The sequence below is a fragment of the Pseudorhodoferax sp. genome, assembly GCF_047601025.1.
Lineage (GTDB): Bacteria > Pseudomonadota > Gammaproteobacteria > Burkholderiales > Burkholderiaceae_C > Pseudorhodoferax.
In genome coordinates this window covers 111,488-168,517 of sequence record NZ_JASGJZ010000001.1, presented here as the reverse complement: position 1 = coordinate 168,517, position 57,030 = coordinate 111,488, and the positions used below count along the sequence as shown (strand labels likewise).

Sequence of the window (57,030 nt, the reverse complement as noted above, 5' to 3'; positions counted from 1 at the left end):
CGGATCGCCGGCGGCGAGTACGTCGCCTACAGCGACGACGGCACCGGCCGGCGCAACGTGACGCTGCTGGTGCAGGTACCCGCCCGCTTCGATCCGGCCAACCCCTGCATCGTGACGGCCACCTCGTCCGGCTCGCGCGGCATCTACGGCGCGATCTCGGCCGGCGAGTGGGGCCTCAAGCGCGGCTGCGCCGTGGCCTACACCGACAAGGGCACGGGCGCCGCCCCGCACGACCTGCAGCACGACACCGTGCCGCTGATCGACGGCACGCGCGCCGCGGCGGCCACGGCCGGCACGGCCGCGCAGTTCCGCGCCGCGCTGACGGACGCCGAGCGCGCCGCCTTCAACGCGGCCACGCCGGACCGCTTCGCCTTCAAGCACGCGCACTCGCAGCAGAACCCCGAGAAGGACTGGGGCCGCTTCACGCTGCAGGCCGTGCAGTTCGCGTTCTACGTGCTGAACGAGCGGCTGGGCGCACTGGCGGGCGACGGCCGGCGGCTGCAGACCTTCACCCGCGGCAACACGCTGGTCATCGCCTCCAGCATCTCCAACGGCGGCGGCGCGGCCATCGCCGCGGCCGAGCTCGACGACGAGGGCTGGATCGACGGCGTGGCGGTGTCCGAGCCGGCGGTGGAACTGCCGGCCGACCCGGGCGTCGCCATCCGGCGCGGCAGCGCCGCCATCCCGGTCAGCGCGAAGACGCTGTTCGACTTCACGACCCAGGCCCAGGTGTTCCAGGGCTGCGCGTCGCTGGCGCCCAGCCTGGCCGGCGCGCCGTACCAGGCCGCCTACGCCACGCTGCTCGGCGCGCTGGCCACCCAGCGCTGCGCCTCGCTGAAGGCCAAGGGCCTGCTGGCCGCGGCCGACACCGCCGGCCAGGCCGAGGAGGCGCTGGCCCGGCTGCGCGCCTACGGCTGGGAAGCCGAGGCCCAGGTGCTGCACTCCTCGCTCGCCGCCTTCGAGGTCGCGCCGGCCGTGGCCGTGGCCTTCGGCAACGCGCTGGCCCGCGCCGGCGTGCAGGAGCGGCTGTGCGGCTACGGCTACGGCGCGACCACCGCGGCGGGCGTGCCGCAGGCGCTCGATGCCGTTTCGCTGGCCACGATGTTTGCCACCGGCAACGGCGTGCCGCCGGCCAGCAACGTGCAGCTGATCAACGAGAACCACCCGGGCGGGGCGGCGCGCGACCTGCTGTCGCGCTCGCCCTCCACCGGCGCCTTCGACATGAACCTGGACGGCGCGCTGTGCCTGCGCGCGCTGGTGGACGGCAGCGACGCCTTGGCGCGCCGTCTGCAAGCCGGCGTCGACGAGACGCGCCGCAGCGGCAACCTGCGCGGCAAGCCCGCCGTGATCGTGCACGGCCGCGACGATGCGCTGCTGCCGGTGTCGCACACCTCGCGCCCGTACACCGCGCTGAACCGCAAGGTCGAGGGCGCGGCCAGCCGGCTCAGCTACGTCGAGGTCACCAACGCCCAGCATTTCGACAGCTTCATCGGCCTGCCGGCCGTGCTGCCCGGCTACGACAGCCGCTACATCCCGCTGCACGTCTACCTGAACCATGCGCTCGACGCCGTCTGGGCGAACCTCAAGCGCGGCACCGCGCTGCCGCCCAGTCAGGTGGTGCGCACCGTGCCGCGCGGCGGCGCACCCGGCGCCGCGCCGGCCATCACCGCCGCCAACGTGCCGCCGATCGCCGCCACCCCGGCGCCGGCCGACCGCATCGAGTACGCCGCCGGCGTGCTGACCATCCCCGACTGAACCTCCGTCCATGACGCTCCCCAGCTCGCACTACGTCACCTGCGCCGGCCGCGAACTCCACTACATGCAGTGGGGCCCGCCCGACGCGCCGGTGGTCATCGCCTGGCACGGGCTGGCGCGCACCGGCCGCGACATGGACGAGCTGGCCGCCGCGCTGGCCGACCGCTGGCGCGTGGTCTGCCCCGACACCATCGGCCGCGGCCTGAGCCAGTGGAGCCCGGCGCCGCGCGAGGAGTACTGCATCGCGTTCTACGTGCGGCTGGCCGCCGCGCTGATGGACGCGCTGGGCATCGCGCGCGCGCACTGGGTCGGCACCTCGATGGGCGGCGCCATCGGCCTGGCCTGCGCCGGCGGGCGGGTGCTGCCGGCCATGCAGCCGCGCATCCGCAGCCTGGTGCTGAACGACATGGCGCCGCAGCTGGCCGACGCGGCGATCGCGCGCATCCGCGCCTATGCCGGCCAGCCGCCGGCCTTCGCCACGGTCACCGAGCTGGAGGCCTTCCTGCGCCAGGCCTACGCGCCCTACGGCTGGCTCAGCGACGCGCAGTGGCGCCGGCTGGCCGAGACCTCCACGCGCCGCCTGCCCGACGGCCGCGTGACGCCGCACTACGACCCCGCCATCGTCGGCCAGTTCGAGCACCACCCGCAGGACTACCGGCAGTGGGACGCCTGGGACGCGATCGAGGCGCCGGTGCTGTGCCTGCGCGGCGCCGAGTCCGACCTGGTGCTGCCCGAGACGGTCGCGCAGATGCGCACGCGCGGGCCCGGCGCGGCCGGGCGGCTGCAGGTGCTCGAGGTGCCGGGCTGCGGGCACGCGCCGGCGCTGAACGTGCCGGCGCAGCTGGACGTGGTGCGGGCGTTTCTGGAGCGGGTGGGGGACTGACGGCGTTCTGCATGTGGCGCCGTGCGTTGCGCCACGTGCCGCGGCTGCCCAGCCTCAGGTCCTGGCCGCTGTCTGCGCCCTTGCTGATGAGCGTTATGCGCCCTCTGCTGTCGGTCACCTCGAGGATCTAGACGTCGGCAGTGCAGCGTTCTCGGTCGGTCGGCGTCGTTCGTCCTGTGCTCGGTGATGGGCACATTCCGGTCATCGGGGTGGGAGTTGGAGCATGGCCTGAGCGACCGGTCATCGGGCTGGAGTAGCCGTTCGCTGCAACTCACGCAGGCAGTGTCGCACTCGGCCTCATCGGATGTCTGCTGCCTGCGATCCTGAACAGACGCAATCGACCTTCTTCCGACGTCCGCGCCCTCGAATTCATCGCCCTGAAGCCGCCGGTTAGAGCAGAGCGACAAACCCGAACGTGGTCCCGCGGCTGAGGACGCAGATCTATAGGCGACCCTCAGGGCCATGTTGCGCGGGGCACTGGCTTGAGATCATGCGGGCTAACCCCTTCGGGAGCTCATCGTGCACGCCACTGGCCGGCAGCCCCTAGCGGACACCGGATGGCGCCGCGGTCCACTACGAACGCCACCGCCCTGGGCAGACTACGCTGTACCGCTTGGTGCAGCGGTACGCCGCCAGCTTCATCGCGCCCATCGGTGCCAGCACCGGCTCGGAGCCGCCGCGCTTCATCACGCGCGAGTTCGACGCCTTGCTTGGCGTGCGTCATCTGGCGCATTGGTTCCAGAGGCTGGGCTGCGGCAAGTGCGACCACGACCAGCAGCTGGCCTTCAGTTACAAGGGGCCCGGGGGGTCTGTCCCTCATGGCGCCCGGCACATGTCGTAGACGACGGTGCACTGGGTCGACCACGTCATCCGGTTGGAGCAACTTTGCCGAAACATCACGAGGCTGCCGCTCTCGTGCGAACGGGGCTGGTATTGGTCGCCGTTCCGGCGATCCGCGGTCAATTGAGAATGGTCCGGATTCGCGACGCGGTAGCCGAGCGGCGCTCCGTGCCATGATGTGCTCCCAGACGGTATCATGGCGCGAAATGGCCTGGCACCGCCTTTCCAGGCCGCGCTGCGTCGGACACAGGCGCGCAGCGACCGGTATCCAGGAGGGAGTTCGTGATGGGCAACCGGCGGACGACCAGCGCCTCGTCGATTGGCGACGACACGCTTGCCGTCGTCATCGGCCTCTCACGCCACGCCCATGCCGGTATCGAGGCCCTCCCGGCCGCTTCGGTCGAGACACGCGAAATCCGCGATGCACTCACTGACCCACGGGGCTGCCGCCTGCGACCCGACCATGTCGAGTGCCTTTGCGACGAAGCGGCAACGCGCGAGGCCGTCCTGGTTTCGATCGGTAGTGCCTGCCGTCAGGCTACCTCTGAGCAGACTCTCTTCCTCTACTTTGCGGGCCATGGCGCCGACGTGGACGAACAGTTCGTCCTCGTGGCCTATGACACTGACACCCAGGACCTTTCCGGGACCGGCGTCTCGGCGCGCGAACTGGATGAACTGCTTCGAGGCACAAGAGCCCGTGGCGTCTTTCTCGTGCTCGATTGTTGCGGCGGTGCAGCGCTGGCCGAGGGAGCGCCCGGGTTCTTCCGCATCGCGGGAGCGTCGGCCAACCACCGCATCCTTCTCAGTGCCGCACGCGCCGGGCAGGTGTCTCGGGAAGGACCAAGGGGTTCGGCGTTCAGCGTCGCGTTGATCGATGCCTTGACAGGGCGCGAACCGCTCAGTGACCAGAACGGCGCGATCTATTTCTCTGACCTGTACCGCTTCCTGCATGACCGGGTAACCGTCGCTGGAGAGAGTGAGGGCGGAGCGGGCAACGCACAGGAGCCGATGGCGACCGCCACCTATGCGCGCGACCCACTTCTGTTCCTCCATGCGGGTCTGACGCTCGCCCAGGTCCAGGTGAGGACGCAGCGGTACTCGCGAAAGCAGCTCAGGGCCATGCTGCTTCGCGGTCTGCTGGGCACGTCCGCCGTCGTGGCCATCGCCGTCCTGGCACTCTGGGCGTACCTCGCAGCACACCACTTCCTGCGGCTGGAGGGCGGCGTCCTCGCTCTCTACCGCGGGCATCCTGCTCTTCGCGTGCTGGCCTACCCGCGCCTGGTCTGGCAGTACGACTTGCAGGCCGATGAGATCGATGCGGCCTCGCCGTTGGCGAAGGCGCAGCCAGTCGTTTCGGACTGGGGCCAGGACTTCCGCGATGAGCCTCTGCGCCACCTCAACGCGGTGGGGCGTGCGCGCTGGTTCGCGGGCGCGGACCGCCTGAAGGAGGCGCGGGCAGAGGTTGCCGCCTTGGCCATGGATGGCGGTGCGGGGGAACTGGGCACGAAGGCCGCCTTGTTGGCGGCGGGTATCGCCACGGCCGAGGATGTGCCACTGCTCGAGAGTCTCACGCGTTCGCCCAGGCAGGAGGTAGTCACTGCCGCCCTGACCCGCCTGATGCAGGTGTCGCCCGAGAACGGTGCGAGGCTGGCGGAGGCCATGGGCTTTGGTCAGGGCACGCGCGGTGTGCACCTCCAGGTCCTGGCGGAACTGCCGCCTGGATGTTCTCCCGCCACACAACGCTATCTCGATGGCTTTGGTGCCGGTCCGGCAAACGGCCAGTTCGCGCGACTGCAGATTGATGTCGCACTGCGTACCGGCTGCAGGCTTTCCGACACGGCAATAGCCAGCATCGGGCAGCCGCTGTATCTCGGACTTGTCGCAAGCTATCTCGCCGTTGCCGACCCCGCCCGTGGAGCCGGCCTGCAACAGCTGTTCCTGCAGGCGCTCGCAGCACAGGTCACGGGCGAGGGCGCGCGGGTCTCACTGAACGCTGCTGCGGGCTATCTGGCCGGGGCTCCGCCATCGGCGGGAGCGTGTCCTGAGGTTCGATCGCTGGAGCACCTTGCCGGCATCGCGGCCCGCCTGATGGCTGCGCGCGCGCTTGTGCGGCAGTGCCCGGCGTTCCAGTTGGGGTTGTCCGCGGCTCCCGGCGGTGCGACGATCCGGGTGGACCTGGTGCGAGATGCCCCCGCCGCCGACCCCCTAGGTATTGCCGAATTGCGCTTCGACTCCAACGTCGGTGACCTGATGCTCGCATTGGACACGCTGCGGGCCCGCGGCGCGGCGCACTCCTCTGCGGTGCTAGAGCAGTTGGCTTCGAGCCATGGCAATCCTGGCGTACGCCTCCAGGCCGTTCGCCTGCTGAGACTCGCCGGTGTGCCTCCCAAGGGGGCATTCACTTCCTACGAAGCCACGGGCGATCAGGCATTGCAGGCCGAGGCGTACCTCTGGCTGGCCCAGGCCGATCGTGCCGAAGTCCTTGCCCGCGTGCGCAGTCGTCTCGGGGACGACACGGCCGAATTTCTTCCAATGACGGTTGCCAGGCTCGGGTTGTCTCTGTCGGAGGCACAGGAGATGCTCCGGGCTGCCGACTCCGCAAAGGTGGGTGAACGAACCCGCGCGGCGTTGATCGCGATTCTCGGGGAGCCACCTGCGGTTGCCAGGCAACTGGCAAGTCCCGATGCGAAGCAGCGAGCCTGGACGGCTGACTGGCTGGCGGTCCGCCGCGATCTCGCGGTCATCTCGGAGTTGTTGCCGAACCCCCCGCGGCAGGGACAGCTCACGGCGCGGAGCTTGCAACAGGTCGAGGCCAGGCGGGCGGCATTGGCACACGAACTGGGAGAGCAGAAGCCGCAGTCGGCGGGTGCTGACGACAGCTGGCGCATCAAGCTGATGCTCGACATGCGCCAGATCCCGGACTCGGGCTTGCGCGCCTGGCTGCAAGCCCGGTGTCGATGGTGCGACTGAAGCAGGAGAAAAGCAGTGGAGACCATCGTTGATTGGCTCAGTCGTCTGGACTACGTCTGGGTCGGCTCACAACTTGGTCTGTTGATTGCGGTGGTCGGCTACATCGCGTGGCAACGTCGAGACAGCAACAAGTACCACGATCGCCGCCTGGAGATTCCAGTTCCGGCAAGTGCTGCACCAGAGCAGCCTGGCAACTCGGATGAGGAACGCGGTGTCTCCTGGAAGCGGACTAACCACGGAGTGAAATCAGGTGGCGAAGGTGAGCGCCCAGCATTCCACTTCCGCTTCGAAGGCGATGCCTGCCGCGGCCGTTCCCTCGTTCGCGACAAGCCGGTCCGCCTGATCTTCGGGCAAGGCATCGCGGCGACGCTGGTGCAGTCGGTTTCCTTCAAGGGTCGCAAGTTTCTCGCGCTGTTTGGAAAGGAAGCGCGACTGGCGATCGTGATCTGGCCAGGCGAGGGGCTCAACCTCGACCCGCTTGGGTCGGAAGCCGCCGTGGCCCGCTTCAAGGACGGAGTCCTGCTTGATGAGGTCGGCTTTGACCTGTTCGTTACGAAGGATTGTCCGGAGGAGGTCCCCGTGACGGCGGAGTTCTTCGCCGGAGGCACGAAGCTCTACGGGCTGACCTTCACGACGCGCGTGCAATCTGAGGCAGATGAACCTTTGGCAGAAGCTACGTCCCTTCCGCCGAGCGTGGTCGACCTCGATGTGACCGATGCCCTGCAGGACGCGATTGGCGGACCGACCGACCCAGCCGGTGCGGGAGGTGGAGACCTGCTGCTGACACTCGAACTCGCAGTGGGCGGGTTGATGATGAACCTCGTCCACACGAGCGCGGACGCGGGAATGGTGGCAGTGGGTAAAGCGCTCAACACTGAACTGGACAAGGGCAGCCTGCAGACGCTGCTGGCGCAGATACGCGCCGAACTCGGTGCGACGTTCTATGTCAGCGATGTCTGGAACCGTTCATCCCTCTCTCCGTTGAGCAGTGCGGAGAACGAGGACATGACCGACTGCTTCGAACGGGTTGCCAGTGCTGGTTCGATCCTCAACATGGCGTTGCGGTCTGAGAACGCCGAGGTCATCAGGTTGTTCGACTACATTGAGGGGCAGCCGGCAGGCACGCGGCTGACGATCGCCACGTCCAAGGTCTTCCTGCCGTTCGAGATCTTGTACCCGCATCAGTTCAGCAAGGATCTGCCGCCTGATGAGCGTGGTGGGATGTCTGTGAAGCGTGGCGACTTCTGGGGTGCGAAGTTTGGCCTGGAGGTGTCCTATGTCGGCGCAGGTGACTACCTGGCGCTTGTGCGGACCCATCGGGTGGCACCACGCAAGGTGAGCCTCAATCTCAACGAGACGATCCTCGGAACCGGGTCACCGACACCGATGGAGATCCACGCGAAGCTGGAGACTGGCCTGAAGGGGCGGGATGTGGCCTGTGAATCCAGCAGCCAGTGCGACCAGATGAGGAAGATCCTGTTGGCTGCAGGCACAACGGCGAATCTGGTCTACGTCTACTGCCACGGCTCAGCGGCGGATCCAGTTGCCGGGAGTCTCGAGGAACTCCACTTGAACGAGATCGGTCAGTGTGTCGTCCGCCCGGCGGGCGTAGCAGGGAGTGAATACAGAAACGCCCCGATCGTGTTCCTGAACGCCTGCTACAGCGGGGCTACTTCCCCGATGTTCTTCACCGGCTTCCTTGAGTCCTTCAGGAGGAAGGGAGCGCTTGGGCTGATCGCGACAAGTTTCCCTGTACCCGTGATGTTCGGCGCCCAGTTCGGTGCCGATGTGGTCAATGAATGTGTGTTCGGAACGGGCAGCCTCGGCGAACGTGTACGTCGTCTGAGGAACTCACATGCCGTCCAGGGCAACCCGGTACCGCTCTTCTACAGTGTGCAGTGTCAGTTGAGCAATTGACAAGGAGAGGCAATGAAGAGTCGCACCATCATCATCAGTGATCTGCATCTCGGCGGCGGTCTTGCCGATCCAGGGGACGACCACGTCTACCAGAGCGGTGAATTCGCTGCCTTCATCCGGATGCTGGCGGCGAGTCCCAAGGGAAAGGCCCGGGATCTCGAGCTCTATATCAACGGGGACTTCCTGGAGTTCGCTCAGGCGCACCAGCAGGGGTACCAAAGCAAGTCAACCGGCTTCTGGTGCAGCGAGGAGGAATCGCTGGAGAAGCTCGAAGTCATTCTCAGCGGGCACAAGGACGCATTCGTTGCGCTCGGTGAACTGCTCGACGCAGGAAACGCGCTGACCATCGCCGCGGGCAACCACGACGTAGATGTCTACTGGCCGCGGGTCCAGGAGAGGCTGAGGAGCGCCACGCGACCGTCAGTCGCCTTTGACTGCGGTGAGGAGTGGTATTCGCGCTATGACGACGCGTTGCAGATCGGGCATGGACACATCCCCGATCCGGCCAACACGTTCAAGCGGTGGGCGAATCCCGTCCTCAGGGACAAGATTGGTGTAGCTCGGCTGGAGATGTGCCCCGGAACGCTGTTCATGGTCAAGTTTGTCAACGGGCTCGAGGCGCGCTATCCGTTTGCAGACAACCTGCACCCGGTACAGCGACTCGCAGGGCTGCTGGCGAAGGAGGAGAAGCGGGGCCTGTTCGCTGCGTCGTGGGCGCTGCTGAAGTTCGCGGCGAGACATCCGAAGACCATGAGTATCAAGTCAGTGGATGAGTATGGTCAGGTACTGCTGGCGAAGGTTGCGCGCAGCGACAACCTGGCACAGAGCCTCCTGGATGCAGCCGGGCGAGTCGATCCCGACCGCTTTGCGGACGTCGCCGCATTGCGCGCCCATCTGCGTACCGAGATCCTGGTCGCCGAGTTCATCCTTGACTACTGGACCGAACTTGAGGCGTCAGGAACTGCCCAGAAACTGGAGCCCGGGTCCGATGCAACGCTCAGTGCGGCGATGCCCAAGACCCTCGGCAAGATCAAGTCGAGCGGCGACTTCGGAAAGGACGAACTGCTCCTCGTGGCACGCAATCGTGCAAGCAAGGTGGACAAGGCCCAGGTCATCGTGATGGGGCACACCCACATTCCCGACGATCGCGATGCCACGCACAAAGTGCGCTACTTCAACCCAGGCAGCTGGACACGGTATGTCGACCTAGACAGGCATCCCGGAATCTCACTCGATGACCTGCGGGCCGAGGACAACTTCCCCTACTCGCTCAAGTACGTCGTGATTGACCGGGGCGACGACGGCAAGCTGACAGCGTCGCTGGAGACATTCAAGGAGCAACCGGCGAAGTTTTCGTGAGGGTACGGTCGGTCGGCAATCGCCGATCCCTCGAGCGACACACTGTCAATGTGAGGTCAGCAATGGCAGACGATCAGAGAGACATAGAGGAATTGATCAAGGTGGCACTCGCCTGGGCGGGCGAGCCCGACGCGGACGCATCTCGCGCGTTCCTGGAGTCGCACCTTGAGTTGCTGACAGATGAGGGGTTCGCGCGACTGGAAGAGGGTGCCGTTCATTTCAGGCTGAGAGACCCACCATCGAACTCTTTTCTTTTCCTTGCCGCGATCGCGGGCACTGCACGTCGCGATGGCATCTCAGCAGCCTACGCACGCAGTGAAGAACTCTCTGCGAAGCTTGACGAACTGGTTGAACTGCTCGAGCAGGTGGACGGAAATCCGCGCCCGGAACACGTTCCCCTACTGGAACGTGCCGTCCTACTGGTGGAAGAAGCGTCCGTATCTGGTCTCCTGGAACTCAACTTTCTCCTCGGGTGTGCATGGCTGAACAAGATGGAATTCAGGAAGGCGGCAACCTTCTTCCGAATCCTCCAGATCGCAGCGGTCGTTCAGCGATCCCGGGTTGAGCGTCAGCAATCAGTCTGGAGCTGTCGTTCTTTGACATTTGGCCGAATGACAGGAATTGGCCGTTCGCAGTCGCCCAGAGCGGCGTTTAGCGTGTGCCGCGAACCATGCGGCGAACTCTGCCGATCCCTACCAATTCATCCCAATCTGTCACCGCGTCAAGGCCAGCCTTTCATGTTTGTGTCACCGTGCGGCGGGCGCCCCAGGCCAGGCTTCGTGGCGGAGAGAGGCGTCGTGCTTCTTGCGCACTTTGCGCTGGGCATGTTCCGGGTTTGTCGTGCCCGCCCCGACGTCAGCCTTCTCGCGTCTCCCAGCCACCCAGGTGCCGCTCAGCGATCCCCGCCAGCGCCGCGATGCCGGCTTCGCCGTCGTTCAAGCACTGGATATACCGGAAATCCTGCCCCCCCGCCGCCAGGAAGGCGGCGCGGCCTTCCATCGCGATCTCCTCCAGCGTCTCCAGGCAATCGACCGGGAAGCCGGGGCACATCACGTCCACCCGCTGGGTGCCGCCGCGCGCGAGTTCGCGCAGCGTCGGCTCGGTGTAGGGCTCCAGCCATTTCGCGCGGCCGAAGCGGGACTGGAAGGTCAGGCGGTACTGCGCGTCCGCCAGGCTCAGCCGTGCGGCCAGCAGCCGGGCCGTGGCCTGGCACTGCGCCTGGTACGGATCGCCCAGCGCGACGTTGCGCGCCGGGATGCCGTGGAAGCTCATGACCAGCAACTCGCCGCGGCCGTGCGCGGCCCAGTGCTGCTCGACGCTCTTCGCCAGCGCGTCGATGTAGCCGGCGTCGGCGTGCCAGTCGTTGACGAAGCGCAGCTCCGGGATGCGGCGCTGGCGCCGGCTCCAGTCGGCCACGGCGTCGAGCACGCTGGCCGTGGTGGTGGCCGAGTACTGCGGGTAGGCCTGCAGCACCAGGATGCGGGTGGCGCCGGCGGCCGTCAGCGCGTCGAGCTGATCGGGGATGGACGGCGCGCCGTAGCGCATCGCGGGGCGCACCTCGACGGCATGGCCGCGCACGGCCAGCTGCGCGCCGATGCCGCGGGCCTGGGCCTCGGTCCAGGTCTTCAGCGCCGAGCCCTGCGCGGTCCAGATGCTGGCGTACTTGGCGGCGGAGCGCTTCGGCCGCACGCGCAGCACGATGCCGTGCAGGATCGGCCACCAGACGGCGCGCGGGATCTCGACCACGCGCGGGTCGGACAGGAATTGCGCGAGGTAGCGGCGCACCGCGGCCGGCGTGGGGGCATCGGGCGTGCCGAGGTTGCAGTACAGGACGGCGGTGCGGGAAGGCATTGCGCTATTCTCCGGCACCCATGCTTGCAATCGAGAAGGTCCGGGCCATCACGCTGGACCTGGACGACACCCTGTGGCCGATCTGGCCGACCATCGCCAAGGCCGAGAAGGCGCTCGGCACCTGGTTCGACGAACATGCGCCGGCCACGGGCCGGCTCTGGGCCGACCTCGAGCGGCGCCGGCTGCTGCGCGAGCAGGTGGTGCGCGAGCACCTGGACCGCTCGCACGACATGGGCTTCATGCGGCACGAGTCGATCCGCCGCGCGCTGGCGCAGTCCGGCGAGGACGAGGCGCTGGCCGGGCCGGCCTTCGAGGTGTTCATCGCGATGCGCCACCAGGTCGAGCTGTACGAGGATGCGCAGGAGGCGCTGGCATTCCTGGCGGAGCGCTTTCCGGTGGTGGCCGTGTCCAACGGCAATGCGGACCTGTCCCGCATCGGCCTGGCGCCGCATTTCCGTGCGGCCTTCAGCGCCAGCAGCTTCGGCGTGGGCAAGCCCGACGCGCGCATCTTCCATGCCGCGGCCGAGGCCGCCGGCGTGCCGGCCGACGCGGTGCTGCACGTGGGCGACGACGCGCTGCTGGATGTGCTGGGCGCGCACGCCGCGGGCATGCAGACGGCCTGGGTCAATCGCGGCGAGCATCCGTGGATGCAGGCGCTGCGCCCGCACGTGCAGGTGGCGGACCTGCGCGAGCTGTGCGCGCTGTTCAGCTGAGCAGCGCGGCGGCGGCCAGCGCGCTGCGCACCGCGCCTTCGAGGGTGCCGGGGTAGGGCCCGTCCACGTACTCGCCGCAGGCCATGAGGCCCGGCGCGATCCGCAGCCCGGGGCGCCGCAGGCCCGGCGTGCAGGCGAAGGTGGCGCGCTTCTCGACGATGGTGGCGACCGGGCGCAGGTCGGCGAGGCCGAGTTGCGCGCGGCCCTGGCGCAGCACCTGTTCCTCGATCTGCCCGCGCGTGCCGCGGCTGACGCTGGCGACGAAGGCCAGCAGGCCGTCCGCGCCCAGGTGGCGGCGGTCGAACACGAACTGCGCCGGTGCCTCGGGGCTGCCGCGCAGCGCGGTCATCGGGCGCGGCAGCCGCGTGGCGCTGGCGGCGTAGACCGTCGTGATCGGCTCGAAGCGCAGGGCCTCGGCCCGCGCCAGCCAGTCGGCACCGATGCCGCCCGCGCCGCGCACCAGGCGCGCGGCTTCCCAGGACGGGCAGGCCAGCAGCACGCGGTCGAAGGGCTCGCCGTCCACGGCCCAGCCGGCGCCGCGGGCCTGCAGCCGCTCCACGCGCCGGCCCAGGTGCACGGCCTGGCCGTGCGCCTGCAGCCAGGCCATGGCCGGCTCGGGGAACAGCGCGCCCAGCGGCCGGCGCGGGATCAGCAGGTTGGAGCCGCCGCGCCCGCCCAGCAGCGCGTCGCGCAGCACGCGCAGGAACACGGCGGCGCTGGCGGCCTCGGCCGGCGTGTTCAGCGCCGACAGGCACAGCGGCTCGACGAACTCGCGCAGCACGCGCGGCGGCAGGCCGCCGCACAGCGCGGCGACGCTGGCGTCCGGCTCCCGGCGAAAGCCGGCCAACTGCCAGCGCAGCGTGGCGGCCAGCAGCGCGGCCTTGTCGCGCCAGCCCCAGCCGCGCGCCCGGGCGATGCCGGCCAGCGCGTCCCAGGGCGGGGCGGCCTCGGGCAGGGCGAGGCCGGTGCCGTCGGGCAGGCGCAGGTCCAGCGGCAGGCGCAGCAGCGCCTGGTCCGGGTCCACGCCGACCGTGCGCATCAGCGCCAGCGTGTCGGCGTAGGCGCCGATCAGGATGTGCTGGCCGTTGTCGAGCGCCAGCGTGCGGCCGTCGTGCGGCTGGTCGACGCTGCGGGCCCGGCCGCCCGCGGTGCGCGCGGCCTCGAGCACGGTGACGGCGTGGCCGGCCCCGGCGGCGCGCACGGCCGCGGCCAGGCCGGCCCAGCCGGCGCCGACGACGGCCAGCCTCACAGCCGGCCCAGCGCCTGCACCTTCCACGCCAGCCACAGCTTGCGCAGCGGCGTCAGGCTGACGCGCTGGTGCAGCACCTGGAAGTCGTCGCGCTCGATCTCGCGCAGCAGTGTGCGGTAGATGCTGGCCATCATCAGGCCCGGCTTCTGGGCGCGGAAGTCGGCGGCCGGCAGCTGCGCCAGCGCCTGCTCGTACAGGCCGTGCGCGCGCTCGGCCTGGAAGCGCATCAGCGCGACGAAGCGGTCCGAGTGCTGGCGGTTCAGGATCTCGTGGGCCTTCACGTCGAAGCGCTGCAGGTCCTCGATCGGCAGGTAGATGCGGCCGCGCATGGCGTCCTCGCCGACGTCGCGCACGATGTTGGTCAGCTGGAAGGCCAGGCCCAGCGTGTGGGCGTAGCCGGTGGTGGCCGGCTGCGTCTGGCCGAAGATGCGGGCCGCGGTCTCGCCGACCACGCCGGCCACCAGGTGGCAATAGCGCGACAGGCCCGCGAAGTCGAGGTAGCGGGTCTGCTCCAGGTCCATGCGGCAGCCCTCGATCACCGCCTGCAGCTGGCGCTGCTCCAGCCCGAAGGCCGGCACGTGCGGCATCAGCGCCTGCATGACCGGGTGCGTGGGCTGGCCGGCGAACGACTTGGCGACCTCGGCCTGCCACCAGGCCAGCTTGGTGCGCGCGACGCCCGGGTCGCTGACCTCGTCGACCACGTCGTCCACCTCGCGGCAGAACGCGTAGAAGGCCGTGATGGCGGCGCGCCGCGGCGCCGGCAGGAACAGGAAGGCGTAGTAGAAGCTGCTGCCCGAGGCTGCCGCCTTCTGCTGCACGTACTGTTCCGGGGTCGTGGTCATGGGCGGCGATTGTCACATCGCGGTGGGCGCCCCACGGCCCGGCCGCCGGGCCCTGCCGGCCCTACTGGCCCGCCACCAGCCGGTGCACCAGGTCGGCCGTGGAGCCGGCGGAGTACTTGCGCATCAGCCGCGCGCGGTAGATCTCCACCGTGCGGTGGCTGATGCCGAGCACCCGCCCGATCTCCTTGGCGGTGAGCCCCTGCATGACCTGGGCCGCGACCTCGCGCTCGCGCGGCGTCAGGCCGGCCTGCACGCTGCGCCGGGCCGACAGGTCCTCGAAGCTCCAGATGCCGGCCTCGTGCGGCGCCTGGCGGTCGAAGGCGCGGCCGGTCACGTGGCACCAGAACGGCTCGCCCTTGAGGCGCCCGTCCAGCCTGCGCATGATGCGGTCGTCCGCGTAGTGGCCGCGCGCATTCATGATCGGCACGATGCGCGCGCCGGTGCGCTCGTACTCGTCGGCGCTGGGGTACAGCACGCGGAAGGACTGGCCGACCAGCTGTTCGCGCGCGGCGCCGAACATCTCGCACAGGTGGCGGTTGCAATCCACAATCACCCGCTGGCGCGACAGCGCCAGCCCGATGGGCGCCAGGTCGAAGGCCAGCCGGTAATCGATGTCCATCCGGGTTGCTGTTTAGGAAAAACTACGTATGCAGCTACGTAGTATCGTTCGGCATCCGCATCCCAAGGAGGTTCTCCCGTGAACAAGATCTATCCTTCCGCCGAGGCGGCGCTGAAGGGCATCGTGCAGGACGGCCAGATGCTGGCCGTCGGTGGTTTCGGCCTGTGCGGCATTCCCGAGGCGCTGATCGATGCGCTGAAGGAGTCCGGCGTGCGCGACCTGACCGTCGTCTCCAACAACGCCGGCGTGGACGGCTTCGGCCTCGGCAAGCTGCTGGAGACGCGCCAGATCAGGAAGATGATTTCCAGCTACGTGGGCGAGAACAAGGAGTTCGAGCGCCAGTACCTGGCCGGCGAGCTGGAGCTGGAATTCACGCCCCAGGGCACGCTGGCCGAGAAGCTGCGCGCCGGCGGCGCCGGCATCCCGGCCTTCTTCACGAAGACCGGCGTCGGCACGCTGGTCGCCGAGGGCAAGGAACTGCGCGAATTCGACGGCGAGACCTACGTGATGGAGCGCGCGCTGGTGCCCGACGTGGCGCTGGTCAAGGCCGACGTGGCCGACACATCCGGCAACCTGCGCTTTCGCCTGACGGCGCGCAACTTCAACCCGGCCGCGGCGATGGCCGGCAAGGTCTGCGTGGTCGAGGTCGAGCGCATCGTCGAGACTGGCGAGCTGGCGCCCGACGACATCCACCTGCCCGGCATCTACGTGCACCGCATCGTGCTGAACGAGCACCCGGAAAAGCGCATCGAGAAGCGCACCGTGCGTGCCGCCGCCCCGGTGGACCCGGTGGCCGCCAAGGTCGAGGCCCAGGCGGTGATCGCCCAGGCCGCGGTGGCCGACACCCCTGCCAAGACCAACGTCAAAGGAGCCTGACATGCCCTGGACCCAAGACCAGATGGCCGCGCGCGCGGCACAGGAGCTGCAGGACGGCTTCTACGTGAACCTGGGCATCGGCATCCCGACCCTGGTGGCCAACCACACCGGCGACAAGGAAGTCTGGCTGCAGAGCGAGAACGGCATGCTGGGCATCGGCCCGTTCCCGACCGACGACGAGGTGGACGCCGACCTGATCAACGCCGGCAAGCAGACCGTGACCACGCTGCCCGGCAGCGCGATCTTCGGCAGCCACGACAGCTTCGCGATGATCCGCGGCGGCAAGATCAACCTGTCCATCCTGGGCGCCATGCAGGTCAGCGAGAAGGGCGACCTGGCCAACTGGATGATCCCGGGCAAGATGGTCAAGGGCATGGGCGGCGCCATGGACCTGGTGGCCGGCGTCAAGCGCGTGATCGTGCTGATGGAGCACGTCGCGAAGAAGAAGGACGGCACCGAGGACCTGAAGATCCTGCCCCGGTGCACGCTGCCGCTGACCGGCGTCGGCGTGGTCGACCGCATCATCACCGACCTGGCCGTCATGGACGTCACGCCCGAGGGCCTGAAGGTCGTCGAGATGGCGCCCGGCGTCACGCGCGAGGCGCTGCAGGCCAAGACCGGCGTCACGCTGATCTGAGCTTGTCGTTCGAGGCCGCCATCGCGGCCTTCGCGCCGCGGCTGCCGCTGGCCGTGGCCTACAGCGGCGGCGCCGATTCCACGGCCCTGCTGCGCGCCTGCGCGGCGCGCTGGCCGGGCCGGGTGCACGCGGTGCACGTGCACCACGGGCTGCAGGCCGCGGCCGATGATTTCGAGGCCCATTGCCGCCAGACCTGCGCCGCGCTCGGCGTGCCGCTGGCGGTCGCGCACGTGCAGGCCCGCCACGCGCGCGGCCAGAGCCCCGAGGACGCGGCGCGGCGCGCACGCTACGCCGCCATCGCCGAGGTTGCCGCGCGCGCGTGGGCCGATGGCGGCCCGCGCGACGTGGCGCTGGCCCAGCATGCCGACGACCAGGTCGAGACCATCGTGCTGGCGCTGAGCCGCGGCGCCGGCCTGCCGGGACTGGCAGCGATGCCGGCGCGGTGGGAGGAGGCCGGCCTGCGCTGGCACCGGCCGCTGCTGCAGGTGCCGGGCCAGGCCCTGCGCGGCTGGCTCGCGGCGCAGGGCGCGGGCTGGATCGAGGACCCGAGCAACGGCGACACCGCCTTCACCCGCAACCGCATCCGCGCCGAGCTGCTGCCGGTGCTGCAGCGGCTGTTCCCGGCGTTCCGCAGTACCTTCGCGCGCAGCGCCGCGCATGCGGCCGAGGCGCAGGCCCTGCTGCGCGCGCTGGCCGAGCAGGACCTGCAGGCCATCGGCATCCCGCCCGCCATCGCCGCCCTGCGCGCGCTGCCGCGCGCGCGCCAGGCCAACGCGCTGCGCCACTGGCTGGCCACGGTGCACGGCACGGCCGCCAGCACGGCGCAGATGGCCGAGCTGCTGGACCAGGTCGCGGCCTGCAGCACCCGCGGCCACCGGCTGCACCTGCGGGTCGGCGCGGGCTTCGCGCGGCGCCGCGAGGCATGGCTCGATTGGTACAATCCCACGCTTTCGAGTTGACAACCCCCGCAGGCGCGGCCTTCCGGGCCGCAGCGCATCCAGCGCCCTGCCGACATCCATGGCACTCATCGTTCACAAGTACGGCGGCACGTCGATGGGCTCGACCGAGCGCATCCGCAACGTTGCAAGGCGCGTGGCCAAGTGGGCCCGCGCCGGTCACCAGATGGTCGTGGTCCCCAGCGCCATGAGCGGCGAGACCAACCGCCTGCTCGCCCTGGCCAAGGAACTGGCGCCCCAGAAGCCGGGCGCCGCCTACCACCGCGAGCTGGACATGCTGGCCTCCACCGGCGAGCAGGTCTTGGTCGGCCTGCTGGCGATCGCGCTGCAGAGCGAGGGCATGGACTCGGTCAGCTACGCCGGCTGGCAGGTGCCGATCAAGACCAACAGCGCCTACACCAAGGCCCGCATCGAGTCGATCGACGACCGGCGCATCCGCGCCGACCTGGCCGAGGGCAAGGTCGTCATCGTCACCGGCTTCCAGGGCGTGGACGAGGACGACAACATCACCACGCTGGGCCGCGGCGGCAGCGATACCTCGGCCGTGGCCGTGGCCGCCGCGCTGAAGGCGCAGGAGTGCCTGATCTATACCGACGTGGACGGCGTCTACACCACCGACCCGCGCATCGTGCCCGAGGCCCGGCGGCTGGAGACCGTCAGCTTCGAGGAGATGCTGGAGATGGCCTCGCTGGGCAGCAAGGTGCTGCAGATCCGCTCCGTGGAATTCGCCGGCAAGTACAAGGTGCCGCTGCGCGTGCTGTCCAGCTTCACGCCCTGGGACATCGACCTGGCCGAGGAGGCCAGGTCGGGCACGCTGATCACTTTCGAGGAAGACGAGCAAATGGAACAAGCCATCGTGTCGGGTATCGCGTTCAACCGCGACGAGGCCAAGATCTCCATCCTGGGCGTGCCGGACAAGCCGGGCATCGCCTACCAGATCCTGGGCGCCGTGGCCGATGCCAACATCGAGGTCGACGTCATCATCCAGAACGTCAGCAAGGACGGCAAGACCGACTTCAGCTTCACGGTGCACCGCAACGAGTACGCCAAGACCATGGACCTGCTGAAGGAGAAGGTGCTGCCGGCGCTGGGCGCGCAGGAAGTCGTCGGCGACGCCAAGATCTGCAAGGTCAGCATCGTGGGCATCGGCATGCGCAGCCACGTGGGCGTGGCCAGCAAGATGTTCCGCTGCCTGAGCGAGGAGGGCATCAACATCCAGATGATCTCCACCAGCGAGATCAAGACCTTGGTCGTGCTGGACGAGAAGTACATGGAGCTGGCCGTGCGCGCGCTGCACCGCGCGTTCGACCTCGACCAGCCCGCCGCGGCCTGAGGACGGCTCGCGACTCGTGCCATAATGCGCGGGTTTTCCAGGAAACGTGACCGAGTGGCCGAAGGTGCTCCCCTGCTAAGGGAGTATGGGGTGTAGAGCCTCATCGAGGGTTCGAATCCCTCCGTTTCCGCCAGTACGCAAAGAGGCTAGCCGCTTGGCTAGCCTCTTTTGCATTCTGGCCTTGCATGCGCTGTCTTTCTCTGACTCCACGGCGGCGATCAGAGCCCATAGCTCCGCGTTCTCTCCCATTTCTTCGGCCAGGGCGTAGGCTACGGCCGGGCTCAGGTGTTCGCGGCGTTTTGCGTTGTGAAACGCAGTGCGTTCTAAGCCGAGCGTGCGCGCCCATTCCGGTGGCGTCTTCATCTTGAGTGCGCGCTCTAGGAGCATCGTTGTCGTTTCCATAGTCGGTGTGGCGTAGTTGTCACGTTGGCAACATTGTGGCGCTCTTGGTGTTGCCAAGGTGGCAACGTACTGGTATGTTCGGCGCGTTGCCATCTTGGCAACAATTCCGAAGGAGCCGCCATGCCCCCTCTGCCAATGTCCCCCGCCTCCTCTGAGGCCATCGTTTCGTCCCCCTCGGCCGCCAGGGTCAACCAGCCACACCGTGCTGTGGCGGCTCCGGTTGCAGGTCTGGTCCCCGGGCCGAAGGGGGGCACCTCGTTCGTTCGGGTCCGTGATGCCCGGATGGTGCTGGCGAAGGGCTCCGGTCCTGGCATCTGGAACTGTTGGGACTTGCACTGCTGCGGAGATCGTGTCTTCGGCCCGTTGGTGGGGCGTGACTACCTGGGCGGTGGGCGTTCATGAAGCGCGCAAGCCCAATTGAACTGCAGCAGCTCGCCCTGTTCGAGCCCGAAGGCAAAGAGGCGGTGAAGCTCATGCAGAAAGCTCTGGCCGAGTCGGCCAAGTGCAAGGCCGACGCCGATCGTCTGCGACTGATCGGCGTCGTGTCGGGTGCTGAGCTGCTGGAGCGATTGGCCGATGCGTTCCGGCGCGATGCCCTCGTCTTCGCCATCCTGCTCGACCTTGAGCGCGAGGCGGGCTTGTGATGACCGGTCTCGACGCACTGCTGGCTGACCTCTGCGCATCGATGTTGGTCTTGCTCATGCTGCTGGTGTACGTAGCGGCCGTGGTGGCTGCGCTGGAGCGGGGAGACTGGCGATGATGACCCTCTGCGGCCAGTCCGGTGCCGGCATGCTGGACCTTCACCGCTGGGCTTTCCCGCTCCATGCCGTCGTGGTCCGTGGTCAAGCGGCTGCTCGCGCCGTCGATGACCAGCAGGGCGGCGAAGCGCAGCGCGGCGGTGCGCAAGCCTGCGCAGCGCGCCGCCGCGCGGAGCGCTCTACCCTCCCCGATGGTAATCACGGGGAGAACAACCGATGACCCGGCCGCTGCTGTCCCCCCTGGTCCTCGACGGCTCCGAAGTCAAGGCCCGGCTGCTCGCCGAGCGCAGCGCGAGTGAAGCGCCGGTGCATGTGGACTGGCTCCGCTTCACCATCCAGCGCCGCCACGTCCTGCCCAGTGCCGAGGTCCTGTTCCCGCCTGCGGCCGGGCAGTCCGGCAATATCTGGGACGCCGAGCCTCGCATGGCAAAGTTGCACGCGACATTGCGCGAGCTGCAGGGCGGTGACTTCGCGGCCGCCGCGCAAGCCTGGGAACTCGGCGAGCAGGTCGCCGGTACCCTCGGTCCCGACTTCGTGGTTCACCCGGAAATGCGCAAGGGCCATGACTTCTACCGGCACCGCTGGAGCATCGAGCGCGCCGGCCAGGAAGTGGGCTGGATCGGCTTCCTCGCCAGCGGCGACAGCCCGCGGCAGAAAGCGCAGACGCGCACCATCCACGTCAACCTCTACGGCCACGCCTGCACATTCGCCGTCCATGGCTGGCGTGAACGCATGGCTGACCTGATCGACCAGCACGACGGAACCGTCACGCGCTGCGACCTTGCCTTGGACTGGTTCGACGGCATGCCCGGTGGCATCCTGCAAGTCGAGGCCGACTACGAAGCCGGCTTGATGGACGTGCTCGGCAAAACCCCGAAGTGCAACCATGTCGGCGACTGGAGCACGCGCAGCGAGGGCGGCCGGTCCTTCTACTTCGGCAGCAAGGAAGCCGGCAAGCAGACGAACGTTTATGAGAAAGGCGACCAGCTCTTCGGCACTGCCGAGTGCTCGCCCTGGATGCGGATTGAGCTGCGCTACGGCAACAAGCTGCGCGACCTGCCGACCGACATGCTGCGCCGCCCGGCCGACTTCTTCGCAGGTGCATCGCCATGGCATGCCAGCAAGTTGCGCGAGTTCGAGGCGAGCGACTGGTGCGCCGAGTCCATCGCTTGCAGGGAACGTCTTCCCGTGCAGACCACAGACGCCGAAGTCTCGCGCGTCTGGCGCTGGCTGGACAACACCGCGAGCGCTGCGATAGCCGTGGCGTTCAAGTTCGCCGGCGATAGCTTCTTGGACCTCGTCCATGCGCGCAAGCTGCCCGGCCGTCTGCGCATGTTTAAGGAGTCTGAGGTTTCCGCCGCATTCCAGCGGCGGGCCGAACGAGACAAACCGGTCGAGGGCTTCTGCCCTGCCCTCGCTTGACCGGCAACCCAGGGCGTAGGAGAAATCATGCGATTCAAGAACCAAGTCATGCTGCACGCCGTGAAGGAGTCGGTCGGCGAGATCGAAGGCCGGGCGTTCAGCAGCACCAAGTTTCATCTCGAAGTGGACCTCAAGGACAACGGCGTCGGCCGCTCCATCGGCCGCGTGACTCGTGAATTCAAGTGCGGCGACGCCAAGGAATTCGACAAGTGGGTCAACTTCCGCGACAGCCTCCCCTGCCTCGTCGAAGCCACCTTCGAGATGGAAGCCACGAAGGACGGTTCCAGGCTTGCCCTCGTGGACGTGGTGCCCGTCTCGAAGTCGCCGATCGGCAAGGCGGCCTGATGCGCTTGCTGGTGCAGTCCCAGGCCACCGGCCGATTTCTCGCGCCGAGCCTCGAAGATGGCACGCCTGAATGGGTGTGTTCGCTGCGCGAGGCCGGCGGCGGGGTCGTGCAGGACCTCGAAGCGGCGCACCAGCTCATGGCCGACTGGTGCGACCTGGAAGATGCCGCGCAGGTCGTGGACCTCGACCGCCTCGGTGCCGCTGACGACTACTGAGTTCAGCCGGTAGCCCTCCAACGCTGCGAAGCGCCGAGGGCCTCCGGGTGCACTCCTGCAATCCCGCAGGAACACCGCCTTTCGAGGAGTTGTTCCATGAACGCTGTGAAGCGCTTTCTGGCGCCGGTTGGCGTCGTCGCCCTGGCCCTTTCCACGCAAGCCCACGCTGCCCTGCCCACCGGCGCGGCCGAAGCCATCGAGACCTATGAAACCGACGTGGTCGCCGCGATCGGCCTGATGATCGCCGCCGGTATCGCCATCTTCGCCGTGAAGAAGCTGGGCTCGAAGATGGGTTGGCTGTAACCCCATCGCCTGATCAGTCCTGATCCTGCTGGCTCGCGTGCGGGCCAGTGGCATCAGTCAACAGGAGCGAGCCGACCATGGCGAACATGTGCACTATCTCGCGCCCATCGGTGTTCAGCCCGCAGCAGTGGCAGAGCACGACGGCGAGCTATTCGAACGGTGGTTTCACGAACCCTTACGGGTTCTTCCAGCAGTCCCGTAACGCGGACGTGTCTGGCGGCTCGTTTTACTTCGACGCCGACAAGTTCGGCATGACGTGCGTGGCGTTCCCGGATGCATCGGGCAACGAGGACCCGCTGATCGGCCAGGCGGCTGCGATCCAGGCCCTCCAGTCGGCGACGGTCGGCCTGCAGAACCAGATCTCGGCCATGGCGCCTTGGGTCGGCGAGAACGCCGCCGATGCCCAGGCCGAGCGTATCCAGGACATGAGCGATGTATGGGCGCTGTTCTTCGGCGCGGCCATCGTCATCGCGTGTTGGAAGGGGCTGCAGCGGCTGTTCGACCGCGGGCCGAATGACGATTGATCGAGGGGTGACATGTGGACCATGGAAATGCAATTCGCACTGGGCTCTGTGCTCTTGCTCTGGCTGGCGTTCCGGTAGCCAATGCCGCCGAGGTCGGGCTGGCCGACTTCGCCGGATTCATGCAGCGCGTGACGGGCAATAACGCGGTGACCGTGGGCATCGGCTCGGGCGGGACGTTGGTAGCTACGAAGCCGAGTGCTGCGCTCGGCGGTACGTCGGGCTGGAGCGTCGCTAGCAATTTTGGCAGTGGTGGCACGTCCGGCGGCGCCGTGGTTGGCATGTCCGGCAATGCGTCGGTCGCCGGCCATAAGGTGCCGGTGACCGTTTCTACGCCGATCACGCGGGCTGCGCTTGGTGCTGGCATGGGCATCCTCTGGCGTAACGCTGCTCGGCTGGCTGGCCCTGTCGGCGTCGTGATGATGCTGGCCGACATGGCGGAGACTTTGCAGCATGCGCAGATTCGCAGCAATCCGAATGCGGCCAATGACCCGGACAACCCGTTTCTGCTGGACCTCAATTCCAAGCAGTACACCGTGACATTGCCGGGGGCGCCGTGGGCAGTGAGTAAAGAGGCGTTGTGTTCGGCGTTGGTTGGTTTGACGTTGCCGTCGAACGGGGCGAAGATTACGAAGTCGGAGCTTGCGTACGATCAGTGTTCTTATAAGTACATTAATCCGACGATGGGCTATGAAGCCGGCGGCGCCTTTGTGATCATGAATCGCACAGTGACGAGTGATGTCCCGGCAAGCTGGGATCAGGTGCGGCCGAAGTATGAGGCCATGAATCCGCTGCCGTCTGACGTGTTGCAGAAGCAATGGGAGTGGGCCGAGAAGCAGAAAGGCAAGAACGGCATTGAACCGTGGAAGGTCGAGGTTGGGCCAAGTACTGTGACGACGCCCAGTCCGTCTCTGCAGCCGAAGACCGAAACGAAGGTCACGACGCGGACCCTTCCGGACGGACGGACGGAAGAGCGGATCGTCACGACGACGTCGGAGACCACGGTATCGACGACGGGCGATCAGGTGAAGGTAGTTCCGACCACGACCACGACGACGACGACGAAGGTCATCAACCAAGATGGTTCGTTCGAGGAGCATACCGAAACAGAAACAGAGACACGCACGTCGAACGAAGACACGGCTGCGAAGCCGGAGGACCAGCCCGGCATGTGCGACCTCTATCCCGACATCCTCGCGTGCGCGAAGCCCGACCTCGACACGCCCGAGGGCGAGATTCCCCGCGGCGAAAAGCAGATCACGTATTCGGAAGAGAACCTGTTCGGTGAGGGCAGTTGCCCGGCCGACGTGTACGCCAGTCTCGCCACTATCGGCCAAACCGTGAAGGTGTGGGACTGGCAGGCCGCATGCCAGTACGCATTCCCGTTGCGCGCGCTGGTGATTGCGCTGGCGACCCTGTCGGCATTCGTCATTGTCATGCCCGGGGAGACGCGGCTATGAAGATCGGTACGTGGTTGCTGTCCCTGATCGAGCCCATGCTGGCGAAAGTCTTGGTCAGCCTCGGTTTCGGCGTCGTCTCCATCATCGGCGTCGATGCCGCGCTCAACACGCTCAAGTCTCAGCTCGTCGCGCAGATCAACAGCATGCCCGGGGACTGGCTCGCGTTCGCGCTGTACCTCTGGATCGGCAAGGGCCTGGGCATCATCCTCGGTGCCTGCGCGACCAAGCTGATGCTGTGGTCGGCGCAGCATGCGACCTCGATCATGTCGAGGAGCATCGGATGATCACAGTCATCACCGGCCAGCCGGGCGCCGGCAAGACCGCGCTGTGCGTCGAGCGCTTCCTGATGACGCTGGCGGCCAAGGGCTACGAAGAGAAGGCCATCGATCCTGATGGCAACGAAGTCACCGTGAGGCGCCGCATCCTCACGAACGTGAACGGCCTGCTGCTCGATCACGAGAAGATCGACGACGCGCTGCTGGCGACGTGGCACGAGTGGGTCAAGCCCGGCGACCTGATCGTCTTCGACGAAGTGCAGAAGCCATGGCCCTACACCGTGATGAACAAGGCGCAGGACAAGTGCATCACGGAGCTGGAGACCCATCGTCACTACGGGATCGACTTCATTCTGATGACGCAACACCCGATGCTCTGCAACAGCGCCGTGCATCGGCTGGCCGGCCAGCATCTGCACGTGCGCAAGCTCGGTAACAGCCGCTTTGCGACGGTCTACGAATGGGACGGCGTCTCGCGCACGCTGAGCTACAAGGCTGCGTTCGCGAAGAAGCCGTGGCGCCGCGGCAAGGAAGTCGAGAAGACCTACAAGTCCAGCAGCCTGCACACCCGGCAGCGGCGCGCAGTGCCTACGGTCCTGTTCGGCGTCCTGTTCGCCGCGCTCCTGCTCGGTGTCCTCGGCCCGAAGGTCTACGGCCGTCTCTCCGACCGGATCAGCGGTCAAACCGTCGCGGTCGGGGCGCCGTCCACCGCGGCCGCGAAGGCCCCGGCCTTGGCCGCCAGTGCGCCGCAGATCAAGCCGGCTTTGGCCCCTGCAAGCCCGCTTCCAGTGCTTGAGCCGCAACTGGCATCGGCTCCGGCTCTGGTGGCCGCCAGCGGGACGGCTGTCTTCGCCGGCTGCGCGCGCATGCGCGACCGCTGTACCTGCTTCGACGGCGCCGGCGTCAAGGTCGAGCGCGAGCCCGAGTTCTGCGCCGACCATGCGCTGGCCCACGTGCCCGCGAAAGTCGCCGAGCCCCCGGCCAGCCTGGACCGCTTTCTGCCGCTGACCTACCCGCAGCGATCCCCGGCCGATGCTGCGCTCATCGCCTGGGCCGACCGCGAGCGGGAGAAGCGGCACCGGGCCATCGGCCTACCAATCGAGTAGGGGGACGGGGGCGCAGCCCCAGGTGGCGCCGGGGGCCCGCGCACCGACCCGGATTAGGCCGGGGCCCTAGCCCCGGTCCAGGCACCACGCCACCAGCGCGCCCGCAGCCACCATAGGGTGCGCCCGGCCGGGCTGGTCCATCGCATCCGTCCCGGTCCTCCCCAGCGACAGGCACCATTTCCTGAAGGCGACGAACGGGATGGGGGCCCGCGCGACGGCGCGGGGAAGGGCAAGGCCCTTCCGGGGGTCCAGGGGGCGCAGCCCCATGCCGGAGTCCGTCAGCAGACGGACGTAGGGATGAGGCTGGAGATCGCAGCCGGGAGCGGTCTATTCCAGGTGGGGTATTCCGGCCGATCGCGGGGATGCGAGACCAGCCCGCAGGGCTGCCCGAAGGGTCGGCCCCTGGAGCTTGCGGAAGGGGTCGAGTGAGCACGTCCCCGCGATCGGCCGGGCAGGGTTTCGGGTATTGTCTTCACTTGGGGGTAACTATGGCTGCTGATAACCGCGATTGGTATCGTGACTGGTGGCGTAAGAAGACGGGTCATGTGGAGCGATCGTTGTTCCGGATGGGCGAGCATGAGTTGCAGCGCTTGCGGTATCGCAGGGCGTGGCGTCGAAACTGGCTGGCGTTCGCTCTTGTTGTCGTGGTCTTGGTCGTGCTGGCGTACGTGGGGCGGCGTTGATGCTGGTCGGCTATGCCCGCGTGTCTACTGATCAGCAGGAAACGGACCTGCAGCTGGATGCGTTGCGCCGGGCTGGTGTCAGCCGGGTTTATGAGGAAAAAGGCAGCAGCGTTGGGCGCCGGCCGCAGCTGCAGCGTGCACTGGGGGCGCTTCGTGAGGGTGACGTGCTGGTCGTGTTCAAGCTGGATCGTTTGGCGCGGAGCCTGCGCAACCTGCTGGACATCATCGAGCGCATGGAAGCGGCTGGGGCTGGTTTCCGGTCGTTGACGGAGCCGATTGATACGTCGAGTGCGGCGGGCCGGCTCATGTTGCAGATGCTCGGGGCTGTCGCCGAGTTCGAGCGGAGCTTGATTCGGGAGCGGTCGATCGCAGGCCAGCAGGCTGCGATTGCGCGGGGTGCGAAGGTGGGGCGGCCGCGTGTTCTAGGCGCGGAGGATGAGGAGGCGTTGGTGGAGTTGTATCAGACGGGCTGTTACACTCAGACAGTACTGGCTGATGCGTTTGGGTGCCACCTTGCGAGCGTGCGTCGGGCGTTGTATCGGGCTGGGGCGTTGCGGTGGCGATAACGTCCGTTTCCGCCAGGATCCCTCCGAAGACGATCCATGAAAGCCCAGCAGAATCCGCCCTGCTGGGCTTTTTCATTGGAGGCAGCGGCCATAATGGCCCGCCATCGTCCAGCCCCGACCCTTCCAGGCCAAGCCGCCATCGGGGCATCGGGCATGGCACCGGCAAAGGCCATTCCATCGCCGCCGCCCAGCGAGTGCGCATGAACGTCTTCCAGACCGCCTGACCGTTTTTTCGACCCCCGCCTCATGAACCAGAAGACCACTCCGCCCGTCACCGTCGCCGAGATCCGCAAGTCCTTCCTGGACTTCTTCGCTTCCAAGGGCCACACCGTCGTCGCCTCCAGCCCGCTGGTGCCGGGCAACGACCCGACGCTGATGTTCACCAACTCGGGCATGGTGCAGTTCAAGGACGTGTTCCTGGGCACCGACAAGCGGCCCTACGTGCGCGCCGCCTCGGTGCAGGCCTGCCTGCGCGCCGGCGGCAAGCACAACGACCTGGAGAACGTGGGCTACACCGCGCGCCACCACACCTTCTTCGAGATGCTGGGCAACTGGAGCTTCGGCGACTACTTCAAGCGCGAGTCGCTGAAGTGGGGCTGGGAGCTGCTGACCCAGGTCTACCGGCTGCCCGCGGAAAAGCTGCTGGCCACCGTCTACATCGACGACGACGAGGCCTACGACATCTGGACCAAGGAGATCGGCCTGCCGCCCGAGCGCGTGATCCGCATCGGCGACAACAAGGGCGGCAAGTACAAGAGCGACAACTTCTGGATGATGGCCGACACCGGCCCCTGCGGCCCGTGCTCGGAGATCTTCTACGACCACGGCCCGCACATCCCCGGCGGCCCCCCGGGCAGCCCGGACGAGGACGGCGACCGCTTTATCGAGATCTGGAACCACGTGTTCATGCAGTTCGACATGCAGGAGGACGGCAGCGTCGTGCAGCTGCCCGCGCCCTGCGTGGACACCGGCATGGGCCTGGAGCGCCTGGCGGCGATCCTGCAGCACGTGCACAGCAACTACGAGATCGACCTGTTCGAGCGGCTGATCGCGGCCGCCGCGCGCGAGACCGGCTGCGCGGACCTGGCCAACCCGTCGCTGAAGGTCATCGCCGACCACATCCGCGCGACCTCGTTCCTGGTCGCCGACGGCGTGATCCCGAGCAACGAGGGCCGCGGCTATGTGCAGCGCCGCATCGTGCGCCGCGCGATCCGCCACGGCTACAAGCTCGGCCGCAAGACGCCGTTCTTCCACCGGCTGGTGCCCGAACTGGTGGCGCTGATGGGCGATGCCTACCCGAACCTGAAGGCCTCGGAGCAGCGCATCGTCGAGGTGCTGAAGGCCGAGGAGGAGCGCTTCTTCGAGACGCTGGAAAACGGCATGGAGATCCTGGACGCGGCGCTGGCCGATGGCCGCCAGACGCTGCCGGGCGACGTGGCCTTCAAGCTGCACGACACCTACGGCTTCCCGCTGGACCTGACCAACGACGTCTGCCGCGAGCGCGGCGTGACGGTGGACGCCGCCGGCTTCGATGCCGCGATGGAGAAGCAGAAGGCCGCCGGCCGCGCCGCCGGCAAGTTCAAGATGGACCGCGCGCTGGACTACGCCGGCGCCGGCAACGTGTTCACTGGCTATGAGAAGCTGGAGGCGCCCGCCACCGTCGTGGCGCTGTACCACGAGGGCACGCCGGTGCAGCAGCTCGCCGAAGGGCAGAGCGGCATCGTCGTGCTCGACACCACGCCGTTCTACGCCGAGAGCGGCGGCCAGGTCGGCGACAGCGGCGTGCTCGCCGCCGAGGGCCTGCTGTTCGGCGTCGAGGACACGCAGAAGATCAAGGCCGACGTCTACGGCCACCACGGCGTGCTGGCGCAGGGCCGGCTGCGGGTCGGCGACCGCGTCGACGCGCGGGTGGACGTGGCGCGCCGCCGCGCCACCATGCGCAACCACAGCGTCACGCACCTGATGCACAAGGCGCTGCGCGAGGTGCTGGGCGGCCACGTGCAGCAGAAGGGCTCGCTGGTCGACGCCGACAAGACGCGCTTCGACTTCACGCACAACGCGCCGGTCACGGACGCGCAGATCGCCGAGATCGAGAAGCGCGTGAACGCCGAGATCCTGGACAACGCCGCCACGCAGGCGCGCGTGATGGACATCGAGTCCGCCAAGGCCACCGGCGCCATGATGCTGTTCGGCGAGAAGTACGGCGAGACCGTGCGCGTGCTGGACATCGGCACCAGCCGCGAGCTGTGTGGCGGCACGCACGTGGCCCGCACCGGCGACATCGGGCTGTTCAAGATCGTCTCCGAGAGCGGCGTGGCCGCCGGCATCCGCCGCGTCGAGGCCATCACCGGCGCCAGCGCGCTGGCCTACCTGCAGCAGCTGGAAGGTGCCGTGCGCCAGGCGGCCGGCAGCCTGAAGGCGCCGGTGGCCGAGCTGCAGACGCGCATCGCGCAGACGCTGGAGCAGGTGCGGGCGCTGGAGAAGGAGGTCGCCGCGCTCAAGGGCAAGCTCGCCTCCAGCCAGGGCGACGAGCTGCTCGCCCAGGCCGTGGACGTGAAGGGCCTGAAGGTGCTGGCCGCGCGGCTGGACGGTGCCGACGCCAGGACGCTGCGCGAGACCATGGACAAGCTCAAGGACAAGCTCAAGACCGGCGCCATCGTGCTGGCCGTGGTCGACGGCGCCAAGGTGCAGCTCGCCGCCGGCGTGACGGCCGACAGCGTGGGCCGGCTCAAGGCCGGCGAGCTGGTGAACTTCGTGGCCCGGCAGGTCGGCGGCAAGGGCGGCGGCAAGCCGGACCTGGCGATGGCCGGCGGCACCGACGCCAGCGGCCTGGCCAAGGCGCTGGACTCGGTGCAGGAGTGGGTGGCCGAGCGGGTCTGACGCGGGCGGCCCGCCAGGCGCGGCGGGAAGCGTGACCGAATGCCGGGCTGCCGCGCGCAGATGGCGGGCCGGGCCCGCCGGACAGGCTGGAGATAAGTGGAAACCCTGGGTGGCCGCTTATGATCGGCGGCCCTCCATTTCCCGTCCCGAATTCCCATGGTCCTGCTCCCTGTCGCGCCGTCGCCTGTTCTGCATCTTCCGGCGGGAGGCGGGCGGTGAGCGCGGTCGGCTGGGGCGAGGCGGCGTTCCTCGGGCTGATCCAGGGGCTCACGGAGTTCCTGCCGGTGTCTTCCAGCGCGCACCTGCGCATCATCGGCCCGCTGCTGCCCTCCGGCGGTGATCCCGGCGCGGCGTTCACCGCGATCACGCAGATCGGCACGGAGGCCGCCGTGCTGCTGTACTTCCGCCACGACATCGCGCGGATCTTCCGCGCCTGGTGCGCCTCGCTGGCGCAGCGCGGCCAGCCGCTGTCGCCGGACGCGCGCATGGGCTGGCTGGTGCTGGTCGGCACGCTGCCGATCGCGATCCTCGGCCTGCTGTTCAAGAACGCGATCGAGGGCTCGCTGCGCGACCTCCACATCACCGCCGCGATGCTGGTCGCGTTCGCGGTCGTGCTGGCGGTGGCCGACCGGCTGGGCCGCAAGCAGCGCACGCTGGACCGGCTGACCTGGGGCCACGGCATTTTGTTCGGCTTCGCCCAGGCCATGGCGCTGATCCCCGGCGTCTCGCGCTCGGGCGGCACGATCACGATGGGGCTGATCCTGGGCTACACGCGCGAGGCGGCGGCGCGCTATTCGTTCCTGCTGGCGATCCCGGCCGTGCTGCTGTCGGGCTTCTACCAGCTCTACAAGACCTGGGGCGTGGAGAGCACGGTCGGCCCGGGCCAGACCTGGCTGGCCACGGCGATCGCGTTCTTCGTCGGCTACGCGGTGATCGTCGGCTTCCTGAAGCTGGTGTCCACGCGCAGCTACATGCCGTTCGTGGTCTACCGCATCGCGCTGGGCATCGTGGTATTCGCGCTGCTGGGCGCCAGCGTGCTGGCGCCGCTGTGATCAGGCACGCCTGAACACCAGGTCCCAGACGCCGTGGCCCAGGCGCAGGCCGCGGCGCTCGAACTTGGTCTCGGGCCGGTAGTGCGGCCGCGGCGCGTAGCCGTCCGCGGTGTTGCGCAGCAGCGGCTCGGCCGACAGCACCTGCAGCATCTGCTGTGCGTAGGGTTCCCAGTCGGTGGCGCAGTGCAGGTAGCCGCCCGGCGCCAGGCGCTGCGCCAGGCGCGCCACGAAGGGCGGCTGGATCAGCCGGCGCTTGTGGTGGCGCAGCTTGTGCCAGGGGTCGGGAAAGAAGATGTGGATGCCGGCCAGGGCCTGCGGGTTCTGCGCGGCGTCCCAGGGCGGCAGCATGCGGTCGAGCACTTCGACCGCATCGTGCGCGAGGATGCGGATGTTCGCCAGGCCGCGCTCGCCGACCTGCTTGAGCAGCGCGCCCACGCCGGGCTCGTGCACCTCGCAGCACAGGAAGTTGGTGTCGGGCAGCAGGGCCGCGATGTGGGCCGTGGCGTCGCCCATGCCGAAGCCGATCTCCAGCACCGTCGGCGCCTGGCGGCCGAAGGCGGCCGCCAGGTCCAGCGGCGCCGGCGTGAACGGCAGCACGAAGCGCGGTCCGAGCTCCTGCAGGGCCTTGGCCTGGCCGGTCGTGGTGCGGCCGGCGCGCTTGACGAAGCTGCGGATCGTGCGCGGATGGGCGATGCCCGGATGGGCAGTGTCCGGATGGGCGGTGTCCGGATGGGCTGTGCCCGGATGGGCTGTGCCCGGATGGGCTGTGCCCGGATGGGCTGTGCCCGGATGGGCTGTGCCCGGATGGGCTGTGCCCGGATGGGCTGTGCCCGGATGGGCTGTGCCCGGATGGGCTGTGCCCGGATGGGCTGTGCCCGGATGGGCTGTGCCCGGATGGGCTGTGCCCGGATGGGCTGTGCCCGGATGGGCTGTGCCCGGATGGGCTGTGCCCGGATGGGCTGTGCCCGGATGGGCTGTGCCCGGATGGGCTGTGCCCGGATGGGCTGTGCCCGGATGGGCTGTGCCCGCAGGGGGGTGGCCGGCGGCCGCGGCGGGTGCGTCGGCGGCGGGAGAGGAGGGCGTGTTCACGCGGCGGGATTGTAGGGAGCGGCCGCCGCGCCCAGCCGGGCGGCCAGCTGCTGCAGCGCGGCCTCGGCCGTGTCGGCCAGCCCGGCCGAGCGGCTGAGCATCAGGTTCAGCCGCTGGCCCAGGCCCTCGACCATCAGGCCGCTGGCGGTCTCGCGCAGCACGCCGGCGCCGTCGTGCGCGCAGGGCAGCGCCGCGGCCACGCGCTCGGCGTAGCTGCCGGGCCGCACGCCGTAGGCCACGACCGGCTTGCCGAGCGCGACGGCGTAGCCGACCTCGAACACGGTGCCGGAGTCCGGCTCCAGCCCGCGGAAGTCCATCAGGTTCGCGGCCAGGCCGTCGGCGGACCGGATCAGCGCGATGTTGGCGGCGTAGATGCGTTGGGCCAGCGCGTCGCCGTCGGGCGCCGGGCCGGCGTGCGGGCCGCCGTCGGCCGGGGCCAGCCCTTCGAGGCCCAGGCGGGCGCAGCAGGCCTTCAGCCGAGCGAAGACCTCGGCGGCGTCGGGCCGGAACACGTCCGGGCCGGCCAGGTAGATGCGGGGAAGCGGCATCGCGGCATTGTCGCCGCGCGCTTCAGCGGTACGGCCAGGCGGCGGCCCAGTGCGCCAGCCGCTCGGCCGGCCCGCCGGCCGCCGCCGGCAGGCCCAATGCTGCGGCTGCGGCCTGCAGCGCTTCGGCGGGCGCGCGCAGGTCCAGTGCGGCGGCGCCGTTCTGCTTGGACAGCTTCTCGCCGTCCGCGCCCAGCACCAGCGGCGTGTGCAGGTAGCGCGGCGTCGGCAGGCCGAGCGCGCGCTGCAGCAGGATCTGGCGCGGCGTGTTGTCGGCCAGGTCCTCGCCGCGCACGACGTCGGTGATGCCCTGCGCGGCGTCGTCCACGACCACGGCGAGCTGGTAGGCCCACAGGCCGTCGGCGCGGCGCAGCACGAAGTCGCCGACCGCGGCGGCCACGTCCTGCTGCTGCGGGCCGAGCCGGCGGTCGTGCCAGGCCAGCGGCGGCCCGGCCGGCACGCGCAGGCGCCAGGCGCGCGCCGGCCGGCCGCGCAGTCCGCCGCGGCAGGTGCCGGGGTAGACCAGTTCGCCGTGGCGCTGCGGTTCTTGCCCGCGCGCCTGCAGCGCGGCCAGGATCTCGCTGCGCGAGCAGGCGCAGGGATAGGCCAGGCCGGCGGCGGCGAGCCGGTCCAGCGCCGACTGGTACGGCGCGCCGCGCTGCGACTGGCGCACCGGCGGCGCGTCGGGCACGAGGCTGCAGGCGGTGAGTTGCTGCAGGATCAGCGCGTCCATGCCGCCGGGGCAGCGCGGCGCGTCCACGTCCTCGATGCGCACCAGCCAGCGGCCGCTGTGCGCGCGGGCGTCCAGCCAACTGGCCAGCGCGGCGACCAGCGAGCCGGCGTGCAGCGGGCCGGTCGGCGAGGGCGCGAAGCGGCCGACGTAGCCCGGCGCCGTCATGCCATCGCGAGTGCCAGCTCCAGCCCGGACAGGAAGGCGTCCTCCACGCGCTGGCCCAGGCACCAGTCGCCGGCCAGGCCGATGCGCAGCGCCGCGTCGCGGACGTGGCTGTCGCCCAGCGGCGCCAGCGTCTGCGCCTGGTGCCACAGGTGGGCCGCGGCGAAGGCCGGCTCGGCGCGGATGCCGGTGACTTCTTCGAAGGCGCGGCGCAGCTTGGCCTGCACGCGCGGCGCATCGTCCTGCAGGTGCTCGGCCGACCAGGCGGTGGAGGCCTGGACGGTCCAGCGCTCGATCGGGCCGCGCCCGGGCTTGGAGCTCTCGCGCGCCAGCCAGGCGATGCGGTGGTGCGTGCTGCGCGCGGCGTTCCACTGCGGGCCCAGGTGCGGCAGGCCGGCCTGCTGCGCCTGCGGAAAGGCCAGCAGCAGCGTCCAGCAGGGGCCGGCCTGCACCGCCTGCAGCCGCTGCTGCAGCGCCGGCGCCAGGCTGCTGGCGCGCAGCAGCTGCAGCGCCTGCGCGGCGGGCACCGCCAGCACCACGTCGTCGAAGCCGCCGAACACGCGCTGCGCGTCGGGCGCGCCGGCCATGCCCTCGGTGGACAGCTGCCACTGCCGGGCCTGCAGCCGGTCGGGGGCGATGGCCGTCACCTGGGTGCCGAACTCGATGGCCTGCGCGGCCTGCAGCGGGGCGGCCCAGTGCTGCGGCAGCGCCTGCATGCCCGGCACCGGCACCCAGTGCGGCTCGCCGGTCGACAGCGCGGCGGCGGCCACGCGGCCATGCGGGTCCAGCACGTGCACGGTGTTGGCGCTCCAGCGCTTGCACAGGCGCGGCGCGGCCTGCTCCAGCGCCCGCTGGAAGCGCGGGTCGCGCACGGTGAAGTACTGGGCGCCGTGGTCGAAGCCGCCGAACGCGCTGTCGGCCGTGGCCATGCGCCCGCCGGCCAGCGCGTTGCGCTCGAACAGCCGCACGCGGTGGCCGGCCTGGACCAGCGTGCGCGCGCAGGCGATGCCCGCCATGCCGGCGCCGACGATGGCGATGTGCCGGGGCGCGGCGCGTGTCGAGGAGGCCGTTCCGGTGCGCTGGGGCTTCTTGGTCATGCGCCGACTCTACACGCCGTGGGGCGCGTTCAGCAGCGCCGCGCGCGTGGCCGGGCTCTGCAGCTGCTGCAGCCACCACTGCAGCGCGCGGCCCAGGCCCAGGCCGCCGGAGGGTGCATGCCAGGCGTAGCCGACCTCGACCACGCGCTCGGGCCGCTGCACGCGCCGCGCCACCAGCTGGCCCGCCTGCAGGTATGGCCGCGCCAGGTTCTCGGGCAGGAAGCCGCAGCCCAGGCCGCGCAGCTGGGCCTGTAGCTTGGCGTGCATGGTGGGCACGGTCAGCACGTCCTGCCCGCCCAGCAGGCCCAGCGTGAGGTTGGCGCGCCGCGCCGTGTCGGCCACGGCCACGGCGCGGTGCTGCTGGATCAGCGCGTCGGCCAGCGGCTCCGGCGCCCCGGCCAGCGGATGGCGCGGCGCCATCGCGTAGACGAAGCGCAGGCGGCCCAGCGGCTGGATCTGCAGGTCGCGCGCGGTGCCGCCCTGCACGGCCACGCCGATGGCCAGGTCGGCCTCGCCGGTCAGCAGCGCCTCCAGCGTGCCCGACAGCACCTCCTCGCGCAGCTTGAGGCGCGTCGGCGGCGCGATCGCGTAGAAGGCCTCGCACAGGTCCAGCATCGTGCTGCGCGAGATCACGCTGTCCACCGCCAGCGTCAGCTGCGGCTCCCAGCCGGTGGCCACGCGGCGCACCCGGTTGGCCACGGCGTCGATCTCGTGCAGCAGGCGGCGGCCCTCGCGCATCAGCTCGGCGCCGGCCTCGGTCAGCCGGGCCTGGCGCGCGCTGCGGTCGAACAGCAGCACGTCCAGCGCGTCCTCGATCTGGCGCACGCGGTAGGTCAGCGCGCTGGGCACCAGGCCGAGCGTGCGCGCCGCGGCGGCGAAGCTGCCGGTATCGGCGATCGCGGCCAGCATGGCCAGCGCGTCGGGCGTCAGCACGTCACGGGGGCTGGGGGTGGCGGGGGGCATGCGGATTCAGCGCGTTTGAACGATGGCGGCAACAGGCGTGCATTGTCTTTGCATGGCGGCGGCCTAAAGTGCTGGCATCGAAAGGAGTCCCCCATGCTGACCCTGCGCAAGTCTGCCGACCGCGGCTACGCCGACCACGGCTGGCTCACGTCCTTCCACAGCTTCTCGTTCGCCGGCTACCACGATCCCGCGCACATGGGCTGGGGCAACCTGCGCGTCATCAACGAGGACCGCATCGCCCCCGGCACCGGCTTCGGCTCGCACGGCCACCGCGACATGGAGATCATCAGCTACGTGCTGTCCGGCGAGCTGGCGCACCAGGACACGCTGGGCAACGTCAAGGCCATTCCGCCCGGCGACGTGCAGCGCATGAGCGCCGGCAGCGGCGTGCTGCACAGCGAGTTCAACCATGCGCCGGACCAGGCCACGCACCTGCTGCAGATCTGGATCGCGCCGGACCGGCGCGGCGTGCCGCCGAGCTACGAGCAAAAGCGCTTCGCGCCCGAGGACAAGCGCGGCCGGCTGCGGCTGGTCGCCTCGCGCGACGGCGCCGACGGCTCGGTGACCATGCATGCCGACGCGGCGCTGTACGCAGGCCTGTTCGACGGCGACGAGCAGGCCCGGCTGGCGCTGGACCCGGCGCGCAAGGCCTACGTGCACCTGGTGCGCGGCGCGCTGAGCGTCAACGGCCAGCGCCTGGCCGGCGGCGATGCCGCGCTGCTGGCCGGCGAACCGGAGATCCGGCTGGACGCGGGCCGGGACGCCGAAGTGCTGGTGTTCGATCTCGCGGCCTGACGTCCGCCGGGCGCACCGACTGCATACACTGGCCCGGTCCACGACCCAGGGAGCGCGCATGGCCATCGAGCTGTTGTTGAACGGGCACGAGAAGGATCTCGGCGGCGGCTTCGTCGTGCGCCGGCTGCTGCCCTCGGCGCCGCGCCAGGGCGTCGGCCCGTTCCTGTTCTTCGACCATTTCGGGCCGGCCGAGCAGCGGCCCGAGGACGACCACGACGTGCGGCCGCACCCGCACATCGGCCTGGCCACGGTGACCTACCTGTTCGAGGGCGCGATCGTCCACCGCGACAGCCTGGGCTACGGGCAGGAAATCCGCCCCGGCGCCGTCAACTGGATGACGGCCGGCCGCGGCATCGTCCATTCCGAGCGCCGGCCCGCGCGGCTGGCACGGCAGACCTACGTCAACCACGGCCTGCAGCTGTGGGCCGCGCTGCCGCTGGCGCACGAGCAGGATGCGCCGAGCTTCCAGCACACGCCGGCCGAGCAGATCCCGCAGTGCGACATCGACGGCGCGCCGGTGCGCGTGCTGGTCGGCCGGGCCTTCGGCTGCACCTCGCCGGTCGCGACCGTTTCCGAGACGCTGTACCTGGACATCGCGCTGTCTGCCGGCGCGGCCTTCGTGCTGCCGCCGCTGGCCGACGAGCAGGCGGTCTACGCGGTCGATGCCGACCTGGACATCGACGGCGAGCGCGTGGCCGCGCGGCAGATGGCGGTGCTGCCCTCCGGCCGCGCGGTCACCGTGCGCAGCGGCCGGCCGGCGCGGCTGGCCGTGATCGGCGGCGCGCCCCTGGGCCACCGCCACATGTGGTGGAACTTCGTGGCCAGCCGCAAGGAGCTGATCGTGCAGGCCGCCGCCGACTGGGAGGCCGGCCGCTTCGCGCCGGTGCCGGGCGAGACCGGGGCCCTGCCGCTGCCGGAGCGCCGCTTCGCCGGCTGAGAAGCCGGTGTGGACGCGTCCCTCGCGCCCACGCAGTTCCGATGCGTGTTCACCCGGTTCGCCATCGCCGTGCCCGGGGCCTCGCCCTTGGGTCGGGCCGAGGCATGCCGGGCCGCACGTGGGCGTTGCCGTCCTGGCCTTGGCACCAGCCAGGGCGGCGCCTGCCGTGCGCCTGGGGCCCGGTGCCCCCCGTCGTCGGCGCGATCGATCCATTCACCCTGGAAACGGCAGTTGGGTGATGTCGGGAACAAAGAAAACAGGTATTGGCAAGCGGTTGCGGCCGTTTTCGGCAACTGCGGAGCAGTTCCGAATGGGTCAGTCGCACAGTCGATCCATGCCAAGGAGCGGCAAGCACTTGCCTGCGTTCCGGCCAGTCAACTGCTGTTTTCAGGTTGATGGCTGCCGAGGGCGCCGCCGGTGCCGTGCCGGCACGGAGCGGCCGGGCACGGCCACCTGCCTGGGTGGGCGCAGGCAGGCGCCTCCTGGCCGTTCAGCCGCGGCGCGCGTTCAGGTCGCTGGCCAGCGCCTCGCGCTCGTCGAACACGAAGCAGTCGCCGTGGAAGTGCGCGCCGCCGGTTTCCTCGAAGTACTTGAGGATGCCGCCCTCGAGCTGGTAGACGTGCGCGAGGCCGGCGGCGCGCATCAGCAGCGCGGCCTTCTCGCAGCGGATGCCGCCGGTGCAGTAGCTGACGACGGTCTTGCCTTCCAGCTCGGCGCGGTGCGCGGCGAGCGCGGCCGGGAAGTCGCTGAACTTGCCGAGCCGCCAGTCGATCGCGCCGTCGAAGGCGCCGCAGTCCACCTCGAAGGCGTTGCGCGTGTCCAGCGTGACCACCGGGCGGCCGTCGTCGTCGCGGCCGGCGTCCAGCCAGCGGCGCACGGTGGCGGCCGGGACGGCCGGCGCACGGCCGCCGTCGTGGCTGAAGTCGGGCCGGATCTGCGGCTGGTCCATGCGGATGATCTCGCGCTTGACCTTGACCAGCATCCGTCGGAACGGCTGCGTGGCCGACCAGCTTTCCTTGGGCGCCAGGTCGGCCAGGCGCGGGTCGGCGCGCAGCGTGGCGACGAAGTCGCGCACGGCCGCCTCGGCGCCCGCGACGAACAGGTTGATGCCTTCGCCGGCCAGCAGCACGGTGCCTTTCAGGTCCAGGGCGGTGGCGCGCTCCAGCAGGCGCTCGCGCAGCGCGGGCGCGTCGGCCAGGGGCACGAACTTGTAGGCGGAGATGTTCAGGACGGCGTTCACGGCGCGATTATCCGTACCATGCGCGGCCATGAAGGCACTCTCGTTCCTGCCCTGGTACGACTGGCTGGCGCTGGTCTGGTTCTTCGGGCTGTGGCTGGGCTACGCGGCCTATTCGCGCGACAGCCAGCGCGCCACGCTGCTGCAGACCACCAACCGCTATCGGCGCTACTGGATGGTGCAGGCCACGGCGCGCAACCCGCGCATGCTGGACGGCATCATCACCCAGGGCCTGGCGAGCAGCCCCTCGTTCTTCGCGTCGACGACGATCCTGATCATCGGCGGCCTGCTGGCGCTGCTGGGCGCCACCGACAAGGTGGCCGACGTGATGGGCGAGATCCCGTTCGCGGTGCGCACCTCGGCCCAGGTGTTCGACCTGAAGGTGCTGCTGCTGACCGGCATCTTCATCTATGCCTTCTTCCGCTTCACCTGGTCGATGCGGCAGTACACCTTCGCCGCGCTGGTGATCGGCTCGATGCCGGACCCGGAGGACTTCGCCTCCGGCAAGTACGACCGCAAGCATTTCGCCGACCGCGCCGGCAAGATGCTGGGCATGGCGGCGGAGACCTTCAACGACGGGTTGCGCGCCTACTACATGTCGTTCGCCGCGACGGCCTGGGTGTTCTCGACCATGGCGTTCGCGCTGGCCGCGGCGGCGGTGATCTTCATCCTGTTCCGCCGCGAGTTCCACTCCGAGGTGCTGCACGTGCTGCGGGACTGAACGGCTCGCCGGCGTCGAGGTTCTCGCGCACCCGGCCCAACAGCGCCAGCAGCTGCGCCTGCTCCTCGCCGGACAGCCCGGCGACGGCCTCGGCCTGCAGCCGCCGTGCCTGTTCGTGCAGCGCGCGCTGCAGCGCCAGGCCGCGCTCGGTCGGCCGCAGGCGCAGGCTGCGGCGGTCCTGGGCGTCGGGCTCGCCGTCCAGCAGGCCGGCCTCGCGCAGTCCCTTGACCAGCCGCGCCAGCTGCGCCTTGTCGCGGCCGGTGTGCTGGATCAGGTCGCTCTGCGTCGCGCCGGGCCGGCGGGCGAAGAAGCCCAGCACCTTGCTTTCCATGTGCGTCAGCGCGCCGGGGCCCTGGCGCAGCGCCTGGAACAGGCGGGCACGGAAGCGGTGCATGACCTGGTGCACCAGCTCCAGAACCTCGTCGTCCGCAGGGTCTTGCCCCGGTCGATGGTTGACTTTATCAACTGCTTCACGCATGATGGATGACATTATCAACCAACTGGTGAATCCCATGTCCCATGAATCTTCCGCGGCGGCCGCCGGCCGGCAGGTGCAGCGCGTGCGCCACGAGATCCGGCGCCGCGCGCTCACGGTCCGGCGCGTGGAGGCGGTGAGCCCCGGCATGCGCCGCATCGTGTTCGGCGGCGAGGCGCTGGCCGACTTCGTCAGCGCCTCGTTCGACGACCACGTGAAGGTGTTCTTCCCGACGGCCGGCGAGCCGGTCGCACGCGACTACACGCCGCGCCGCTACGACACGCAGGCGTGCGAGCTGGTCATCGACTTCGCGCTGCACGGCGACGGCCCGGCCGCCGACTGGGCGCGCCAGGCCGCGCCCGGCCAGCCGCTGACCGTGGCCGGGCCGCGCGGTTCCTTCGTGGTGCCGGTGGACTACGACTGGCACGTGCTGGTGGGCGACGAGACCGCGCTGCCGGCCGTGGCGCGCCGGCTGGAGGAACTGCCGGCCGGCACGCGCGCCATCGTGCGGCTGCAGGTGGCGCCGGCCGACCGCCCGGCCTTGGCCTGCGCCGCCGCGCTGGACCTGCAGTGGGCCGACGACGACGCCGCGCTGCTGGACGCGGTGCGCGCCATCGCGCTGCCGGCCGGCGAGGGCTACTGCTGGTGCGGTGCCGAGGCCGGCGTGGCCGCGGCCGTGCGCCGCATCCTGGTCGAGGACAAGGGCCACGACCGCCGCGCGATCCGCGCCGCGGCCTACTGGAAGCGCGGCGCCGCCGCCCACCACGAGAACCTGGGCGACCCGGCCTGAGCAGGGGGCGCCGGCCAGGGGCGCATCCCTAGAATCGCCCGGATGTTCGTTCACCTGCGCCTCCACACCGAGTTTTCCGTCGTCGACGGCACCAACCGCATCGACGACCTGGTCGCGCTGGCCGCGGCCGACGGCCAGCCCGCGCTCGCCATCACCGACCTGAACAACCTGTTCGGCGCCATCAAGTTCTACAAGGGCGCGCGCGGCAAGGGCGTCAAGCCGGTGATCGGCGCCGAAGTGCAGATCGAGGGCCTGGGCCAGGACCCGGCCGCCACCTCGCGCATCGTGCTGCTGGTCCAGGACCGCCAGGGCTACCTGAACCTGTGCGAGCTGCTGGCGCGGGCCTGGACGCAGAACGTGGTCAAGGCCCAGGCCGTGGCCAGGCTGGCCTGGCTGCAGGAACTGAACGCCGGGCTGATCTGCCTGTCGGGCGCGCAGGCCGGCCCGGTCGGCCAGGCGCTGGTGCAGGGCGACGCCGCGCGCGCCGGCGCGCTGGCGCTGCAGCTGGCCGGCATCTTTCCGCACCGCTTCTACCTGGAACTGCAGCGCGCCGGCCGGCCCGACGACGAGTCGCACGTGGCCGCCGCCGTGGCGCTGGCCGGGCGCCTGAACCTGCCGGTCGTCGCCACGCACCCGGTGCAGTTCACCACCGCCAACGACTACGACGCGCACGAGGCCCGCGTCTGCATCGCCGAGGGCGAGATCCTGGCCAACCAGCGCCGCGTGCGGCGCTTCACGCGCGAGCAGTATTTCAAGAGCGGGGCGCAGATGCAGGCGCTGTTCGCCGACGTGCCCTCGGCCATCGCCAACACGGTCGAGATCGCCAGGCGCTGCAGCCTGACGCTGGTGCTGGGCAAGCCGCAGCTGCCGGACTTCCCGATCCCGCCGGTCGACGGCCGGCAGCTGTCCACCGAGGACTACTTCCGCCACGTCTCGCGCGAGGGCCTGGAGGAGCGGCTGGCCCACCTGTATCCCGATCCGGCCCGGCGCGACGCCGAGCGGCCGCGCTACCTGGAGCGGCTGGAGTTCGAGATCGAGACCATCCTGAAGATGGGCTTCCCGGGCTACTTCCTGATCGTGGGCGACTTCATCAACTGGGCCAAGCAGAACGGCTGCCCGGTCGGCCCGGGCCGCGGCTCGGGCGCCGGCTCGCTGGTGGCCTACGCGCTGAAGATCACCGACCTGGACCCGCTGCACTACAAGCTGCTGTTCGAGCGCTTCTTGAACCCGGAGCGGGTGTCCATGCCCGACTTCGACATCGACTTCTGCCAGAGCAACCGCGACCGCGTGATCGACTACGTGAAGCAGAAGTACGGCAAGGAGGCCGTGAGCCAGATCGCCACCTTCGGCACCATGGCCGCGCGCGCGGCGATCCGCGACGTCGGCCGCGTGCTGGACATGAGCTACACCTTCTGCGACGGCATCAGCAAGCTGATCCCGAACAAGCCGGGCATGTCGGTCACGCTGCAATACCCGCCCGAGCCGAAGAAGGACGGCGACAAGAACAACTACGCGATCGAGATGGAGCCGGTGCTGGCCCAGCGCATCCAGGACGAGGAGGACGTGCGCACCATCATCGAGTACGCGCAGAAGCTCGAGGGCATGACGCGCAACATCGGCATGCACGCCGGCGGCGTGCTGATCGCGCCCGGCAAGCTGACCGACTTCTGCCCGCTGTACCAGCAGCCCGGCAGCGACTCGGCCGTGAGCCAGTACGACAAGGACGACGTGGAGGCGATCGGCCTGGTGAAGTTCGACTTCCTGGGCCTGGCGACGCTGACCATCCTGGAGATCGCGCGCGAATTCATCGTCCGGCGCCACAAGGGCCGGGAGAACTTCGACTACGCCGACATCCCGCTGGACGACAGGGCGACCTACAAGCTGTTCCAGGAAGGCAAGACCGAGGCGGTGTTCCAGTTCGAATCGCGCGGCATGCAGGGCATGCTGCGCGACGCCAGGCCGACGCGGCTGGAAGACCTGATCGCGCTGAACGCGCTGTACCGGCCGGGCCCGATGGACCTGATCCCCAGCTTCGTCAACCGCAAGCACGGCCGCGAGGAGGTGGAGTACCCGCACCCGATGGTGGCCGAGATGCTGTCGGAGACCTACGGCATCATGGTCTACCAGGAGCAGGTCATGCAGACCGCGCAGATCCTGGGCGGCTACTCGCTGGGCGGCGCCGACATGCTGCGCCGCGCCATGGGCAAGAAGAAGGCCGAGGAGATGGCCGAGCACCGGGCGATCTTCCGCGCCGGCGCGGCCAAGAACGGCATCTCCCAGGACAAGGCCGACGAGGTGTTCGACCTGATGGAGAAGTTCGCCGGCTACGGCTTCAACAAGTCGCACGCCGCCGCCTACTCGCTGCTGGCCTACCATACCGGCTGGCTCAAGGTGCACTACACGGCCGAGTTCTTCTGCGCCAACATGACCGTGGAAATGGACGACACCGACAAGCTCAAGGTGTTGTACGAGGACGCGCTGAAGATGGGGCTCACGTTCGAGTTCCCGGACGTGAACCGCGGCGGGTACCGCTTCGAGCCGGTCACGGACACGGTCATCCGCTACGGCCTGGGCGCGATCAAAGGCACGGGCCAGCAGGCGATCGAGGCCATCGTCGCCGCGCGCAGCGAGGGCGGGGCGTTCACCAGCCTGTACGACTTCTGCCTGCGCGTGGACCGCACGCGCCTGAACAAGCGCACGCTGGAGGCGCTGATCAAGGCCGGCGCCTTCGACAGCCTGCAGCGCAACCGGGCGGCGCTGGTGGCGTCGATCGACCGCGCCTTCGAGTTCGCCAACGTCAGCGCGGCGAACGCCAACCAGGCCGGGCTGTTCGACATGCTGGATTCGCATGCCTCCAGCACCAAGGAGCCCGACCTGGTCGAGGCCCTGCCCTGGGGCGTGAAGGAGCAGCTGACGTACGAGAAGTCGGCCATCGGCTTCTATCTCTCGGGCCACCTGTTCGACGAGGTCGCGCGCGAGGTGCGCCAGTTCGTCAAGCGCGGGCTCGACGACTTGCTCGACACGCGCGAGCCGCAGCTGTTCGCCGGCATCGTGACCGACCTGCGCGTGATCAACGGCCAGCGCGGCAAGCTCGCGCTGTTCAAGCTGGACGACAAGGCCGGCACGATCGAGGCGCGCGCCGACGAGGCGCTGATCCTGCAGCACAAGGACGTGCTGAAGGACGACGAGATGATCGTGGTGATGGGCCGGCTGCAGCCGGACCGCTTCAGCGGCGGCATGCAGCTGACCGTGCAGCAAATCTGGGACCTGGCCGGCGCGCGCTGCCGCTTCGGCAAGTTCCTGCGCGTGCAGGTGGACCGCACCAACGGTGCCGGTGGCTGCAAGCCGCCGGCCATCGCGCAGCTGCTGCAGGACTTTCCGGCGAAGACCGAGATGTCCGAGCACGGCGAACTGGTGCGTGGCCTGCCGCTCCGGCTGTCGCTGCGGTTCGCCGACTTCCTGGCCGAGGACGCGGTGCGGCTGGAGGACAGCCGCTTCTTCCCGACCGATGCCGCGCTGGCCGGCTTCCGTGCCCAGGCGCACGAGGGCCGGGCCGCGGTCGTCTACGAATGAGGTGGCGGCAGGTTGTCATGCGTTTGACATGAAACCGTCATGATCCGGCGCGACACTGGCCGGACGCTTTGCACCCCGCATTCCGCAGCCACCTTCCCATGTCCCTCGTCCCGCCTGCCGCCGATGCCGCCGCGGCGGTTCCGCTGCTGGACCGCGACCACAGCATCCTGGCCTTCAACGAGCGGGTGTTCGATTGGGCGCGGCGCGACGACGTGCCGCTGCTGGAGCGGCTGCGCTACCTGTGCATCGTCTCCTCCAACCTGGACGAGTTCTTCGAGGTCCGCGCCGCGGCCCACCTGGATGCGGCCGGCCGGCGCGCCGGCGATGCGGCCTATGCGCCGGAGTCGTTCCGCGCGCTGTCGGATGCGGTGCACGGTCTGGTCGAGCGCCAGTACGCGCTGTTCAACGAGGTGCTGCAGCCGGCGCTGGAGCGCGAGGGCATCAAGATCGTCTCGCACGGCGAGCGCGACGCCGAGCAGCGCCGCTGGGTGCACCAGTACTTCGAGCGCGAGGTGCGCCCGCTGCTGGCGCCGACCGCGCTGGACCCGGCGCACCCGTTTCCGCTGGTCGCCAACAAGTCGCTGAACTTCATCGTGCAGCTGACCGGGCTGGACGCCTTCGGCCGCGAGAACGACATCGCCATCGTCAAGGTGCCGCGCGTGCTGCCGCGGCTGATCCGGCTGCCGGACAAGCGCCCGGGCCGGCGCACGCAGGTGGTGCTGCTGTCCAGCGTGATCCGCGCGCACCTCGCCGAGCTGTTCCCGGGCCGGCAGGTCGGGCAGTTCTCGCAGTTCCGCGTCACGCGCCACTCGGATCTCGCGATCGACGAGGAGGAAGTCGACGACCTGCGCACCGCGTTGCGCCAGGGCCTGGAGTACCGGCACTACGGCCAGGCCGCGCGGCTGGAGGTCTCGGCCAGCTGCGACCCGCGGCTGTCGGATTTCCTGCTGCAGCAGTTCAAGCTGTCCGCGCTGTCGCTGTACCGGGTGCACGGTCCGGTGAACCTGGGCCGGCTGGCGCAGCTGATCGACCTGGCCGATGCGCCGCGGCTGCTGTTCCCGGAGCACCAGCCGGCCTGGCCGCGCGGCTTTCCGGTCGAGGGCTCGATGTTCGAGCGCCTGCGCGAGGGCGACGTGCTGGTGCACCAGCCGTTCGAGAGCTTCGAGGCCGTGCCGGCGCTGCTGCGCGAGGCGGTGCACGATCCCGACGTGCTGGCCGTGCGCCAGACCATCTACCGCACCGGCAGCGACCCCGAGCTGATGGGCCTGCTGCGCGAGGCCGTGCGCCGCGGCAAGGAGGTCATGGTGGTCGTGGAACTGAAGGCCCGCTTCGACGAGGAGGCCAACATCAACTGGGCCGAGATGCTGGAAGGCATCGGCGCCCAGGTGGTCTATGGCGTCGTGGGCCTGAAGACCCACGCCAAGATGCTGCTGATCACCCGGCGGGAAGGGCGGCGCCTGCGGCGCTACGGCCATCTGTCCACCGGCAACTACAACCCGCGCACGGCGAGGCTGTATACAGACTTGAGCTATTTCACGGCCGACCCGGCGCTGACGGCGGACATGGAACAGGTCTTCGTGCACATCGCCGGCCAGAGCCGGCTGGCGCACATGGCGCGGCTGCTGGTCGCGCCGTTCCATTTGCAGAAGGCCATGCTCGAGCGCGTCGCGGCCATGGCCGCGGCGGCGGCGGCCGGCCGGCCGGCCCGGATCATCGTCAAGGCCAACGCGCTGACCGACGAGCAGTTGGTGCGCGCGCTGCTGCACGCCGGCCAGCAGGGCGTGCGCATCGACCTGGTCGTGCGTGGCGCCTGCGTGCTGCCGGCGCAGCTGCCGGGGGTGTCCGACAACATCCGCGTGCGCTCCGTGGTCGGCCGGTTCCTGGAGCACACGCGCGTGTTCTACTTCCGCGACGGCGAGGACGAGCAGCTGTACCTGTCCAGCGCCGACTGGATGAGCCGCAACATGCTGCGCCGGATCGAGGTCGCCTGGCCGGTCGACGATCCGGCCCTGCGCCAGCGCGTGATCGACGAATGCCTGGTGCCCTACCTGCACGACGGCTGCGACGCCTGGGCGCTGGGGCCGGACGGCCGCTACGTCCGGGCCGACGACTGCGCGGGGCCGGACGGCCAGCGCCACAGTGCGCAGCAGGCACTGGTGCTGCTGCATGCCAAGCCAAGGAGTGCGTGAGAGATGGACCTGATCCTGTGGCGCCATGCCGAGGCGCATGACGACAGCCCCGACGGCAGCGACCTGGGGCGCGAGCTGACCGCACGGGGCCTCAAGCAGGCCGGCCGCGTCGCGGCCTGGCTGGACCGCCAGCTGCCGGACGGCGCACGCATCCTGTGCAGCCCGGCCCGGCGCACGGTGCAGACGGCCGACGCGCTGGGCCGCAAGGCCAAGGTGCGGCCGGAGCTGGCACCCGGCGCCACGCCGCAGGACCTGCTGGAGGCCGTGCAATGGCCGTCCGGCAAGGGCGTCGTCGTCGTGGTAGGCCACCAGCCGACGCTGGGCCGGACGGTGGCCCAGCTGCTGCAGACCACGGTGCCGGAAGTGCCGGTGCGCAAGGGCGCGCTGTGGTGGCTGCGCAGCCGCGAACGCGACGGCCAGCGCCAGACCGTGGTGGTCGCCGTCCACGCGCCCGAAACCGTCTGACGGACCGCCTCCACCGCCCGGCAGGGCTGTGAACTGCGGCCACTGCGCGAGGGAATACCGATCGATAGAATGGCCGCATGGCCACCAAAACTCCCTCCAAACCTGTGCAGCCGAAGGTGCAGCCTTCGGCGCCGGACGACGGCGGATCGGTCGTGCTCGAGCGGCGTACCCAGCGGGTCAAGCCGCCGCAGATGTACCAGGTCGTGATGCTCAACGACGACTACACACCGATGGAGTTCGTCGTCGTGGTCATCCAGGAGTACTTCAGCAAGGACAAGGAGACGGCGACGCAGATCATGCTCAAGATCCACCTGGATGGCAAAGCAGTCTGTGGCGTGTATTCGAAAGACGTGGCGGCCACCAAGGTCGACCAGGTCCTGGAGGCGGCTCGTCAGGCGGGTCACCCGCTGCAATGCGTCAGCGAGCCTGTGGAATGACAGGTTGAAAGGCCGGCATCCACACCCAAGTAGAGCGCACGTTATCAGCACGGTGTCAAAGGAATCTTCATGATCGCCCAGGAATTGGAAGTCAGTCTGCACATGGCCTTCGTGGAGGCACGCCAGCAACGCCACGAGTTCATCACGGTCGAACACCTGCTGCTAGCCCTGCTGGACAACCCCAGCGCCGCCGAGGTGCTGCGGGCCTGCTCGGCCAACATCGACGACCTGCGCAAGTCGCTGACCAACTTCATCAAGGACAACACGCCCCAGGTCGCCGGCACGGACGACGTGGACACCCAGCCCACGCTGGGTTTCCAGCGCGTGATCCAGCGCGCCATCATGCACGTGCAGTCCACCGGCAGCGGCAAGAAGGAAGTGACCGGCGCCAACGTGCTGGTGGCGATCTTCGGCGAGAAGGATTCGCACGCCGTCTATTACCTGCACCAGCAGGGCGTCACGCGGCTGGACGTGGTGAACTTCATCGCCCACGGCATCAAGAAGAGCGACCCGCCGGAGCCGACCAAGTCCAGCGAGCCCCAGGCCGAGAGCGAGGAGGGCGCGGCCGAGAAGAACGAGAAGGCTTCGCCGCTGGAGCAGTTCACGCAGAACCTGAACCAGTTCGCCAAGGAGGGCAAGATCGACCCGCTGATCGGCCGCGAGTACGAGGTCGAGCGCGTGATCCAGATCCTGTGCCGCCGGCGCAAGAACAACCCGCTGCTGGTCGGCGAGGCCGGCGTCGGCAAGACCGCGATCGCCGAGGGCCTGGCCTGGCGCATCACGCAGAAGGACGTGCCCGAGATCCTGGCCGAGGCCCAGGTCTACTCGCTGGACATGGGCGCGCTGCTGGCCGGCACCAAGTACCGCGGTGATTTCGAGCAGCGCCTGAAGGGCGTGCTCAAGTCGCTGAAGGACAAGCCCAACGCCATCCTGTTCATCGACGAGATCCACACGCTGATCGGCGCCGGCGCGGCCTCGGGCGGCACGCTGGACGCTTCCAACCTGCTCAAGCCGGCGCTGAGCTCCGGTGCGCTCAAGTGCATCGGCGCGACCACCTTCACCGAGTACCGCGGCATCTTCGAGAAGGATGCGGCGCTGTCGCGGCGCTTCCAGAAGGTCGACGTGGTCGAGCCGACGGTGGAGCAGACGATCGAGATCCTGAAGGGTCTGAAGTCGCGCTTCGAGGAGCACCACAGCGTCAAGTACGCCACGGCCGCGCTGCAGGCCGCGGCCGAGCTGTCGGCCAAGTACATCAACGACCGGCACCTGCCCGACAAGGCGATCGACGTGATCGACGAGGCCGGCGCGGCCCAGCGCATCCTGACCGCCTCCAAGCGCAAGAAGACCATCGGCCGCAGCGAGGTCGAGGAAATCGTGGCCAAGATCGCGCGCATCCCGCCGGCGAACGTGTCCAACGACGACCGTAGCAAGCTGCAGACGCTGGAGCGTGACCTCAAGAGCGTGGTGTTTGGCCAGGACAAGGCGCTGGAAGTGCTGGCGTCCTCCGTCAAGATGGCGCGTTCGGGCCTGGGCAAGGGCGACAAGCCGATCGGCGCCTTCCTGTTCAGCGGCCCCACCGGCGTTGGCAAGACCGAAGCCGCCAAGCAACTGGCCTACATCCTGGGCATCGAGCTGATCCGCTTCGACATGTCGGAGTACATGGAGCGGCATGCCGTGAGCCGGCTGATCGGCGCGCCCCCGGGCTACGTGGGCTTCGACCAGGGTGGGCTGCTGACCGAGGCCGTCACGAAGAAGCCGCACGCGGTGCTGCTGCTCGACGAGATCGAGAAGGCGCACCCGGACATCTTCAACGTGCTGCTGCAGGTCATGGACCACGGCACGCTGACGGACAACAACGGGCGCAAGGCCGATTTCCGCAACGTCATCATCATCATGACGACGAATGCGGGCGCCGAGACCATGAACAAGGCGACCATCGGCTTCACGAACCCGCGCGAGGCGGGCGACGAGATGGCCGACATCAAGCGCCTGTTCACGCCCGAGTTCCGCAACCGGCTGGACGCCATCGTCAGCTTCAAGCCGCTGGACGAGGTCATCATCCTGCGCGTCGTGGACAAGTTCCTGCTGCAGCTGGAACAGCAGCTCGCCGAGAAGAAGGTCGAGGTCACCTTCACCGATGCGCTGCGCAAGTACCTGGCGCGCAAGGGCTTCGACCCGCTGATGGGCGCGCGGCCGATGCAGCGCCTGATCCAGGACACGATCCGCCGCGCGCTGGCCGACGAACTGCTGTTCGGCCGCCTGACCGACGGCGGGCGCCTGGTCGTCGACATCGCGCTGTCCAAGGACGAGAAGGGCGGCGAGGTCGGCGAGGTGCAGTTGGACATCACGCCGCTGCCCAAGAAGGAAGGCAAGCCCCGGCCCGAGGCCGAGGAGGCCACTGCCAGCTGATCTTGCATACAGCTTGATCTCTGCCTCGAAAGGCCGGCCCGAAGGGCCGGCCTTTCTGTTTCCGTCCACCGCCGGCGACAATCGCCGGCCGACTTTAAGTTATTCTCGCAAGTCGTTGATCTTGCGCAGAGTTTTCAGTGTGGATACACTCCAGAACCCGGCACGGTTTCTCAATAGGTGGATGCATGTTTTCTCGTCGATTCTTCAACCTGCACCGTCTTCTGCAAACCCTGCTGATCTTCGGCTGCCTGCTCGCGCTGGCGTGGCCGAACGCAGAAGCCGCACCGCGCAAGAAGAAGGTCGTCGCCGAGAAGCGGCAGGTCGCGGCGGCGCCCAAGGCTAAGGTCAAGGCCAGGATCCACGGCAAGGCCGTGGCCACTGCTGCGAGTGCCAGGCACCAGCCGATCAAGGTCAGCATCCGCGGTCGCAAGCGCGTGGAGCTGCCGCGTGCGGTGGCCATCGTTCCGGCGCGGCCCTCCTTCGGGCAACTGGCCGGCCTGCATGCGGCCGACGACCCGCTGGAACTGCAGTCCAGCGTGGCGCTGGTGGTGGACCAGGAGACCGACGAGGTGCTGCTGCGCAAGAACGAGAACGCGGTGCTGCCGATCGCCTCGCTGACCAAGCTGATGACCGGCGTCATCGTCAACGAGGCGCGGTTGCCGATGGACGAGCTGATCACGATCACGCAGGACGACGTGGACACCGAGAAGTGGAGCCGCTCGCGCCTGAGCGTCGGCACCACGCTGACGCGCGGCGAGCTGCTGCACCTGGCGCTGATGTCCAGCGAGAACCGCGCGGCGCATGCGCTGGGCCGGACCTTCCCGGGGGGCATGGCCACCTTCGTCAGCCGCATGAACGCCAAGGCCATGATGCTGGGCATGAAGGACACCCGCTACGTCGAGCCGACCGGCCTGTCGCCGAGCAACCAGTCCAGCGCGCATGATCTGGCGTTGCTGGTGGCCGCGGCCTACCGGGAGCCGACGATCCGCGAGCTGTCCACGTCGCCCAGCTACGAGGTGGACGTCGGCCACCGCACGCTGCAGTTCAGCACCACGAACCGCCTGGTGAAGAATCCCCATTGGGAAATCGGCCTGCAGAAGACCGGCTACATCTCCGAGGCCGGCCAATGCCTGGTCATGCAGGCGCACATCGCCGGCCGCAAGCTGATCATGGTGTTCCTCGACTCGGCCGGCAAGCTGAGCCGCATCGGCGATGCCGAGCGCGTACGCAAGTGGGTGGAGGCCCAGGCCGGCGCAGCCATCACGGCCGGCAGCGCCAGCGCGGTGAAGCTGGTGCCGGTGTCGACCCGGCACTGACCTGGTGGCCCTGCCGCGTCAGGCCGGCGCTTCGCTGCGCCCGTGGCAGCCCAGCGCGACCGAGATGTCGTCGGCCGTGCGCTGCAGCTTGGGCAGCCAGGATTCGTCCAGCCGGTCGGCCGGCGCGGAGATCGACAGGCCGGCCACCAGCCGCTCCTGGTCGTCGTAGATGCCGGCGGCGATGCAGCGCACGCCCAGCTCCAGCTCCTCGTTGTCGTGCGCGATGCCGGTCTGCCGGACCTTGGCGAGTTCGCGCTCGAGCTGCGGCAGCTGCGTCAGGCTGTTGCGGGTGTGGCCGGCCAGCCCGGTGCGCGCGGCATAGGCGCGTACGCGCTGCGGATCGTCCATCGCCAGGAACAGCTTGCCGACCGAGGTCAGGTGCAGCGGCGCGCGGCCGCCGATGGCGCGGACCACCTGCATGCCCGAACGCTCGGACAGCGCGCGCTCGATGTAGACGATTTCGTCGCCCTGGCGCAGGCTCAGGTTCACCGGCTGCTGGATCAGCCGGTGCAGTTCGCGCATCGGGCCCAGCGCCGCATCGCGCACGCTGAGCCGACCCTTGACCAGGTTGCCTAGCTCCAGCAGACGCATGCCCAGGCGGTAGGTGCCCGGCTCGGGCCGGTCGACGAAGCGGCCGATCGCCAGGTCGTTCAGGATGCGGTGCGTGGTCGAGGGGTGCAGCCCGGCCTTCTCGCTGATCTCCTTCAGCGACATCGGATCCTCGCGCGAGGCCAGCACGTCGATCAGCGCGAACATGCGCTCGATGACCTGCACGGTCGGGGTGCCGCCCGACGACGGATCGCTCCTCTTCATCGTCATGGCGTGGGCGCGTGGTCGCGCCACTGCCCGTCGACCAGCAGCTGGTGGGGGTGAAAGCGGGCTTTGTAGTTCATCTTGTCGCTCTGGGCGATCCAGTACCCCAGGTACACGTAGTCCAGACCGAGGCTGCGGGCCTGCTCGATCTGCCACAGCACGCTGTAGGTGCCGTAGCTGGCCCGGGGCTCGGGTTCGTAGAAGGTGTACACCGCCGACAGGCCGTCGTTCAGGATATCCAGGATCGACACCATCTTGAGCTGGCGTGGCCCGCCGTCCTTGCCGGGTGCGTGGAATTCCACCAGGCGCGAGTTGACGCGGCTCTGCAGCAGGAATTGGGTGTACTGGTCGATGCTGTCGTGGTCCATGCCGCCGCCGGCATGGCGGCCGTTCTGGTAGCGCAGGTAGAGCTGGTAGTGCTCGGGCACGAAGCACAGCTTCAGCACCCGGGCCCGCAGGTCCGCGTGGCGGTTCCAGGCGCGGCGCTGGCTGCGGTCGGGCTGGAACGGACGCGCCAGCACGCGCAGCGGCATGCAGGCCTGGCAGCCATCGCAATGGGGGCGGTAGGTGAACATGCCGCTGCGGCGGAATCCGGCCTGCACCAGTTCGGAATACGTGTCGCTGTGGATCAGATGGCCCGGCGTGGCGACCTGCGACCGGGCCTGGCGGTCCGGCAGATAGCTGCACGGATAGGGCGCGGTGGCGTAAAACTGCAGTGCCTGCAGCGGCAGATCGTTCAGATGGGTCACGCGGTCCGGGACACTGGGGTGAACAACGCGGACCAGTATACGGGGTCGAACTGCCAGGGCGGGGTGGGGGCGCGGACATCCTGGCGCAGCTGGGCGACGAAGTCGGCGCGGGCGATTTCTGCCGCGCCGAGGGAGGCCAGGTGCCGCGTGTTCTGCTGGCAGTCGATGCGCGTCGCGCCGTGCACGCGGCACCAGGCCACCAGCGCGGCCAGCGCGATCTTGGAGGCATCGGTGGCGCGGCTGAACATGGACTCGCCGAACACCGCCCGCCCCAGCACGATGCAGTACAGCCCGCCGACCAGCCGGCCGCGGCTCCATGTTTCCACGCTGTGGGCGATGCCGGCCGCGTGCAACCGCTCGTAGGCCTGCACCATGTCGTCGACGATCCAGGTGCCGCTCTGGCCGACGCGCGGACTGTCGGCGCAGGCCCGGATCACCTGGCCGAAGGCACTGTCGAAGCGCACCTCGCAGTCCGGCGCGGCGGTGAAGCGCTGCAGCGTCTTGCGCAGCGAGCGGTGCAGCCGGAAGTTCGCCACTTCCAGCACCATGCGCGGGTCCGGACTCCACCACAGGATGGGCTGGCCCTCGCTGAACCAGGGGTAGGCGCCGCAGCGGTAGGCCGCATGCAGGCTGTCCACGTCCAGGCTGCCGCCGGCCGCCAGCAGGCCGGGCGCCGGTTCGTCCAGGCCCCAGGCCTGCTCGACCGGCGGCAGCGGCTCGCCCGGCATCAGCCAGGGCAGCGCAGCCTGGCGCGGACGCGTCACCACACGCCCCGCCGGGCCCGGTCCAGCGGGCGCTTCAAGGGGCGGTGAACGGCCGACATGGCCGGATCATGCCCCAATGGACCGCGGGAATCGTCCGCTTCGTGTTTTATGTAACATCGTCCAGACAAATGCCTACCGTGATGTGAACTGCATGCAGCGCGACAAGGACGTCAGGTGGCGGCGGATTCCGTAGGCGATCTGCTGGCCCGCCTCGAGCAGCTCAATGCGATCGGCGCCGCCCTGTCGAAGGAGCGCGATACCGATGCGCTGCTGGAAGGCATCCTGGTCGCGGCCAAGGAGATCACGCGGGCCGACGGTGGCACGCTGTACCGGCTGACCGAGGACGGCAGCGCGCTGCGCTTCGAGATCATGCGGACGCATTCGCTGGGACTCTTCCTCGGCGGCACGACCGGCCGCCCGATCGACTTCGCCCCGCTGCCGCTGGTCAACGCCGACGGCAGCTTCAACGACGCCATGGTCGCCACGCACGCGGCGATCCACGCCCGTACCGTCAACATCGCCGACGCCTATGCGCACGCGGGCTTCGACTTCTCGGGCACGCGGGCCTTCGACGCGCGGACCGGCTACCGCTCGCAGTCGTTCCTGACGGTGCCGATGAAGAACCACGAGGGCGAGGTGCTCGGCGTGCTGCAGCTGATCAACGCCCAGGAGCCGGGCGGCAGCCGCGTCGTGACCTTCTCCGAATCCGACCAGCGACTGGCCGAGTCGCTGGCCTCGCAAGCGGCGATCGCGCTGTCGAACCGCTTGCTGATCATCCAGATGGAGGAACTGTTCGAGTCCTTCATCCGGCTGATCAACATGGCGATCGACGACAAGTCGCCCTACACCGGCAACCACTGCAACCGGGTGCCTGAGCTGACCATGATGCTGGCCGAGGCCGTGGATGCGACGGCCGAGGGCCCGCTGGCCAGCTTCAGGATGAGCGACCGGGACCGCTACGAGCTGAAGATCGCCGGGCCGCTGCACGACTGCGGCAAGATCTCCACGCCGGTCCACCTGGTCGACAAGGCCACCAAGCTGCAGACGCTGTTCGACCGCATCGCGCTGCTGGACACGCGCATCGAGGTGCTCAGGCGCGACGCCGAGATCGCCGCGCTCCGGCGCCATTTGGCCCTGCGACCCTGCACCGACGCGGCGGCCGACGCGCGCATCGCCGAGGACCTGGCGGCGCAGCAGCAGGCGCTGCTGGACGACCGCGCCTTCCTGCACAAGATCAACATCGGCGGCGAATCGCTGGACGACGCGGCGCTGGAGCGCCTGCGGGCGCTGTCCGATGCGCGCCGCTGGCGCGGGCCGCAGGGCGAGGACCTGCCGTTCCTGAGCGACGACGAGCTGGAGAACCTGTCGATCCGCCGCGGCACGCTGACGGCCCGCGAGCGCGGCGTCATCAACTACCACATCGTCGCCACCATCCGCATGCTGGAGCAGGTGCCCTGGCCCAAGCACCTGCGCAACGTGCCGGAGTTCGCCGGCGGCCACCACGAACGCATGGACGGGCGCGGCTACCCCCGGGGCCTGACGCGCCAGCAGATGTCGCTGCAGGCGCGCATGCTGGGCATCGCCGACATCTTCGAGGCGCTGACGGCGGCGGACCGGCCCTACAAGAAGGGCATGAAGGTGTCGCAGGCGCTGCAGATCATGGTGCGCATGAAGAAGACCGGCCACATCGACCCGGACCTGTTCGACGTGTTCATGCGCGAGGGCGTGTACCGGCGCTATGCCGAGCGCTTCCTCGACGCCGACCAGATGGACGTCGCGCCGCCGGCCGCGGCGCGCTGATCAGCCCAGCTTCTTGACCAGCACCTGGCTGCGCCGGTCCCAGTTGTACTTGCGCTTGCGCGCCTCGGGCAGCCACTCCGGGTCGACCGGCTGGAAGCCACGCTTGATGAACCAGTGCATGGTGCGCGTGGTCAGCACGAAGATGCTGCCGAAGCCGGCCTCGCGCGCACGGTGCTCGATGCGCTTCAGGATCTTCTCGCCGTCGCCCTGGCCCTGGCTCTGCGGCGAGACCGTCAGCGCCGCCATCTCGGCGGTCTTGGCCTCGGGGTAGGGGTACAGCGCCGCGCAGCCGAAGATCACGCCGTCGTGCTCGACCACGGTGTACAGGTGGATGTCGCGCTCGATCTCGGTGCGGCTGCGCTTGACCAGCGTGCCGTCCTTCTCGAACGGCTCGATCAGCTGCAGGATGCCGCCGACGTCGTCGCTGCTGGCCTCGCGCACGCTCTCCAGCTTCTCGTCGATGACCATCGTGCCGATGCCGTCGTGCACGTAGATCTCCAGCAGCAGCGCGCCGTCCAGCGCGAACGGCAGGATGTGGCTGCGCTCCACGCCGGCCTTGCAGGCCTTCACGCAGTGCTGCAGGTAGAAGCCCGTGTCGGTCGGCTGCTGCGGCGCCGGCAGGCTGGCCAGCAGTTGCTCGGCCGCGGCCAGCGGCAGCTCGGTGTCGATCGGGTTGTCCTCGGACTCGGGCGCGCCCGGCTGCATGCGGATGCCCGGCACCTCGGTCAGGAAGATCAGCTTGTCGGCCTGCAGCGCCGTGGCCACGCTGGTCGCCACCTCCTCCATCGCCAGGTTGAAGGCCTCGCCGGTGGGCGAGAAGCCGAACGGCGACAGCAGCACCAGCGCCCCCATGTCCAGCGTGCGCAGCAGGCCCGCCACGTCCACCTTGCGGATCAGGCCGGAGTGCTGGAAGTCCACGCCGTCCACGATGCCGATCGGCCGCGCGGTGATGAAGTTGCCGGAGATCACCCGCACCGTGGCGCCGGCCATCGGCGTGTTCGGCAGGCCCTGGCTGAAGGCGGCCTCGATCTCGTAGCGCAGCTGGCCGGCGGCTTCCTGCGCGCAGTCCAGCGCCACGCCGTCGGTGATGCGCATGCCGTGCGAATACCGCGCTGCATGGCCTTTGGCCCGCAGCTGCTCGTTGACCTGCGGGCGGAAACCGTGGACCAGCACGATGCGCACGCCCATGGCCTGGATCAGCGCCAGGTCCTGCGCGATCGAGTGCAGCTTGCCGGCCGCGATGGCCTCGCCAGCCATGCCGACCACGAAGGTCTTGCCGCGGTGCATGTGGATGTACGGCGCGACCGAGCGGAACCAAGGGACGAAGGTGAAGTTGAAGACGGCGGACATGATGGGCGCGGACTGTAGCTGGATCAGACCAGGAAGGGGTTGACGACCTCCAGCGACCCGAAGCGCCGGCCATGCGAGCCGTCCTCGCTGTACAGCCGCTGCGCGCCGGCGCGCAGCGCGGCTTCGAGGATGAGCGCGTCCCACCATGCGATGCGGTGATCGGTCGCCAGCGCGGTCGCCGCCAGGGCGCTCTGCGCCGTTGCCCCCACGATCTGGAACTGCGCCAGGTGCCGCAGCTGCTGGGCTGCCTCGCGCGCGCTGAGCGGCGGCCTGAGCTTGCGCGTGACCGTGTGGAAGAACTCGTGCAGCACCTGGGTGCTCAGCACCACGGTGTCGTCGCGCACCGCTCTTTCCAGGCAGTCCAGGGCCCGTTCACGCTTGCCGGCGTCGGTGGCGTCGTAGCCGTATACCAGCACATTGGTGTCGAAGAAGCAGATCATTCCTGGCGATAGGGCCGGTCGTACAAGGCTTCGCGGTCCCAGCCTCCTTCCAGCCGGCTGTTGCTGGCGCGCGCCGCTGCCAGGAAGGCCTCGCCCGCGGCCTGCTGCCGGCTCTGCGCCTGCGCATACTCGGTCAGGAACTCGCGCACCTTGGCACTGACCGAAGTGCCCTCCTGGATGGCACGGATGCGGGCTTGGCGGACGACGGCTTCGTCCAGCGCGATGGTCAGGTTGGTCATGGCGGGCCCTCCGAGGTGAAAGGCAGTGTAGCACGTGAACTCGTGCGGCACGTGTTTGCATGTGGGACAATCCACGGGTGACTCTGCGCATCGACTTTCCCGAATCCCTGCCCGTCTCCGGCCGCCGCGGCGAGATCGAGGCCGCCATCGCGGC

General features: G+C 69.2%; 52 protein-coding genes and 1 tRNA gene (2 of these 53 only partly in view). 36 read left to right on the top strand and 17 right to left on the bottom strand.

Features of this window, described 5'->3' with window-relative positions; genetic code table 11:
- From QM782_RS00800 to QM782_RS00780, 5 genes are all read left to right on the top strand, one after another.
- A protein-coding gene (locus tag QM782_RS00800; protein ID WP_415201037.1) for a 3-hydroxybutyrate oligomer hydrolase family protein crosses the window boundary here: on the top strand, window positions 1-1,755 show its 3' portion. Its footprint begins 348 nt before the window's first position; the window shows 1,755 of its 2,103 coding nt (coding positions 349-2,103); its start codon lies off the left edge, out of view; the stop codon is at window positions 1,753-1,755.
- A 10-nt stretch (window positions 1,756-1,765) separates the two neighbouring features.
- Complete coding sequence (locus QM782_RS00795; protein WP_415201036.1) at window positions 1,766-2,638, top strand: alpha/beta fold hydrolase; 873 nt, start codon at window positions 1,766-1,768, stop codon at window positions 2,636-2,638.
- Between the two features lie 1,125 nt (window positions 2,639-3,763).
- Window positions 3,764-6,448: a caspase family protein gene (locus tag QM782_RS00790; protein WP_415205560.1), complete on the top strand. Its 2,685-nt coding sequence runs from the start codon at window positions 3,764-3,766 to the stop codon at window positions 6,446-6,448.
- Window positions 6,449-6,463: 15 nt separating this feature from the next.
- Window positions 6,464-8,365: a hypothetical protein gene (locus QM782_RS00785; protein WP_415201035.1), complete on the top strand. Its 1,902-nt coding sequence runs from the start codon at window positions 6,464-6,466 to the stop codon at window positions 8,363-8,365.
- 12 nt (window positions 8,366-8,377) lie between these two features.
- Complete coding sequence (locus QM782_RS00780; protein ID WP_415201034.1) at window positions 8,378-9,724, top strand: hypothetical protein; 1,347 nt, start codon at window positions 8,378-8,380, stop codon at window positions 9,722-9,724.
- An 855-nt stretch (window positions 9,725-10,579) separates the two neighbouring features.
- Here the strand turns inward: QM782_RS00780 and hemH are convergent.
- Entirely contained in the window at window positions 10,580-11,575 is a 996-nt protein-coding gene (gene hemH, locus QM782_RS00775) for a ferrochelatase (RefSeq protein ID WP_415201033.1), read from the bottom strand.
- Between the two features lie 20 nt (window positions 11,576-11,595).
- On the opposite strand from hemH, the gene QM782_RS00770 reads away from it, so the two are divergent.
- Complete coding sequence (locus QM782_RS00770) at window positions 11,596-12,288, top strand: HAD family hydrolase (protein ID WP_415201032.1); 693 nt, start codon at window positions 11,596-11,598, stop codon at window positions 12,286-12,288.
- Here the strand turns inward: QM782_RS00770 and hpnE are convergent.
- The 3 genes from hpnE to QM782_RS00755 form a co-directional block, all read right to left on the bottom strand.
- Complete coding sequence (hpnE, locus tag QM782_RS00765; RefSeq protein ID WP_415201031.1) at window positions 12,281-13,537, bottom strand: hydroxysqualene dehydroxylase HpnE; 1,257 nt, start codon at window positions 13,535-13,537, stop codon at window positions 12,281-12,283. The genes QM782_RS00770 and hpnE overlap by 8 nt on opposite strands.
- On the bottom strand, window positions 13,534-14,379 hold the full coding sequence (gene hpnD, locus QM782_RS00760; RefSeq protein WP_415201030.1) for a presqualene diphosphate synthase HpnD: 846 nt from the start codon (window positions 14,377-14,379) through the stop codon (window positions 13,534-13,536). Before hpnD ends, hpnE begins: the two co-directional genes overlap by 4 nt.
- 61 nt (window positions 14,380-14,440) lie before the next feature.
- Entirely contained in the window at window positions 14,441-14,998 is a 558-nt protein-coding gene (locus tag QM782_RS00755; protein ID WP_415201029.1) for a LuxR C-terminal-related transcriptional regulator, read from the bottom strand.
- 78 nt (window positions 14,999-15,076) lie between these two features.
- Between QM782_RS00755 and QM782_RS00750 the strand changes: the two genes are divergently transcribed.
- The 18 genes from QM782_RS00750 (at window position 15,077) to QM782_RS00665 (ending at window position 30,788) form a co-directional block, all read left to right on the top strand.
- Window positions 15,077-15,874 carry a CoA transferase subunit A gene (locus QM782_RS00750; protein WP_415201028.1) on the top strand — a complete coding sequence of 266 codons (798 nt, stop codon included), beginning with the start codon at window positions 15,077-15,079 and terminating at the stop codon, window positions 15,872-15,874.
- 1 nt (window position 15,875) lies between these two features.
- Complete coding sequence (locus QM782_RS00745; RefSeq protein ID WP_415201027.1) at window positions 15,876-16,511, top strand: 3-oxoacid CoA-transferase subunit B; 636 nt, start codon at window positions 15,876-15,878, stop codon at window positions 16,509-16,511.
- Entirely contained in the window at window positions 16,508-17,470 is a 963-nt protein-coding gene (gene tilS / locus QM782_RS00740; protein ID WP_415205559.1) for a tRNA lysidine(34) synthetase TilS, read from the top strand. The genes QM782_RS00745 and tilS overlap by 4 nt, the downstream gene beginning before the upstream one ends.
- A 58-nt stretch (window positions 17,471-17,528) precedes the next feature.
- A complete protein-coding gene (locus QM782_RS00735) occupies window positions 17,529-18,800 on the top strand; it encodes an aspartate kinase (RefSeq protein WP_415201026.1) in 1,272 nt (423 codons plus the stop codon).
- A gap of 40 nt (window positions 18,801-18,840) precedes the next feature.
- Window positions 18,841-18,933, top strand: a tRNA-Ser gene (locus QM782_RS00730).
- A 667-nt stretch (window positions 18,934-19,600) separates the two neighbouring features.
- Window positions 19,601-19,846 carry a hypothetical protein gene (locus QM782_RS00725; RefSeq protein ID WP_415201025.1) on the top strand — a complete coding sequence of 82 codons (246 nt, stop codon included), beginning with the start codon at window positions 19,601-19,603 and terminating at the stop codon, window positions 19,844-19,846.
- Window positions 19,847-19,958: 112 nt separating this feature from the next.
- Window positions 19,959-20,180 (top strand): hypothetical protein, encoded by a 222-nt coding sequence (locus QM782_RS00720; RefSeq protein WP_415201024.1) that lies wholly within the window; start codon window positions 19,959-19,961, stop codon window positions 20,178-20,180.
- Window positions 20,177-21,382 carry a replication initiation factor domain-containing protein gene (locus QM782_RS00715; protein ID WP_415201023.1) on the top strand — a complete coding sequence of 402 codons (1,206 nt, stop codon included), beginning with the start codon at window positions 20,177-20,179 and terminating at the stop codon, window positions 21,380-21,382. The genes QM782_RS00720 and QM782_RS00715 overlap by 4 nt, the downstream gene beginning before the upstream one ends.
- Window positions 21,383-21,430: 48 nt before the next feature.
- Window positions 21,431-21,727, top strand: coding sequence for a hypothetical protein (locus tag QM782_RS00710; RefSeq protein WP_415201022.1), 297 nt, complete (start codon window positions 21,431-21,433; stop codon window positions 21,725-21,727).
- On the top strand, window positions 21,727-21,942 hold the full coding sequence (locus tag QM782_RS00705; RefSeq protein ID WP_415201021.1) for a hypothetical protein: 216 nt from the start codon (window positions 21,727-21,729) through the stop codon (window positions 21,940-21,942). Before QM782_RS00710 ends, QM782_RS00705 begins: the two co-directional genes overlap by 1 nt.
- Before the next feature lie 96 nt (window positions 21,943-22,038).
- Complete coding sequence (locus QM782_RS00700) at window positions 22,039-22,245, top strand: major capsid protein (protein ID WP_415201020.1); 207 nt, start codon at window positions 22,039-22,041, stop codon at window positions 22,243-22,245.
- A gap of 77 nt (window positions 22,246-22,322) precedes the next feature.
- Window positions 22,323-22,769: a hypothetical protein gene (locus tag QM782_RS00695; RefSeq protein ID WP_415201019.1), complete on the top strand. Its 447-nt coding sequence runs from the start codon at window positions 22,323-22,325 to the stop codon at window positions 22,767-22,769.
- 14 nt (window positions 22,770-22,783) lie between these two features.
- The gene (locus QM782_RS00690) at window positions 22,784-24,226 is read left to right on the top strand and encodes an IgG-binding virulence factor TspB family protein (RefSeq protein WP_415201018.1); all 1,443 of its coding nucleotides are present in this window, start codon (window positions 22,784-22,786) and stop codon (window positions 24,224-24,226) included.
- Window positions 24,223-24,510, top strand: a complete 288-nt coding sequence (locus QM782_RS00685; protein WP_415201017.1) for a DUF2523 domain-containing protein — start codon at window positions 24,223-24,225, stop codon at window positions 24,508-24,510. The genes QM782_RS00690 and QM782_RS00685 overlap by 4 nt, the downstream gene beginning before the upstream one ends.
- Window positions 24,507-25,607: a zonular occludens toxin domain-containing protein gene (locus tag QM782_RS00680; protein ID WP_415201016.1), complete on the top strand. Its 1,101-nt coding sequence runs from the start codon at window positions 24,507-24,509 to the stop codon at window positions 25,605-25,607. Before QM782_RS00685 ends, QM782_RS00680 begins: the two co-directional genes overlap by 4 nt.
- Before the next feature lie 682 nt (window positions 25,608-26,289).
- Window positions 26,290-26,856 carry a recombinase family protein gene (locus QM782_RS00675; protein WP_415201015.1) on the top strand — a complete coding sequence of 189 codons (567 nt, stop codon included), beginning with the start codon at window positions 26,290-26,292 and terminating at the stop codon, window positions 26,854-26,856.
- Between the two features lie 246 nt (window positions 26,857-27,102).
- Window positions 27,103-29,736, top strand: a complete 2,634-nt coding sequence (gene alaS, locus QM782_RS00670; RefSeq protein WP_415201014.1) for an alanine--tRNA ligase — start codon at window positions 27,103-27,105, stop codon at window positions 29,734-29,736.
- A gap of 215 nt (window positions 29,737-29,951) precedes the next feature.
- Complete coding sequence (locus tag QM782_RS00665) at window positions 29,952-30,788, top strand: undecaprenyl-diphosphate phosphatase (protein WP_415201013.1); 837 nt, start codon at window positions 29,952-29,954, stop codon at window positions 30,786-30,788.
- Here QM782_RS00665 and trmB read toward each other — a convergent pair whose 3' ends face one another.
- The 5 genes from trmB to QM782_RS00640 form a co-directional block, all read right to left on the bottom strand.
- Complete coding sequence (gene trmB, locus QM782_RS00660) at window positions 30,789-31,481, bottom strand: tRNA (guanosine(46)-N7)-methyltransferase TrmB (RefSeq protein ID WP_415205558.1); 693 nt, start codon at window positions 31,479-31,481, stop codon at window positions 30,789-30,791.
- Window positions 31,482-31,873: 392 nt separating this feature from the next.
- A complete protein-coding gene (locus tag QM782_RS00655; protein ID WP_415201012.1) occupies window positions 31,874-32,425 on the bottom strand; it encodes a nucleoside 2-deoxyribosyltransferase in 552 nt (183 codons plus the stop codon).
- 22 nt (window positions 32,426-32,447) lie between these two features.
- Window positions 32,448-33,320 (bottom strand): tRNA glutamyl-Q(34) synthetase GluQRS, encoded by an 873-nt coding sequence (gene gluQRS / locus QM782_RS00650; RefSeq protein ID WP_415201011.1) that lies wholly within the window; start codon window positions 33,318-33,320, stop codon window positions 32,448-32,450.
- Window positions 33,317-34,414 carry an NAD(P)/FAD-dependent oxidoreductase gene (locus tag QM782_RS00645; RefSeq protein ID WP_415201010.1) on the bottom strand — a complete coding sequence of 366 codons (1,098 nt, stop codon included), beginning with the start codon at window positions 34,412-34,414 and terminating at the stop codon, window positions 33,317-33,319. Before QM782_RS00645 ends, gluQRS begins: the two co-directional genes overlap by 4 nt.
- 9 nt (window positions 34,415-34,423) lie before the next feature.
- Entirely contained in the window at window positions 34,424-35,377 is a 954-nt protein-coding gene (locus QM782_RS00640) for a LysR family transcriptional regulator (RefSeq protein WP_415201009.1), read from the bottom strand.
- Between the two features lie 93 nt (window positions 35,378-35,470).
- Between QM782_RS00640 and QM782_RS00635 the strand changes: the two genes are divergently transcribed.
- A complete protein-coding gene (locus QM782_RS00635) occupies window positions 35,471-36,172 on the top strand; it encodes a pirin family protein (RefSeq protein ID WP_415201008.1) in 702 nt (233 codons plus the stop codon).
- A gap of 58 nt (window positions 36,173-36,230) precedes the next feature.
- Window positions 36,231-37,109, top strand: a complete 879-nt coding sequence (locus QM782_RS00630) for a pirin family protein (RefSeq protein WP_415201007.1) — start codon at window positions 36,231-36,233, stop codon at window positions 37,107-37,109.
- A gap of 490 nt (window positions 37,110-37,599) precedes the next feature.
- Here the strand turns inward: QM782_RS00630 and QM782_RS00625 are convergent, their stop codons facing one another.
- Complete coding sequence (locus QM782_RS00625; RefSeq protein WP_415201006.1) at window positions 37,600-38,349, bottom strand: sulfurtransferase; 750 nt, start codon at window positions 38,347-38,349, stop codon at window positions 37,600-37,602.
- 28 nt (window positions 38,350-38,377) lie between these two features.
- On the opposite strand from QM782_RS00625, the gene QM782_RS00620 reads away from it, so the two are divergent.
- Entirely contained in the window at window positions 38,378-39,067 is a 690-nt protein-coding gene (locus QM782_RS00620; RefSeq protein ID WP_415201005.1) for a DUF599 domain-containing protein, read from the top strand.
- On the opposite strand, the gene QM782_RS00615 is transcribed toward QM782_RS00620, so the two are convergent.
- Window positions 39,012-39,545: a MarR family winged helix-turn-helix transcriptional regulator gene (locus tag QM782_RS00615; protein ID WP_415201004.1), complete on the bottom strand. Its 534-nt coding sequence runs from the start codon at window positions 39,543-39,545 to the stop codon at window positions 39,012-39,014. The genes QM782_RS00620 and QM782_RS00615 overlap by 56 nt on opposite strands.
- A gap of 34 nt (window positions 39,546-39,579) precedes the next feature.
- Here QM782_RS00615 and QM782_RS00610 point away from each other — a divergent pair, with 34 nt between their 5' ends.
- From QM782_RS00610 to QM782_RS00580, 7 genes are all read left to right on the top strand, one after another.
- A complete protein-coding gene (locus tag QM782_RS00610) occupies window positions 39,580-40,332 on the top strand; it encodes a siderophore-interacting protein (RefSeq protein WP_415201003.1) in 753 nt (250 codons plus the stop codon).
- A gap of 42 nt (window positions 40,333-40,374) precedes the next feature.
- On the top strand, window positions 40,375-43,905 hold the full coding sequence (dnaE, locus tag QM782_RS00605; RefSeq protein WP_415201002.1) for a DNA polymerase III subunit alpha: 3,531 nt from the start codon (window positions 40,375-40,377) through the stop codon (window positions 43,903-43,905).
- 98 nt (window positions 43,906-44,003) lie between these two features.
- The gene (gene ppk1, locus QM782_RS00600; protein WP_415201001.1) at window positions 44,004-46,094 is read left to right on the top strand and encodes a polyphosphate kinase 1; all 2,091 of its coding nucleotides are present in this window, start codon (window positions 44,004-44,006) and stop codon (window positions 46,092-46,094) included.
- 3 nt (window positions 46,095-46,097) lie between these two features.
- Complete coding sequence (locus tag QM782_RS00595) at window positions 46,098-46,559, top strand: SixA phosphatase family protein (protein WP_415201000.1); 462 nt, start codon at window positions 46,098-46,100, stop codon at window positions 46,557-46,559.
- A 77-nt stretch (window positions 46,560-46,636) separates the two neighbouring features.
- The gene (gene clpS / locus QM782_RS00590) at window positions 46,637-46,996 is read left to right on the top strand and encodes an ATP-dependent Clp protease adapter ClpS (protein ID WP_415200999.1); all 360 of its coding nucleotides are present in this window, start codon (window positions 46,637-46,639) and stop codon (window positions 46,994-46,996) included.
- Window positions 46,997-47,065: 69 nt separating this feature from the next.
- Window positions 47,066-49,405, top strand: a complete 2,340-nt coding sequence (gene clpA / locus QM782_RS00585) for an ATP-dependent Clp protease ATP-binding subunit ClpA (protein ID WP_415200998.1) — start codon at window positions 47,066-47,068, stop codon at window positions 49,403-49,405.
- A gap of 185 nt (window positions 49,406-49,590) precedes the next feature.
- Complete coding sequence (locus tag QM782_RS00580; RefSeq protein WP_415200997.1) at window positions 49,591-50,721, top strand: serine hydrolase; 1,131 nt, start codon at window positions 49,591-49,593, stop codon at window positions 50,719-50,721.
- Between the two features lie 18 nt (window positions 50,722-50,739).
- On the opposite strand, the gene QM782_RS00575 is transcribed toward QM782_RS00580, so the two are convergent.
- Genes QM782_RS00575 through aat form a run of 3 tightly spaced genes read right to left on the bottom strand, consistent with a single transcriptional unit; the run spans window position 50,740 to window position 53,011 of the window.
- Window positions 50,740-51,534: an IclR family transcriptional regulator gene (locus QM782_RS00575; protein ID WP_415205557.1), complete on the bottom strand. Its 795-nt coding sequence runs from the start codon at window positions 51,532-51,534 to the stop codon at window positions 50,740-50,742.
- Window positions 51,535-51,536: 2 nt separating this feature from the next.
- Window positions 51,537-52,283, bottom strand: a complete 747-nt coding sequence (locus tag QM782_RS00570; RefSeq protein ID WP_415200996.1) for an arginyltransferase — start codon at window positions 52,281-52,283, stop codon at window positions 51,537-51,539.
- On the bottom strand, window positions 52,280-53,011 hold the full coding sequence (gene aat / locus QM782_RS00565) for a leucyl/phenylalanyl-tRNA--protein transferase (protein ID WP_415205556.1): 732 nt from the start codon (window positions 53,009-53,011) through the stop codon (window positions 52,280-52,282). Before aat ends, QM782_RS00570 begins: the two co-directional genes overlap by 4 nt.
- A 210-nt stretch (window positions 53,012-53,221) precedes the next feature.
- Between aat and QM782_RS00560 the strand changes: the two genes are divergently transcribed.
- Entirely contained in the window at window positions 53,222-54,847 is a 1,626-nt protein-coding gene (locus tag QM782_RS00560) for an HD domain-containing phosphohydrolase (protein WP_415200995.1), read from the top strand.
- Here the strand turns inward: QM782_RS00560 and argA are convergent, their stop codons facing one another.
- The 3 genes from argA to QM782_RS00545 are packed head-to-tail and all read right to left on the bottom strand — an operon-like array spanning window position 54,848 to window position 56,876.
- Entirely contained in the window at window positions 54,848-56,197 is a 1,350-nt protein-coding gene (gene argA / locus QM782_RS00555) for an amino-acid N-acetyltransferase (protein WP_415200994.1), read from the bottom strand. It lies immediately after the preceding gene.
- A 23-nt stretch (window positions 56,198-56,220) separates the two neighbouring features.
- Window positions 56,221-56,637 carry a PIN domain-containing protein gene (locus QM782_RS00550; protein ID WP_415200993.1) on the bottom strand — a complete coding sequence of 139 codons (417 nt, stop codon included), beginning with the start codon at window positions 56,635-56,637 and terminating at the stop codon, window positions 56,221-56,223.
- Window positions 56,634-56,876 (bottom strand): hypothetical protein, encoded by a 243-nt coding sequence (locus QM782_RS00545; protein ID WP_415200992.1) that lies wholly within the window; start codon window positions 56,874-56,876, stop codon window positions 56,634-56,636. The genes QM782_RS00550 and QM782_RS00545 overlap by 4 nt, the downstream gene beginning before the upstream one ends.
- Before the next feature lie 59 nt (window positions 56,877-56,935).
- Between QM782_RS00545 and hrpA the strand changes: the two genes are divergently transcribed.
- On the top strand, window positions 56,936-57,030 hold the 5' end (the start) of the coding sequence (gene hrpA / locus QM782_RS00540) for an ATP-dependent RNA helicase HrpA (protein ID WP_415200991.1). 3,823 nt of this gene lie beyond the right edge of the window; the window shows 95 of its 3,918 coding nt (coding positions 1-95); it begins with the start codon at window positions 56,936-56,938; its stop codon lies off the right edge, out of view.

Coding starts and splice junctions, on each gene's coding strand:
- QM782_RS00545 (WP_415200992.1), bottom strand. CDS start 56,876: ATGACCAACCTGACCATCGCGCTGGACGAAGCCGTCGTCCGCCAAGCC.
- QM782_RS00675 (WP_415201015.1), top strand. CDS start 26,290: ATGCTGGTCGGCTATGCCCGCGTGTCTACTGATCAGCAGGAAACGGAC.
- aat (WP_415205556.1), bottom strand. CDS start 53,011: ATGCCGGGCGAGCCGCTGCCGCCGGTCGAGCAGGCCTGGGGCCTGGAC.
- QM782_RS00705 (WP_415201021.1), top strand. CDS start 21,727: ATGCGCTTGCTGGTGCAGTCCCAGGCCACCGGCCGATTTCTCGCGCCG.
- QM782_RS00720 (WP_415201024.1), top strand. CDS start 19,959: ATGATGACCCTCTGCGGCCAGTCCGGTGCCGGCATGCTGGACCTTCAC.
- QM782_RS00635 (WP_415201008.1), top strand. CDS start 35,471: ATGCTGACCCTGCGCAAGTCTGCCGACCGCGGCTACGCCGACCACGGC.
- ppk1 (WP_415201001.1), top strand. CDS start 44,004: ATGTCCCTCGTCCCGCCTGCCGCCGATGCCGCCGCGGCGGTTCCGCTG.
- alaS (WP_415201014.1), top strand. CDS start 27,103: ATGAACCAGAAGACCACTCCGCCCGTCACCGTCGCCGAGATCCGCAAG.
- QM782_RS00610 (WP_415201003.1), top strand. CDS start 39,580: ATGTCCCATGAATCTTCCGCGGCGGCCGCCGGCCGGCAGGTGCAGCGC.
- QM782_RS00620 (WP_415201005.1), top strand. CDS start 38,378: ATGAAGGCACTCTCGTTCCTGCCCTGGTACGACTGGCTGGCGCTGGTC.
- QM782_RS00795 (WP_415201036.1), top strand. CDS start 1,766: ATGACGCTCCCCAGCTCGCACTACGTCACCTGCGCCGGCCGCGAACTC.
- clpS (WP_415200999.1), top strand. CDS start 46,637: ATGGCCACCAAAACTCCCTCCAAACCTGTGCAGCCGAAGGTGCAGCCT.
- hpnD (WP_415201030.1), bottom strand. CDS start 14,379: ATGACCACGACCCCGGAACAGTACGTGCAGCAGAAGGCGGCAGCCTCG.
- dnaE (WP_415201002.1), top strand. CDS start 40,375: ATGTTCGTTCACCTGCGCCTCCACACCGAGTTTTCCGTCGTCGACGGC.
- QM782_RS00615 (WP_415201004.1), bottom strand. CDS start 39,545: ATGCGTGAAGCAGTTGATAAAGTCAACCATCGACCGGGGCAAGACCCT.
- gluQRS (WP_415201011.1), bottom strand. CDS start 33,320: ATGACGGCGCCGGGCTACGTCGGCCGCTTCGCGCCCTCGCCGACCGGC.
- QM782_RS00550 (WP_415200993.1), bottom strand. CDS start 56,637: ATGATCTGCTTCTTCGACACCAATGTGCTGGTATACGGCTACGACGCC.
- QM782_RS00695 (WP_415201019.1), top strand. CDS start 22,323: ATGGCGAACATGTGCACTATCTCGCGCCCATCGGTGTTCAGCCCGCAG.
- QM782_RS00745 (WP_415201027.1), top strand. CDS start 15,876: ATGCCCTGGACCCAAGACCAGATGGCCGCGCGCGCGGCACAGGAGCTG.
- QM782_RS00630 (WP_415201007.1), top strand. CDS start 36,231: ATGGCCATCGAGCTGTTGTTGAACGGGCACGAGAAGGATCTCGGCGGC.
- QM782_RS00780 (WP_415201034.1), top strand. CDS start 8,378: ATGAAGAGTCGCACCATCATCATCAGTGATCTGCATCTCGGCGGCGGT.
- QM782_RS00640 (WP_415201009.1), bottom strand. CDS start 35,377: ATGCCCCCCGCCACCCCCAGCCCCCGTGACGTGCTGACGCCCGACGCG.
- hemH (WP_415201033.1), bottom strand. CDS start 11,575: ATGCCTTCCCGCACCGCCGTCCTGTACTGCAACCTCGGCACGCCCGAT.
- QM782_RS00755 (WP_415201029.1), bottom strand. CDS start 14,998: ATGGACATCGATTACCGGCTGGCCTTCGACCTGGCGCCCATCGGGCTG.
- QM782_RS00790 (WP_415205560.1), top strand. CDS start 3,764: ATGGGCAACCGGCGGACGACCAGCGCCTCGTCGATTGGCGACGACACG.
- QM782_RS00770 (WP_415201032.1), top strand. CDS start 11,596: ATGCTTGCAATCGAGAAGGTCCGGGCCATCACGCTGGACCTGGACGAC.
- QM782_RS00700 (WP_415201020.1), top strand. CDS start 22,039: ATGAACGCTGTGAAGCGCTTTCTGGCGCCGGTTGGCGTCGTCGCCCTG.
- QM782_RS00680 (WP_415201016.1), top strand. CDS start 24,507: ATGATCACAGTCATCACCGGCCAGCCGGGCGCCGGCAAGACCGCGCTG.
- QM782_RS00655 (WP_415201012.1), bottom strand. CDS start 32,425: ATGCCGCTTCCCCGCATCTACCTGGCCGGCCCGGACGTGTTCCGGCCC.
- QM782_RS00735 (WP_415201026.1), top strand. CDS start 17,529: ATGGCACTCATCGTTCACAAGTACGGCGGCACGTCGATGGGCTCGACC.
- QM782_RS00710 (WP_415201022.1), top strand. CDS start 21,431: ATGCTGCACGCCGTGAAGGAGTCGGTCGGCGAGATCGAAGGCCGGGCG.
- QM782_RS00725 (WP_415201025.1), top strand. CDS start 19,601: ATGAAGCGCGCAAGCCCAATTGAACTGCAGCAGCTCGCCCTGTTCGAG.
- clpA (WP_415200998.1), top strand. CDS start 47,066: ATGATCGCCCAGGAATTGGAAGTCAGTCTGCACATGGCCTTCGTGGAG.
- QM782_RS00715 (WP_415201023.1), top strand. CDS start 20,177: ATGACCCGGCCGCTGCTGTCCCCCCTGGTCCTCGACGGCTCCGAAGTC.
- QM782_RS00595 (WP_415201000.1), top strand. CDS start 46,098: ATGGACCTGATCCTGTGGCGCCATGCCGAGGCGCATGACGACAGCCCC.
- QM782_RS00645 (WP_415201010.1), bottom strand. CDS start 34,414: ATGACCAAGAAGCCCCAGCGCACCGGAACGGCCTCCTCGACACGCGCC.
- QM782_RS00685 (WP_415201017.1), top strand. CDS start 24,223: ATGAAGATCGGTACGTGGTTGCTGTCCCTGATCGAGCCCATGCTGGCG.
- QM782_RS00580 (WP_415200997.1), top strand. CDS start 49,591: ATGTTTTCTCGTCGATTCTTCAACCTGCACCGTCTTCTGCAAACCCTG.
- argA (WP_415200994.1), bottom strand. CDS start 56,197: ATGTCCGCCGTCTTCAACTTCACCTTCGTCCCTTGGTTCCGCTCGGTC.
- QM782_RS00575 (WP_415205557.1), bottom strand. CDS start 51,534: ATGAAGAGGAGCGATCCGTCGTCGGGCGGCACCCCGACCGTGCAGGTC.